29 protein-coding genes (2 of these 29 only partly in view) are annotated in these 57,671 nt (G+C 71.3%); 11 read left to right on the plus strand and 18 right to left on the minus strand.

Annotated elements, in window-relative coordinates:
- From VZL07_RS29295 to VZL07_RS29315, 5 genes are all read right to left on the minus strand, one after another.
- Positions 1–17,315, minus strand: the 5' portion of a protein-coding gene (locus VZL07_RS29295; RefSeq protein WP_426751164.1) for a non-ribosomal peptide synthase/polyketide synthase. 8,077 nt of this gene lie to the left of the window's left edge; the window shows 17,315 of its 25,392 coding nt (coding positions 1–17,315); the start codon lies at positions 17,313–17,315; its stop codon lies off the left edge, out of view.
- 211 nt (positions 17,316–17,526) lie between these two features.
- The gene (gene ectB, locus VZL07_RS29300) at positions 17,527–18,798 is read right to left on the minus strand and encodes a diaminobutyrate--2-oxoglutarate transaminase (protein ID WP_426751165.1); all 1,272 of its coding nucleotides are present in this window, start codon (positions 18,796–18,798) and stop codon (positions 17,527–17,529) included.
- Positions 18,795–19,964: a glycosyltransferase gene (locus VZL07_RS29305; protein WP_426751167.1), complete on the minus strand. Its 1,170-nt coding sequence runs from the start codon at positions 19,962–19,964 to the stop codon at positions 18,795–18,797. The genes ectB and VZL07_RS29305 overlap by 4 nt, the downstream gene beginning before the upstream one ends.
- A 314-nt stretch (positions 19,965–20,278) precedes the next feature.
- Entirely contained in the window at positions 20,279–21,694 is a 1,416-nt protein-coding gene (locus VZL07_RS29310) for a glycosyltransferase (RefSeq protein WP_426751169.1), read from the minus strand.
- Entirely contained in the window at positions 21,691–23,019 is a 1,329-nt protein-coding gene (locus VZL07_RS29315; protein ID WP_426751171.1) for a glycosyltransferase, read from the minus strand. The genes VZL07_RS29310 and VZL07_RS29315 overlap by 4 nt, the downstream gene beginning before the upstream one ends.
- Positions 23,020–23,081: 62 nt before the next feature.
- On the opposite strand from VZL07_RS29315, the gene VZL07_RS29320 reads away from it, so the two are divergent.
- On the plus strand, positions 23,082–24,047 hold the full coding sequence (locus tag VZL07_RS29320; protein ID WP_426751172.1) for a glycosyltransferase family 2 protein: 966 nt from the start codon (positions 23,082–23,084) through the stop codon (positions 24,045–24,047).
- A 46-nt stretch (positions 24,048–24,093) separates the two neighbouring features.
- On the opposite strand, the gene VZL07_RS29325 is transcribed toward VZL07_RS29320, so the two are convergent.
- The gene (locus VZL07_RS29325; RefSeq protein ID WP_426757401.1) at positions 24,094–24,978 is read right to left on the minus strand and encodes a LysR substrate-binding domain-containing protein; all 885 of its coding nucleotides are present in this window, start codon (positions 24,976–24,978) and stop codon (positions 24,094–24,096) included.
- Positions 24,979–25,084: 106 nt separating this feature from the next.
- Between VZL07_RS29325 and VZL07_RS29330 the strand changes: the two genes are divergently transcribed.
- Positions 25,085–26,722, plus strand: coding sequence for an acetolactate synthase large subunit (locus VZL07_RS29330; protein ID WP_426751173.1), 1,638 nt, complete (start codon positions 25,085–25,087; stop codon positions 26,720–26,722).
- Positions 26,723–26,758: 36 nt separating this feature from the next.
- Complete coding sequence (locus VZL07_RS29335; RefSeq protein ID WP_426751174.1) at positions 26,759–28,192, plus strand: aldehyde dehydrogenase family protein; 1,434 nt, start codon at positions 26,759–26,761, stop codon at positions 28,190–28,192.
- Between the two features lie 349 nt (positions 28,193–28,541).
- Here the strand turns inward: VZL07_RS29335 and VZL07_RS29340 are convergent, their stop codons facing one another.
- The gene (locus VZL07_RS29340; protein WP_426751175.1) at positions 28,542–29,993 is read right to left on the minus strand and encodes an alpha-amylase family glycosyl hydrolase; all 1,452 of its coding nucleotides are present in this window, start codon (positions 29,991–29,993) and stop codon (positions 28,542–28,544) included.
- Between the two features lie 131 nt (positions 29,994–30,124).
- On the opposite strand from VZL07_RS29340, the gene VZL07_RS29345 reads away from it, so the two are divergent.
- Both VZL07_RS29345 and VZL07_RS29350 read left to right on the plus strand, forming a co-directional pair.
- Complete coding sequence (locus VZL07_RS29345) at positions 30,125–30,751, plus strand: YigZ family protein (RefSeq protein WP_426751176.1); 627 nt, start codon at positions 30,125–30,127, stop codon at positions 30,749–30,751.
- 33 nt (positions 30,752–30,784) lie between these two features.
- On the plus strand, positions 30,785–32,119 hold the full coding sequence (locus tag VZL07_RS29350) for a replication-associated recombination protein A (RefSeq protein ID WP_426751177.1): 1,335 nt from the start codon (positions 30,785–30,787) through the stop codon (positions 32,117–32,119).
- A gap of 20 nt (positions 32,120–32,139) precedes the next feature.
- Here VZL07_RS29350 and VZL07_RS29355 read toward each other — a convergent pair whose 3' ends face one another.
- The 4 genes from VZL07_RS29355 to VZL07_RS29370 all read right to left on the minus strand — a co-directional run bounded on the left by VZL07_RS29355 (position 32,140) and on the right by VZL07_RS29370 (position 37,623).
- Positions 32,140–32,835, minus strand: a complete 696-nt coding sequence (locus VZL07_RS29355) for a hypothetical protein (RefSeq protein ID WP_426751178.1) — start codon at positions 32,833–32,835, stop codon at positions 32,140–32,142.
- A gap of 228 nt (positions 32,836–33,063) precedes the next feature.
- On the minus strand, positions 33,064–33,951 hold the full coding sequence (locus VZL07_RS29360; RefSeq protein ID WP_426751179.1) for an ATP-grasp domain-containing protein: 888 nt from the start codon (positions 33,949–33,951) through the stop codon (positions 33,064–33,066).
- A gap of 154 nt (positions 33,952–34,105) precedes the next feature.
- Positions 34,106–35,920, minus strand: a complete 1,815-nt coding sequence (locus tag VZL07_RS29365) for an NUDIX hydrolase (protein ID WP_426751180.1) — start codon at positions 35,918–35,920, stop codon at positions 34,106–34,108.
- 83 nt (positions 35,921–36,003) lie between these two features.
- Positions 36,004–37,623, minus strand: coding sequence for a PAS domain-containing sensor histidine kinase (locus VZL07_RS29370; protein WP_426751181.1), 1,620 nt, complete (start codon positions 37,621–37,623; stop codon positions 36,004–36,006).
- A gap of 552 nt (positions 37,624–38,175) precedes the next feature.
- On the opposite strand from VZL07_RS29370, the gene VZL07_RS29375 reads away from it, so the two are divergent.
- Complete coding sequence (locus VZL07_RS29375) at positions 38,176–39,297, plus strand: hypothetical protein (protein WP_426751182.1); 1,122 nt, start codon at positions 38,176–38,178, stop codon at positions 39,295–39,297.
- Between the two features lie 152 nt (positions 39,298–39,449).
- On the opposite strand, the gene VZL07_RS29380 is transcribed toward VZL07_RS29375, so the two are convergent.
- The 6 genes from VZL07_RS29380 to VZL07_RS29405 form a co-directional block, all read right to left on the minus strand.
- Positions 39,450–40,895: an amidase gene (locus VZL07_RS29380; protein WP_426751183.1), complete on the minus strand. Its 1,446-nt coding sequence runs from the start codon at positions 40,893–40,895 to the stop codon at positions 39,450–39,452.
- An 87-nt stretch (positions 40,896–40,982) separates the two neighbouring features.
- Positions 40,983–43,184, minus strand: a complete 2,202-nt coding sequence (locus tag VZL07_RS29385; RefSeq protein WP_426751184.1) for a peptidase domain-containing ABC transporter — start codon at positions 43,182–43,184, stop codon at positions 40,983–40,985.
- Complete coding sequence (locus VZL07_RS29390) at positions 43,181–43,396, minus strand: hypothetical protein (RefSeq protein WP_426751185.1); 216 nt, start codon at positions 43,394–43,396, stop codon at positions 43,181–43,183. Before VZL07_RS29390 ends, VZL07_RS29385 begins: the two co-directional genes overlap by 4 nt.
- A gap of 111 nt (positions 43,397–43,507) precedes the next feature.
- Positions 43,508–43,720 (minus strand): mersacidin/lichenicidin family type 2 lantibiotic, encoded by a 213-nt coding sequence (locus tag VZL07_RS29395; RefSeq protein ID WP_426751186.1) that lies wholly within the window; start codon positions 43,718–43,720, stop codon positions 43,508–43,510.
- A gap of 85 nt (positions 43,721–43,805) precedes the next feature.
- The gene (locus VZL07_RS29400; RefSeq protein WP_426751187.1) at positions 43,806–44,021 is read right to left on the minus strand and encodes a mersacidin/lichenicidin family type 2 lantibiotic; all 216 of its coding nucleotides are present in this window, start codon (positions 44,019–44,021) and stop codon (positions 43,806–43,808) included.
- Positions 44,018–47,290 carry a type 2 lanthipeptide synthetase LanM family protein gene (locus VZL07_RS29405; RefSeq protein ID WP_426751188.1) on the minus strand — a complete coding sequence of 1,091 codons (3,273 nt, stop codon included), beginning with the start codon at positions 47,288–47,290 and terminating at the stop codon, positions 44,018–44,020. The genes VZL07_RS29400 and VZL07_RS29405 overlap by 4 nt, the downstream gene beginning before the upstream one ends.
- A 182-nt stretch (positions 47,291–47,472) precedes the next feature.
- Between VZL07_RS29405 and VZL07_RS29410 the strand changes: the two genes are divergently transcribed.
- From VZL07_RS29410 to VZL07_RS29420, 3 genes are all read left to right on the plus strand, one after another.
- Entirely contained in the window at positions 47,473–49,068 is a 1,596-nt protein-coding gene (locus VZL07_RS29410) for a GMC family oxidoreductase (protein WP_426751189.1), read from the plus strand.
- Between the two features lie 90 nt (positions 49,069–49,158).
- Positions 49,159–52,110, plus strand: coding sequence for an SNF2-related protein (locus VZL07_RS29415; protein WP_426751190.1), 2,952 nt, complete (start codon positions 49,159–49,161; stop codon positions 52,108–52,110).
- Positions 52,110–53,927 (plus strand): DUF885 domain-containing protein, encoded by a 1,818-nt coding sequence (locus VZL07_RS29420; RefSeq protein ID WP_426751191.1) that lies wholly within the window; start codon positions 52,110–52,112, stop codon positions 53,925–53,927. The genes VZL07_RS29415 and VZL07_RS29420 overlap by 1 nt, the downstream gene beginning before the upstream one ends.
- Positions 53,928–53,940: 13 nt before the next feature.
- On the opposite strand, the gene VZL07_RS29425 is transcribed toward VZL07_RS29420, so the two are convergent.
- Positions 53,941–55,206 carry a P1 family peptidase gene (locus tag VZL07_RS29425; RefSeq protein ID WP_426751192.1) on the minus strand — a complete coding sequence of 422 codons (1,266 nt, stop codon included), beginning with the start codon at positions 55,204–55,206 and terminating at the stop codon, positions 53,941–53,943.
- 124 nt (positions 55,207–55,330) lie between these two features.
- Between VZL07_RS29425 and VZL07_RS29430 the strand changes: the two genes are divergently transcribed.
- A complete protein-coding gene (locus VZL07_RS29430) occupies positions 55,331–56,998 on the plus strand; it encodes a HEAT repeat domain-containing protein (protein WP_426751193.1) in 1,668 nt (555 codons plus the stop codon).
- A 275-nt stretch (positions 56,999–57,273) separates the two neighbouring features.
- Positions 57,274–57,671: the 5' portion of a hypothetical protein gene (locus VZL07_RS29435; RefSeq protein WP_426751194.1), read on the plus strand. The gene runs 559 nt beyond the window's last position; 398 of the gene's 957 nt are visible here — the first part of the coding sequence; its start codon is at positions 57,274–57,276; the stop codon falls past the right edge of the window.

Consider the following 57,671-nt stretch of genomic DNA (forward strand, 5'->3'; position numbering starts at 1 on the left):
TCCAGCCCGGGCTCGGGCAGCGCCTTGCGGTCCACCTTGCCGTTGGGCGTGAGGGGTAGGAACTCCAGCCCGATGAAGACGGCTGGAACCATGTACTCCGGGAGCTGATTGGCCAGCGTCCTGCGCAGCTGCGCGGTGTCCACCTCGCCGCTGACATAGGCCACGAGCTGGGCAGCCCCCGAGGCGTCCTCCCGCGTCGTCACGGCGGCCGCGTCCACACCGGGGCACTGGGCCAGCAGGGCCTCGACTTCGCCCAGCTCGATGCGGTAGCCGCGCACCTTGACCTGCTCGTCCAGCCGGCCGAGGAACTCCAGCGTGCCGTCCGCCGCGCGGCGCACGCGGTCGCCGGTCCGGTACAGGCGGGCGCCGGGCTTCCAGCTGAACGGATGCGGGACGAAGCGCTCCGCGGTGAGGTCCGCACGGCGCCAGTAGCCCCGCGCCAGCTGCGCGCCGCCGATGTACAGCTCGCCCGTCACGCCCACGGGCACCAGCCGCAGGTGCTCGTCCAGGACGTGCAGGTCCATGTTGGCGATGGGGCTGCCGATGGAGACGATGCTCCCGGGCTCCACGTCGGCGTTCACCTCGTGGACGCAGCAGCCCACCACCGTCTCGGTGGGGCCGTACTCGTTGAAGAGGCGGGTGTCCGGTGCGTGCTCGCGCCAGAAGGCCACGTGTTCGGCGGTCAGCGCTTCTCCACCAATGACGAACGCACGGGCCGCGCCGCGCGCCGCCCCCGGCGGGAGCTGCCGCGACAGGAGCTGGAGGTGGGAGGGCGTCAGCTTCACCAGTCCGACGCCGCGCTCCGTGCCCAGCACCTGCGCCAGGCCGTCCACGCCCGCGCCCTCCTGGACAAGCACCACCGAGCGGCCCACCGTCAGCGGCAGCAGCAGGCTCGTCACCGTCAGGTCGAACGCCAGCGAGGAGTGCACCGGCGCGGGACCTTCGGCGGCCGGGTAGGCACGCGCGCACCACGCCAGGTAGTTGGTGACGCCACGGTGCTCGATGAGCACGCCCTTGGGGCGGCCCGTGGAGCCGGACGTGTAGATGACATAGGCGAGGTCGTCCTCGGTGACGATGCCCCGCGGGCGCGCCTCGCTCTGCCCGGCAATCTCGTCCGCGTCCGCGTCCAGGCACACGACCTGGAAGGCTCCGGCGGGCAGCTCGTCCGCGAGCCGCTCCTGGGTGACCAGCACGGGCACGGCGGAGTCCTCCAGCATGAAGCCGAGCCGGGCCAGGGGATAGTCAGGGTCCAGCGGCACGTAGGCGCCGCCGGCCTTGAGGATGCCCAGCAGGCCCACGGCCATGTCGGGATTCCGCTCGACGTAGAGCCCCACCAGCGTCCCCGCGCCCACGCCTCGCGTGCGCAGCAGATGCGCCAGTTGGTTGGCGCGGCGGTCCAGCTCCCGGTACGTCAGGCGCTGGTCGCCGTGACGCACAGCCTCCGCGTCCGGCGTGCGCTCCACCTGGGCCTCGAAGAGGTGATGCACGCAACCCGACGGCGCGGCCGCGCGCGTGTCGTTCCAGGTGGTGAGCAGCTGCCGGCGCTCCGCGTCCGTGAGCAGCGGCAGGTCCACCAGCCGCTGACCGGGTCGGGCCAGCATGCCTTCCATCAGCGTGCGCCAGTGCCCGGCCAGCCGCTCCACCGTGGCGCCCTGCAGGCGCGAGGTGTCGTAGGCCAGCTTCAGCCGGAGCTGCCGGTCGGGGATGACGGTGACGTTGAGGGCGTAGTTCGGCCGCTCGTCGAAGCGCACGTCCCGCACGTCCAGGCCGCCGGCGCGCGCGCGCACGGAGTCGTCCACGGGGTAGTTCTCGAAGACGAGGAGTGTCTCGAACAGCGGCGTCCCGCGTGGCACTTCGCTCCAGCTCTGCACCTGGACCAGGGGGCTGTGCTCGTAGTCCCGCGCCTCCGCCTGCTGGTCCTGGAGGCTGCGCAGCCACGGCACCAGCCGCTCGCGCGAGGCCATCCGGACGCGGACGGGGACGGTGTTGATGAACATGCCCACCGTCTCCGCCGCGCGGGGCAGCGCCGCGGGCCGGCCCGCGACGGTGGCGCCGAAGACCACGTCCTCCGTATGCGTGTGGCGCGCCAGCAGCAGCGCCCAGGCGCCCTGGATGAGCGTGTTGAGGGTGACCTGATGCTGCCGCGCGAAGCCCTGGAGCGCCTCCGTCACCTCGGTGGACAGCACCAACTCGTGCATGCCGCCACGGCCCTGGGCCCGGTTGCGGACGGCGCCCTTGCGCTCGTCACCCGGAAGCGGCGTGGGCGCGGAGAAGCCCGCCAGCGCCCCCCGCCACCATGCCTCGGCGCGTGCCGCGTCCTGTCGGCGCTGCCACTCGACGTACTCACGGAAGGACGGGCCCGGCTCCCGCCGCGCCGGCTGTCCCTGGAGGAGGGCCGCGTAGGCGGTGAACAGGTCCTGCAGCAGCAGCCCCATGCTCCAGCCGTCCTGGAGCAGGTGGTGGAAGGTCCAGATGCAGCGGTACACCTGGGTGTCCAGTCGCAGCAGCGTCAGTCGCAGCAGCGGCGCGCGTGACAGGTCGAAGCCCTTCGCGCGGTCCGCGTCGAGCCAGGCGGACAGTCGCGCCTCGTGCTCGGCGGCGGGAATGGCGCGCCAGTCCTCCTCGTGCCACGGCACCTCCACGCGGGGCATCACGAGCTGGAGTGGCTCGGGCAGGCCCTCCCAGTGGAAGCGCGTGCGCAGCGCCGGGTGCCGATCCACCACGGCCTGCCAGGCGCCGCGGAAGGCCGTCACGTCCAGTCCCGCGTGCAGCGACCAGGAGAGCTGCTCGACGTAGGCACCCGCTCCGGGCTCCAGCAGCGTCTGGAACAGCATGCCCTGCTGCATGGGGGACAGCGGGTACACGTCCTCCACGGGCGTGCCGGCGGGCAGCACCGCGTCCAGCACGGCCGGGCTCACGCCCAGGAGCGGGAAGTCACTGGTGGTGTAGCGGCGCGCATCGTCGCTGTCGCGCCCGGCCATCAGCTCGCGGAGCGCGTCGGCCATGTCGCGTGCGAGCGCTTCCACGGTGTCACGCTCATGCACGGCCTCGCTGTAGTGCCACTCCAGCTCGAGCTGGCCTCCCAGCACCATGCCATTCACTTCCAGCAGATGGCTGCGCAGCCCGCGCTCCGAGCGCGTGGGGCCCGCGGAGTCCCGCGACGCACGCATGCGCGCCGAGCCGGACGCCACGGAGTCGAACTGGCCCAGGTAGTTGAAGGCAACCTGCGCGGGCGCCAGCTCCTTCAGCTGCGCGCGCGTGTCGGGGGCGCCCAGGTAGCGGAGCAGGCCGTAGCCCAGGCCCCGGCCCGGCACCCGCCGCAGCGTGTCCCGCACGGACCGAAGCGCGGTGCCTGGCGTGGCCTGCGCCTGCACCTCGAGGACGACGGGATAGACGGAGGTGAACCAGCCCACGGTGCGCGACACGTCCACGCCCTCGAACAGGTCCTCGCGGCCGTGGCCCTCCAGGTCCACCTTGAGGGCGGACGTGTCGGCCCAGCGGCCCAGCGCCCGAGCCAAGGCCGCCACCAGCACCTCGTCGATGCGGGCGCGGTAGGCCGTCGGAACCTCCTGGAGGAGCGTCCGCGTCTCCGCCTCGCTCAACCGCACCGCAACCCGGCGCACGGTGCCCTGGGTGTTGTCCTGGCCCACGCAGTCCACCGGCAGCTCCTGGACGGCGCGGCGGCCCTCGGTGAGCCAGTAGTCCAGCTCGCGCACCACCTCCGGCGTGCGGGCGTATGCCTGGAGCCGCTCGCCCCAGTGGCGGAAGGGCGTCGTCTTCGGAGGCAGCACCACGGGCTCGCCCCGGGAGAGCTGTCCATACGCCGTCTCCAGGTCCTCCAGCAGCACGCGCCACGAGACGCCGTCCACCGCGAGATGGTGGATGCACAGCAGCAGTTGCTGCGGCCGGGCGCCGTCGGCCTCGAAGAGAGCGGCGCCCAGCAGGAGGCCCGCGTCCAGTGACAGGCTGGCCTGCACCCGCGCCAACGCCTGCTCGCGGGAGGCGCCCGCCGCGATGCGCTCCAGACGGACGGGCGTGTCCAGCCCCACCTGCGTCAGCGTCCAGCCCGACTCGCTCCGCGCCACACGCGTGCGCAGGGCGTCATGATGGCTCACCATCACCTGGAGGGCCTGCTCCACGCGCGCCGCGTCCAGCGGCTCGCACGCGTCCAGCAGCACGGCCTGGTTGTAGTGGTGAGACTCCTCCAGCGTGGCCTCGAAGAAGGCGTGCTGGATGGGCGTCGGGGCCACCTCGCCGGTGACGAGGCCCTGCTCCGACTGCGGCTGCACGGCGTGCTCCACCACCTGGGCCAGCTCCGCCACCGTCTGGTGCTGGAAGACCTGGCGCGGGGTGAGGCGCAGGCCCACGCGCTGGGCGCGGGCGATGATCTGCAAGCTGAGGATGGAGTCGCCGCCGAGCGCGAAGAAGTTGTCGTGCAGGCCCACGCGGGGCAGGCCCAGCACCTCGGCCCACAGCGCCGCCAGCGTCTGCTCCACGGGCGTGACGGGCGCGGTGAACTCGGCCACTGACATGGCCTGCTCGGGGACGGGCAGGGCGCGTCGGTCGAGCTTGCCATTGGAGGTGAGGGGCAGCTCGGCCAGGCTCACGAAGGCGGCCGGCACCATGTACTCGGGCAGGCGGGACTTGAGGTGCGCGCGCAGCGCCTCCACGTCCACGTGCTCACCGGGGGCCGGGACGGTGTAGGCTACCAGCCGCTTGTGGCCCGGCGTGTCCTCGCGCACGAGCACCGCCGCCTGGCGCAGCGCCGGGTGCTGGGTGAGCGCGGACTCGATTTCTCCCAGCTCGATGCGGAAGCCGCGCAGCTTCACCTGGAAGTCGTTGCGGCCCAGGTACTCCAGGCTGCCATCGACGAGGTAGCGGGCGCGGTCGCCCGTCTTGTAGAGGCGTGCGCCGGGCGTGTCGCTGAACGGGTCGGGGATGAAGCGCTCGGCCGTGAGGGCAGGGCGGGCCAGGTAGCCGCGCGCCAGACCCATGCCGCCCACGTAGAGCTCACCGGGCACGCCGATGGGCGACGGCTGGAGGTGCGCGTCCAGCACGTACAGTTGGAGGTCCGGAATGGGGCCGCCAATGAGGCTGCCGGAAGCGCCGAGCGCGTCCTCCGCACGCAGCGGGCGGTAGGTGACATGCACGGTCGTCTCCGTGATGCCGTACATGTTGACCAGCCGCGGACGGGTGTCCGGGTGCCGGGCGAACCACGGCCGCAGGCTGCCGAACTCCAGCGCCTCGCCGCCGAAGATGACGTTGCGCAGTGTCAGCTCGGCGGGCCCCGGCACCGACTCATCCACCTGGATGAGCTGCCGGAACGCGGAGGGCGTCTGGTTGAGGACCGTGACGCGCTCGCGCCGCAGCAGCGCGTGGAAGGCCTCGGGGGAGCGGCTCACCCAGTAGGGCACCACCACCAGCTTGCCGCCGTGGATGAGCGCACCCCAGAGCTCCCACACGGAGAAGTCGAACGCGTAGGAGTGGAACAGCGTCCACACGTCCCGCGCGTCGAAGTGGAACCACGGCTGGGTGGCGGAGAAGAGGCGGGTGATGCGGCCGTGCGGAATCTGCGCGCCCTTCGGCAGGCCGGTGGAGCCGGAGGTGTAGATGACGTAGGCGAGGTGCTCCGCCGTCACGCCGGAGTCGGGGTTGTCCGTCCGCTCGTTCGCCAGCTCGGGCGCGGCATCCAGGCACACGAGGGTGGCGGTGTGCTCGGGCAGCCCCGCCACGAGCGCCTGCTGCGTGAGCAGCACGGGCACCCGCGAGTCCTGGAGCATGAAGGCCAGCCGCTCCTGGGGATAGGCGGGGTCCAGCGGCACGTAGGCGCCGCCGGCCTTCAGGATGCCGAGGATGCCCACCACCATGTCCAGGGAGCGCTCGACGCACAGGCCCACCAGCGTCTCCGGGCCCACGCCCATGGCGCGCAGCCGCCACGCGAGCTGGTTGGCGCGCGCGTTCAGCTCGCCGTAGGTGAGGTGGCTGTCCTCGAAGGTGACGGCGATGGCGCCCGGCGTGCGCGCCGCGTGCGCCTCGAACTGGTGATGGACGCACGGGGTGGTCGCATGGGACGCCCTGGGCCCGCTCCACTCGCGCAGCAGGCGGTGGCGCTCGGCCTCGGCCAGCAGCGGCAGGCGGGAGATGCGCTGCGTCGGGTCCGCGAGGATGCCCCGCAGCAGGTGGTGCAGGTGCTCCACCATCCGCGCCGCGGTGGAGCCGTCGAACAGGTCGGTGCTGTACTCCAGCGCGCCCACCAGTCCCTCCGCCGTGTCCGTCAGCGACAGGACGAGGTCGAACTTGGCGGTGCCCTGCTCCACCATGAGGGGCCGCAACGAGAGGCCCTGGAGCTTGAGCTCGGGCATCACGTCCTGCTGGAGCACGAACACCGTCTGGAACAGCGGCGAGCGGGTCAGGTCCCGCTCGGGCTGGAGCGCTTCCACGAGCCGCTCGAAGGGCAGCTCCTGGTGCGCGAAGGCGCCCAGCGTCGTCTCCCGCACGTGGGCCAGCAGCTCGCGGAAGGTCGGGTTGCCGCCCAGCCGCGCGCGCAGCACCAGGTTGTTGACGAAGAAGCCGATGAGCGGCTCCGTCTCCGCCTGGTTGCGGCCGGCCGTGGGCGAGCCGACGCAGAAGTCGTCCTGGCCGGAGTAGCGGTGCAGCAGCACCTGGAACGTGGCCAGCAGCAGCATGAAGGGCGTGACGCCCTCTTGCTGGCTCAGGGCCCGAACGGAGTCGGCCAGCGCGCGCGGGTAGTGGATGGGCATGGCCGCGCCCTGGAAGGACTGCGTGGCGGGGCTGGGCCTGTCGGTGGGCAGCTCCAGCACGCGGGGCGCGCCTTCGAGCTGCTGCCGCCACCAGTCGAGCTGCGCCTGGAGCGCGTCGCCCTGGAGCCACTGGCGCTGCCAGTGGGCGAAGTCGGTGTACTGGATGCCCAGCTCGGGCAGCGGCGAGGGCTTGCCGGCGACGAAGGCCTCGTAGAGCGCGGCGACCTCGCGCACCAGCAGCAGCATGGACCAGCCGTCGGAGACGATGTGGTGCATCGTCAGCGCGAGGACGTGGAGCTCCGGCTCGAGCTGGAGCAGCCGCGCGCGCAGGAGCGGTCCCTGCTCCAGCGAGAAGGGCTGCTGGGCCTCGCGCGAGGCCAGCCGCAGGGACTCCGCCATGCGCTCGGAGGTGGGCAGGTGCCGCAGGTCCTGCCGGGCCAGCTCTAGCCCAGCCTCGGTGCCGATGAACTGGCAGGGGCCCTGCTCATCGACGCGGAACGTGGTGCGCAGCGTCTCGTGACGGCGGCGCACCTCGGTCAGCGCGCGCGTGAGCGCGTCCGCGTCCAGCGGGCCCTCCAGCAGCACCGCCGAGGGGATGTTGTAGAGCGGGCTGTCCGGCTGGAGCCGGTCGATGAACAGCAGGCGCTGCTGCGCGAAGGACGGCACCAGCCGCCCCTCCCGGGAGACGGGCGTCAGGGCCAGTGCGCGCGTGTCCCGGGGCGCGCCGAGCGCCGCTTCCAGCCTCGCGGCGAGCGCGGCCACGGTGGAGGCATCGAACAGCTCGCGCAGCGGCAGCTCGATGCCGAACGTCTTGCGGATGCGCGAGAGGACCTGGGTGGTGAGCAGCGAGTGACCGCCCAGCTCGAAGAAGTCGTCATGTCGTCCGACGCGCTCCACGCGCAGGATTTCCGCCCACATCGCGGCCAGCTGCGGCTCCAGCGGGCCCTGGGGCGCTGCGAACTCGCGCTCCTGGGCTGCGCCGCCGGTGGGCGCGGGCAGGGCCCGGCGGTCCACCTTGCCGTTGGGCGAGCGCGGCAGCGCCTCCAGCACCACGAGCACGGGCGGCACCATGTACTCGGGCAACCGCTCCTTGATGAACGCGCGCAGCGCCGACACGTCCAGCCCCTGGCCGGCGCGTGGGGCCACGTAGCCGACCAGCCGCTTGTTTCCGGGGACGTCCTCGCGCGCGACGACCACGGACTCCAGCACCGCGGGGTGCCGCTCCAGGGCCAGCTCGATTTCGCCCAGCTCGATGCGGAAGCCGCGCACCTTGACCTGATGGTCCACGCGGCCGAGGAACTCGATGTTGCCGTCCGGCAGGAAGCGGCCCAGGTCACCCGTCTTGTAGAGGCGCGCGCCCGGAATGCCGCTGAAGCGGTCCGGGACGAAGACCTCGGCCGTGCGCCGAGGATCGTTGAGGTAGCCGCGGCCCACGCCCACGCCGCCGATGTGGATTTCGCCAGGCACGCCCACGGGGACGGGCTGGCCCCCACGGTCCAGCAGGTAGAGCTGGAGGTTGGCCACCACGCGGCCGATGGGCGTGTTGACGGACTCTGGCGGCTGGCGCAGCACGTGGAGCGTCACGTCGTCGGAGCACTCCGCTGGGCCATAGGCATTGAGCAGCGGAATGGCCGAGTAGAGCGAGAACCACTTGCGGCTCACCTCGGGCGGGAGCGCCTCGCCGGTGGGAATCATCCACCGCAGCGCCTCCAGGCCGGGCCTCGCGGTGCCCAGCGCCTCGGCCTCTTCCAGCATCACCCGCAGCACGGAGGGCACCACCTGGACGATGGTGAGCCCCTCCTGGGCGATGGCCTGGAGCAGCCGCGGCGGGCTCTGCACCACCTCGTTGGGCAGCAGATGCGTGCGGCCACCCACCAGCAGCGCGGTGAGGAACTGCCAGACGGAGATGTCGAAGGACTGGGAGGCCGTCTGGGCCACCACGTCGCGCTCCGTCAGCGCCATCTGCTGGATGAGCACGTCGATGTGGTTGAGCAGGCCGGCGTGCTCCAGCATCGCGCCCTTGGGCACGCCCGTGGAGCCGGAGGTGTAGATGATGTACGCCAGGTGGCCCGCCTGGGCTCGCGGTGGTGGGTTGCTCTCGGCGCCAGGCGCCGCGAGCGACTCCTCCAGCACCAGCGCCTGGGGCTGCGACACGCCCTCGGGCAGCAGGGCCCGCGCACGGCTCAACGTGTCGGCCAGCGCGCTGGCGACCAGCACATGCGGCGCGCGGCTCTGCTCCAGCACCTGGGCGATGCGGTGCGGCGGGTGCGCCGGGTCCAGTGGCAGGTACGTGCCACCCGCCTTGAGGATGGCCACCATCGCGGTGACGAAGTCGATGCCGCGCGGCCCCAGCAGGCCCACGGGCATGTCCGGCCCGACGCCCCGGTCCATCAGTTGGTGCGCGAGCCGGTTGGCGCGGGTGTTCAGCTCGCCGTAGGTGAGCTGCTGGCCCTCGCACACGAGCGCCACCGCGTCCGGACCGCGGGCCACCTGCTGCTCGAAGCGCTGTGCGTAGGCGCCGGTGTCCGGGTAGTCGACGCGGGTCGCGTTCCACGCCACCAGCAACTGCTCACGCTCGGTGGCCGTGAGCAGCGGCATGTCGCTGATGCGCTGGCCCGGGTCGGCGGCCGCGCCCTCCAGCACCACCTGGAGGTGCGCCACCATGCGGAGGATGGTCGCCTCGTCGAAGAGGTCGGTGCTGTACTCCAGCCACCCCTTGAGGCCCTGGTCGTCCTCCATGAAGGAGAGGTTGAGGTCGTACAGGGTGGCGCCGAAGTGGATGTCCTCCACGTCCTTCAGGTCGCCGGTGAGGATGGACTCGTCATTCGGCCGGTGGAGGATGAAGAGCACCTGGAACAGCGGGGCGTGGCTGAGCGTGCGCGTGGGGCGCAGTGCCTCCACGAGCCGGTCGAAGGGCACGTCCTGATGCGCGTAGGCCCCCAGCGCCGCGTCGCGCGCCTGGGCGATGAGCTCGCGGAACGTGATGCCGGGGCGCAGGCTGGCGCGCAGCACCAGGGTGTTGAGGAAGAAGCCGACCAGGCCCTCCAGCTCGGAGCGGCTGCGGCCTGCGGTGGGCGAGCCGACGCAGAAGTCGTCCTGGCCGGAGTAGCGGTGCAGCAGCACCTGGAAGCCGGCCAGCAGCGTCATGAAGAGGGTGGCCCCTTCCTGCTGGCTGACCGCCTTGAGCCGCGTGGCGAGCTCGCGCGGCAGGCGGAACGCATGACGCTCACCTCGCCGCGAGGGCAGGGTGGGCCGAGGCCGGTCCGTGGGCAGCTCCAGCACGTCCGGAACGCCGGCGAGCTGCTGCTTCCACCACGCGAGCTGGGACTCCAGCGTGTCTCCCTGGAGCCACTGCCGCTGCCAGCGCGCGAAGTCCGAGTAGCGCACCGGGAGCGCGGGCAGCGACGAGGCACGGCCCTTGCGATGGGCTTCCACGAGCGTCCCCAGCTCGCTGGCGAGCACCACCAGGGACCAGCCGTCCGTCATGATGTGGTGCATGACCATCAGCACGTGGGACTCGTCAGCCGCGAGCTGAATCAGCGCCAGGCGGAGGATGGGGCCGCGCTCCAGGTCGAACGGCTCGCGCGACAGCTCCATCACCTTCTCGTGCGCCACGCGCTCGCGGGCCTCGGGGGCCAGCTCGCGCAGGTCGAAGCACGGGATGTGGGCCTCGAAAGGGGGCGCGACGACCTGCAGCGGCCGGCCCTCCACCGTGCAGAAGGTGGTCCGCAGCGCCTCGTGGCGGTGCAGCAGCTCGGTGAAGATGTCGCGCACCAGCTCCGGCTCCAGGTGCGTGCGGAAGCGCGCCAGCAGCGGCACGTTGAGCGCGATGTTGGTCGGCTCCAGCTGCTGGATGAACCACATGCGCTCCTGCGCGTAGGAGAGCGGGTGGGTGTTGCCCTCGTCGGGGAGCCGCCGCAGCGTGGGGACCGCGCCGGAGCCCTCGGGCGCCTGCCCCGCATCGGCGGCTAGCAGCGCCAGCAGGCGCTCGGACAGCAGCGTGAGGCTGGGGCCCTTGACCAGCTCGACGATGGGAATCACCACCTGGAGGCGCGCCTGGATGCGGTTGCGCAGCTCCACGGACATGATGGAGTCGAAGCCCATCGTGCCCAGCGGCTGCGTCACGTCGAGCGCGCCCGGTGAGATGCCCAGCACGGCCCCGACCTCGCCGCGGACGAAGGCTATCAGCGCCTCGGCGCGCGCTTCGCCCTCCAGCGCGAGCAGCGCGTCCCGCACGCGCGGGCCGGCCTGGACCGCCTGCGCGGTGTCATCCGGCTCGGTGGCGGCCAGCACGGAGAGCACCTTGCGCTCACCGCGCGTCTCCAGCACCTGGCGCAGCTTCGACCAGTGGATGTCCATGACACCCACCTGGGCCTCGCCGGTGGTGACGAGCGGCGCCATGGAGGGGAGCACCTGCTCGGGCTCCATCAGTCGCAGGCCGCGGCCGGTGATTCGGCGGCCCTGCTCCAGCCTCGCGGCCATGCCCGCCTCGGCGAAGGTACCCCAGTCGATGGTGAGCGCCGGCAGCCCCTGCGCCTGTCGCAGGTGCGCAAGGGCCGCGAGGAACGCGTTGGCCGCGGAGTACGGCGCCTGTCCGGGCGAGCCGATGTAGGCGGACACGGACGAGAACGCGATGAAGAAGTCCAGCGGCGTGTCCCGCAGCAGCTGATGCAGCAGCCAGCCGCCGAGCGCCTTGGGGCGCATCAGGACATCGAAGGGCCGCTCATCCATCTGGAGCAAGGGCTGCTCCTGCGACAGCAGCACGCCCGCGGTGTGGATGACGCCGCGAATCTCCGGCCAGCCCTCGTCGCGGAACGTCTCCAGGTACTCACCCAGCGACGCCGCGTCCGCCACGTCGACCGAGGCCACGTGCACGCTGGCGCCGAGCGCCTCCAGCTGACGCACCACCTCCACCTGCCGGGCCTGCGGCGCATCCGGGCCCAGCTTCTTCCACGTCGCGCGCGCGGGCAGCCGGGTGCGGCCCATGAGGATGAGGCGCCGCGCACCTTGCTGGACCAGCCAGCGGGCCACGTGCGCGCCCAGGCCGCCGAGACCGCCGGTGACGAGGTAGGTCGCATCGGCGCGCAGCCGCATCGGCGCACGCGGCGCGGCCAGCTCGCGGCGGCGCACCATGCGCTCCACGAAGCGGCGGCCCTGGCGCAGCGCCACCCGGTCCTCACCGTCCGTCACCTGGAGCGCTGTGGCCAGCGCGGCCACGGCGTCGGGCCCGGCGGCCGACGGGTCCAGGTCCACCATGCCGCCCCACAGCTCGGGGTGCTCGGCGGCGAGCGTGCTGCTCAAGCCCCACAGCGTCGCCTGCGCGGGCTCCAGGGCATGCGGCCCTTCGCCTACCGGCTGGGCGCCACGGGTGACAATCCAGAGGCGCGCCTCCGTTCCACGCCGCTCCGACATCGCTCGCAGCGCGGAGACCACGGGCACGCTGCCCAGGGCGAGGGCCGCGCGCACCGTCTCGAGGTCCGCGTCCGCGGACAGCACCGCGTCGAGCGCGCGCAGGTACACGACCTTGAGCGGCTGGGCGCCGTCCTGGGCGGACGCGCGCTCCAGCAGCCGCCCCAGGCCCTCGGCGGAGTCCATCTCCGCGTCACCGGCGGCCGCCAGGACGACGGACTGTCCCAGCTCCCGCAGCCGCTCGGCCAGCGCGGCGCCCGTGCCTCGCGTGTCGCCCAGCAGCAGCCAGCGCGCGGGTGCGGAGCTCGCGCGGGCCTCGTCGGCCGGCTCCCAGCGCATGCCGTAGAACCAGTCCTCGGACAGCTCCGCCTGCTCGGCGACCGCCGCGCCACCGTGAGCGGGCAGGGCCACCCAGCACCGCTCCCGCTGCCAGGGGTACGTCGGCAGCGGCACCACGGGCGTGTCCTCGGAGAAGAGCGCGCTCCAGCGCACGTCCACGCCGTGGGCATAGAGCGCGCCCAGCGAGCCGAGCAGCACCGCGCGGTCCTCCTCGCCGCGGCGCATGGAGGGCACGGCCACGCCCGGCGCCTCGCGCATGCGCAGCACCTGGGCGATGTCCGCCAGCAGCAGCGGATGGGGGGCCACCTCCACGAAGAGGCCGCAGCCCGCGTCGACGAGCCGCTCCATCGTGTCGGCGAAGCGCACGGGCTCGCGCAGCTGCCGTGCCCAGTAGTTCCCGTCGAGCGTCGCGCCCTCCACGGGCTGTGCCGTGACGGTGGACACCATGCTCACGGTGGGCGCGGAAGGACGCAGCGCGGTGAGCGCGGCCTGCATGGCCTCTCGCACCGGCTCCATCTGGTGGCAGTGCGAGGCGAAGTTGACCGCCAGCAGCCGCGCGTGCACCTGCCGGGCCTCGAGCGCGGCCAGCAGCTCGGTGAGCGCGTCCACGTCGCCGGAGATGATGGTGGACGTGGGGCCGTTGTGTGCGGCGATGGCCAGCCGGCCCGCGTAGGGCGCCAGCACGCGGGTGACCTCGGCCAGCGGCAGCTCCAGCAGGGCCATGCGGCCCCTTCCCGCGGCCTGCTGCGTGAAGCGGCCCCGGTGGTAGATGACCTCGATGGCCTGCGGCAGCGACAGCGCGCCCGCGACGCAGGCGGCGGCGACCTCGCCGGCGCTGTGGCCCACCACCTGGTCGGGCTCCACGCCCAGCGAGCGCCACAGCGTGGCGAGCCCGACCTGGAGCGCGAACATGACCGGCTGGGCGAACTCCGTCTCCGCCAGCCGCGAGCGGCCCTCCTCGGCGGCCAGCTCCTCCAGGATGGACCAGCCGGCCAGCGGCTTCAGCAGGGCGTCGCACGACTCGACGACCTGCCGGAAGACGGGCTGCTGGGCCATGAGGGTCCGGGCCATCCCGAACCACTGCGGCCCCTGGCCGGAGAAGATGAACGCGAGCCGAGGCCGCGCGCCGGACGTGGTGGTGCCCGTCGCGACGCCGGGCAGGGCCTGTCCATCCGCCACGGCCTGGAGCCGCATCCGCAGCTCGTCCCAGGAGGTGGCCAGCACGGCGGCGCGGTGCGAGTGGTGCCCACGCCGCGTGGCCGCCGAGAAGCTCAGCGACTCCAGGGGGCGCTCACCCCGGGGCTCCAGCGCGAGATAGCCGCGCGCCAGCGCCCGCAGCGCCTCCGGGCTCCGGGCGGAGAGGGGCACCAGGTGCGCATGCCCGGGGTCGGGCTCGCGCCGGAGCGCCGTGGCGTCGTGGGCCTGGAGCACCACGTGCGCGTTGGTGCCGCCGAAGCCGAAGCTGCTCACACCCGCCAGCCGCGCGCCGGTCGTCACCGGCCACGGGAGCAGCCGGTCCTGCACCCGCAGCGGCAGCTCGGCGAAGGGGATGTGCGGGTTGGGCTTCTGGAAGTGCAGCGTGGCCGGCACCATGCCGTGGCGCAGTGACAGCGCCACCTTGATGAGGCCGGCGATGCCCGCGGCGGCTTCCAGGTGGCCGATGTTGCTCTTCACCGAGCCGATGGCGCACGGTGCGTCGGAAGCGCGCCCCTCGGCGAGCACCGCGCCCAGGGCCTGGGCCTCGATGGGGTCGCCCAGCGACGTGCCGGTGCCGTGGGCCTCCACGTACTGGATTTGCGACGGCGCCACGCCCGCGTCCTGGTAGGCGGCGCGCAGCACGGCCTCCTGAGCGAACCGGTTGGGCGCGGTGAGGCCGTTGGAGCGGCCGTCCTGGTTCACCGCGCTGCCGCGGATGACGGCGTGGATGGTGTTGCCGTCCGCCAGGGCGCGCGACAGCGGCTTGAGGATGATGATGCCCGCGCCCTCGCCCCGGACGTAGCCATTGGCGCTGGCGTCAAACGCCTTGCAGCGCCCGTCCGGCGCCATGAAGCCGGCCTTGCTGAAGTTGACCGTGAGCGCGGGGGACAGCAGCACGTTGACGCCGCCGGCGATGGCCACCGAGGACTCGCCGGAGCGCAGGCTGCGGCACGCCAGGTGGGTGGCGACCAGGGACGACGAGCACGCCGTGTCCACGGCCAGGCTCGGCCCGCGCAGGTCCAGCAGGTAGGACAGGCGGTTGGCGGCGATGCTGAGGGCGCTGCCCGTGCCCGCGTAGGCATCCGCGAGCCCCTTGGCCGTGAGCTGCATGGAGCCGTAGTCGCTGGTGGCGATGCCGATGAACACGCCCGTGCGCGTGCCCGCGAGCTGCTCGGGCGGAAGGCCCGCGTCCTCCAGCGCCTCCCAGGCCACCTCCAGCAGCAGGCGCTGCTGCGGGTCCATGCGCGAGGCCTCGCGGGGCGACAGGCCGAAGAAGCCCCGGTCGAAGCGGTCCAACTGGTCCAGGAAGCCGCCCCAGCGCGTGGTCATCTTCCCCGGCGCCGTGGGGTCCGGGTCGTAGTACTCGGCGATGTCCCAGCGGTCCGCGGGCACCTCGCGGATGGCGTCGCGCCCCTCGGTGAGCAGCCGCCAGTAGGCCTGGGGGCCGTCGGCCTGGGGGAACCGGCAGCCCATGCCGATGATGGCGATGGGCTCTTCCTCCTCCACACCCCTGGCGGTGGACGGCGCGGGCGCGGGGGCCGCGTCCTCACCGGCCAGGTGCTGCGCCAGCGCCGCGATGGTGGGGAAGTCCCAGACCAGCGTGGGCGGCAGCTTGCGTCCCAGCTTCTCCTCCAGCTCGCCCACGAGCTGCACGCCGGCCACGGAGTCCACCCCGTACTGAGCGAACGGGGTGCTCACGTCCAGGCTGGAGGCGGGCACGTTCATGGCCCGCCCGAGCGCGTCCTGAATCCATCCCTCGACCTGCCGGGCGGAGTGGCTGGAGACGCGCGGCGCCGGGGGAGGCGTCGCGGCCTGCGCGGGCGCAGGGGCGGGCGTGGTGCTCGGCCCCTCCGCGCGCCACAGGTGCACCAGCTCCAGCTTGCCCTCCAGGAAGGCGGCCTTGGTGGCGCGGCGCTGAATCTTGCCGCTGGTCGTCTTGTGGATGCTGCCGGAGGGAATGAGCGCCAGCGTGTGGAGCTGCACGGAGTGGCGGTCCGCCACCGCGCTCCGGACGGCCTGGGAGATTTCCTCCGCGTCGAAGGGCTGGCGCGTGTCGAGCTCCTGCACGATGACCAGCCGCTCCTGGCCTTCCTGCTCCACGGCGAACGCCGCGTTGCAACCCGGCCGCAGGGCCCGGTGGCTCCGCTCGGCGGTGCTCTCCAGGTCCTGCGGGTAGTGGTTGCGGCCGTGCAGGATGATGAGGTCCTTGAGCCGCGCGGAGATGAACAGCTCGCGGTCCAGGACGAAGCCCAGGTCACCGGTGCGCAGGAAGGGGCCTTCCCCCGTGCCCGCGATATGGGCCTGGAAGGTGCGCTGGCTCTCCTCGGGCCGCTGCCAGTAGCCCTTGGCGACGCTGGGGCTCTGGATCCAGATCTCGCCCACCGTGCCGTCCGGGCAGGGCAGGCACGTGTCGGGATTGACGATGCGCAGCACCTGGTCGTTGAGCGTGCGGCCGGAGCTGATGAGTCGGCGCGCCCGGGGATGGTCCGCGTCGGCGAGGACGGCGCGGCCCAGCTCCAGCGCCTCGGTCTCCACCAGGCGCTCGATGGGCTTCTCCTCGCGGTGTCCACCGGCGGCGATGAGCGTGTTCTCCGCCAGGCCGTAGCAGGGGTAGAAGGCCTCCGGACGGAAGCCCGAGCACGCGAAGGCCTCGGCGAAGCGGTCCAGCGTCTCGGCGCGGATGGGCTCCGCGCCGCTGAAGGCCACTTCCCACGAGCGCAGGTCCAGCGCCTGGCGCTGCTCCGGGGTGCTCTTCCGGACGCAGAGGTCGAAGGCGAAGTTGGGCGCCCCCGACAGCGTCACCCGGTACTCGGAGATGGCCTCCAGCCAGCGCATGGGGCGCTTGAGGAAGGTGAACGGCGACATCATCACCGCCGACTCGACGGTGTTCCAGTAGAGGGGCGTCAGGATGCCGCCGATGAGCCCCATGTCGTGGTACGGCGGCAGCCAGAAGGCGAAGCGCGTCTGGCTGTCCCCCGCGCCGCGCCCGCCCATCTTCTGCTTGGCCGCCTCCACGTTGTGCAGCAGGTTGGCGTGGCTGAGCATGACGCCCTTGGGCGTGCCGGTGGAGCCGGAGGTGTACTGGAGGAAGGCCAGCGACTCGGAATCCACGGCTGGCCGGCGCCAGTCCGCCTCGATGCCCGCGGGCATGTCATCCGTGGCAATCCAGCGGAGCTTCGCGAGCTCCGGGGCCATCTCGAAGAGGCCCTCGGCCATGGAGAGGATGAAGGACGTGGTGAGCACCACCGTGGCCTGCGAGTCGTGCACGATGGCCATCAGCCGCGGCAGCGTGCGCTCCAGGCGCGTCGGGTCCGGCGGGTAGGCGGGGACGGCAATCGTGCCGCCGTAGAGGCACCCGAAGAAGCCCGCGATGTAGTCGAGCCCCGGCGGGTACAGGAGCATGGCGCGCTGGCCCACGGTGGCCTGCTGCTGCAGCAGCGCACCCACGGCCCGGCTGCGACGGTCCAGCTCCGCGAAGGAGATGGGCTGGGGCGTGTCGTCGTCGAGGAACCGGAAGAGCTCGTCCTCACCTCGCGTCGCGCTTCGCGACTGGAGCAGGTCGATCAGCGTGGGGATGGCGGTTGCATCGCTGGGAGGGACCGGAGCCATGGGAGCCTTCCAAAGGGAACTGCGGCGAGAATGGAGCTGACGCCACGGGCCTGGGCGCCCGTGGCTCAGGTAGGCGCCTGCCCGCGCGGGGCTGGCGCCGTCGAATGGCGATACACGGAGCGCGCCGCGGGCCTGGCGGGGGCTGACGGAACGTCAGCGCCTCCCACGGCTACGGCGCGCGTGGCCGCGTCAACAACACGTCACGGCGGAACTAGGCATCTTTGAGCGCGCCAGCCAGGACGGAGATGCCCTCGGCCAGCTCCTCGAGCGAGGTGGTGAGCGGGGGCATCAGCTTGATGACGGTGTCGTCACGGCCGCAGAGCTCCAGGATGAGGCCGCGCTGGAAGCACAGCTCCTGCACACGCTTGCCCCGCTCGTAGCCACCGTGCTCGGACAGCTCGATGCCGTAAGCCATGCCCAGGCCACGGACCTCCAGGCCCGGCGCCGCCTGCCTCGCCAGGTCCGCCATGCGCTGTGACTTGTGCTCCAGCGCCCGCGTGAAGTCGTCCTTCGCCCAGTAGTCCAGCGCGGCCGTGGCGGCCACGAAGGCGAGCTGGTTGCCGCGGAACGTGCCGGTGTGCTCGCCCGGACGCCACTGGTCCAGCTCCGGCTTCATCAACAGCAGCGACATGGGGAAGCCATAGCCGCCAATGGACTTGGAGAGCGTCACCAGGTCGGGCGCGATGCCGCCGCGCTCGAACGAGAAGAAGCGCCCGGAGCGACCGCAGCCCGCCTGGATGTCGTCGCAGATGAGCAGGATGCTGTGCTTCTGCGTCAGCTTGTGCAGCCCTTGCAGCCAGTCCGGGCTGGCCACGTAGATGCCGCCGTCCATCTGCACGCTCTCGAAGATGACGGCCGCGGGCACGTCCACGCCGGAGCAGGGGTCCTCCAGCAGGCGCTCCATGTAGGCCAGCGAGTCGAAGGGGCCCTTGGGGCCGACGGGGTAGGGGATGAAGGTGGTGTTCGCCAGCGGTACGCCCGCGGCGGCGCGGACCCCCCGGCTGGCCGTCACCGCGCTGCTGCCCAGCGACATGCCGTGGTAGGCGCCCGAGAAGGAGAAGACGCCCGTGCGCTTCGTCACCTTGCGCGCCAGCTTGAGGGCCGCCTCCACGGCGTTGGTCCCCGTGGGACCGCAGAACTGGACTTTGTAGTCGAGCCCCCGCGGCGAAAGGATGGTCGTCTCGAAGGCCGTGAGGAACGCGTGCTTGGCGGACGTGTACGAGTCCAGCGCGTGGATGATGCCGTCCGACTCCAGGTACTCCAGGAGCTTGCGCTTGATGGCGTCCGGGTTGTGGCCGTAGTTCAGCGCGCCCGCGCCGGAGAAGAAGTCCAGGTAGCGCTTGCCCTGGACGTCGAACAGCGTGGAGCCCTTTGCTCGCGAGAAGATGGTCGGAAACGACCGGCAGTAAAGCCGGACGTTCGACTCACGCTGCTCGAAGACGGCGGTGGAGGGCTCTCCAGGGGGAGACAGGTCGGGGCTCATGGGTGGTCCGAGAGGGCAAGCGCGGGCCTCGCCGTGCGAGGACGCGGGGTGCGATTCAGGAAACCTTCGATGACGTCTGCCGCGGGCCGCTGCTGCTCCGCCGCCTCGAAGCGTGCGCGGAACGAGCGGAGGTTCTGCCGGTAGCGGGGCGCCTGGATGACCTCATCCAGCAGCCACAGCAAGGACCTGGGCGTCAGCCGCTCGGGCGCCTTCCGGACGCCGAGCCCATGGTGCACGACGCGCGCGGAGATGCCGGGCTGGTCGTACTGGATGGGAACGACCACCATGGGGACTTCCAGGCTGATGCACTCCTTCACGCTGTTGAAGCCGCCGTGGGTAATCATCGCCGCGGCCCGCCGCAGCAGCGCGATGACGGGCGCGCGGCGCACGGCGATGACGTTGGGCGTGGCGCCGTCGAAGTCCGCCGGGTCCAGCTTGCGGCCCACGCCGAGCACGAACTGCCAGTCCGGCCGGAGCGCCGCCGCGTCGCTCACGGCGCGAAAGAGCTTCGCGTCCAGCTGCGTCTGGTACGGCATGGTGCCCAGGTAGGCCACCACCAGCGGCCGGCCCTCACGCAGTCGCTCCCAGGGAAACTCCGGCTCCTGGCGCTCCAGGTCCACCGAGGGACCGGCGAAGAGATACTCGCCGCGCGGCGCCTGCATGGGTGCGCCCAGCTCGGCGAACTCGCGCGGGCAGAGCACCAGCTCCGGCCCCCAGGGCTTGAGCGCGATGCCATCGAAGTCGAGCCGCTCCCGGGGAAAGCCATAGTGGCGCGCGAGCCGCAGCAGATGGCGCACCGTGCGCGTGCGGAACCACAGGCCCAACCGCTGGCGGTAGGTGGCACGCAGCCAGGCCAGCCGTGTCTTCACGCGTGAAACGACACCGCCGTCGGGCACCAGCGGCGAGGTCAGCGGCGGCTGTCCCCGCTCCTGCCGCAGCGGCAGCGTCGTATTGAGCAGCAGGCAGGGGACCTGATGTCCATGGGCCGCCAGTGGCGGCTCCGGAAGCAAGACATCACAGAGCACCAGATCCGGTCTCAGCTTCTTGAAAGGGACGTCGAAGGCTCCGTCGAGCACCGCTGTGTAGAAGCGGTCCTCCAGGCGTTGCACCTCTCGTGCGAAGCGAAGCAAGGCCAGTCCTCGCACCTGCTTCGACCGTGTGAGCATCTCCGCCTGAAAGCCCTTGGGGAAAAGGCTCTCCAAAACGGGGATGAACTCGAACCCTTCGGGCCTGACGAAGTCCTCCAGGTCAGGCAGACCACAGTAGACGACCCGATGCCCTCTCGCATGGAGCGATCTGGCAATCCGAAGCGTCGGATTGACATGACCATGATCATCCACGGGAGAAATGACAAAGGTCGCCATGAGCCTTCATCATTGTAGAAGCAGCGGACAACTGAAGGTCAAGGGAATGTTGTCCAGTCTGCAAAGCTGGCTAAATATGCATTCTCGGTGCTTGAGAAGACATGTAACTCAAATTGTCACAGGGGCGGGGGCCGCAGTGTCAGCACGCCTTTGGAGAACAGGCCTTGTAACAAGCCAGTATCGCCAATGTGACGCAGCTCGTGCGCTCGAACGCCACGAACCTGTCGGAGCAGCTGGAGCTCGTCTGTCGTCAGGCTGGCGTGCTCGAAGTCGGAGACGACGAAGCCATCCTCGCTGATGACTCGCACCAGCGGCCCCATCGCGACCTCCAGGTTGTCGAAGGCGACCGGCGCAGGTGACGCCGCTTCGAGACGCGCGAGGCAGGTTTCAACGGAATGGGCGAACGCACTGTGGGTGAAGGTGCGTTGAATGTATTCACGGCCGCGTTGGCACGCCTCGCGGGTGCTCGCCGGTGCGTCCACGTCGGCGAGGATGCGTGCGGCGACCTCCGCGTACGCTCCCACGTCACCGCGATGCATGTCGGCGGTCTCCTGGACGTGGATGCCGTGGCCGGGCGGCAGGGCGAAGCGATTGTTTCCGCTGCCATTGGTGTAGACGGGGCAGCCGTTGAACACCGACTCGAGGACGTAGAAGCCGAAGGGCTCTGGAAAGCCGTTGTAGGCAAGGCCGAAGCGCGCCGCGCGGAAGAGGTGGAACAGCGCCGGCTGGCTGAGCTTCTCCGTGGGGATGAGCATGTCCTCCAGGGTGAGGCCCAGGGCGTCCAGTCCCATCTGTGCGACCTGGGCGGCCGGGTCACCCCGGACGAAGGCCTGTTTCAGCAGGCCGAAGTCCTCCTCATCGATGACCAGGCGGAAGCGCTGCTGCTGGCCATGCTCGACGGCCAGCGCGTTGAGGTTGAGCATGATGGCGGAGACCGCGCCCCAATCCGGCTTACGGGGTTGGATGGCGTGGCCAATGACATCCCGACCCTCCAGGGCGGCTCGCAAGCCGTCCGGGAGCTCGGCCCCCTTCAGCTCTGGATGTCCTCCGGCCTCGTCGACACACGGCAGCGGTGGCACGAGCCGGGACACCGTCTGGAATGCATGGGGATGCAGGGTGCGGCGCTCTCGCCAGTCCGGCAGCGCCAGCAGGGACGTGAGCGCATCCTCCATATATTGAGAAATGACCCAGTGCCCGTTGATGGCAGGGGATTCCAGCCAGGTCGCTGGCGACCCCATGAGGCCATGAAACAAGACCAGCGTCTTCCGGGCCTGCTCCGGGTGGGGCAGTCGCATGGCGAGTGCCCTGTCACAATAGATGGCCAGGTCCGCCGTGGGGGAGCCGCGCAAGCGGCGGATGCGGTCGGCCGTGGCCAGGGGCGTGACGACGTTTCCCGGCACGGGGTGCTGCTGGTGGAACGACTCGCACGTGTAGCCCAGGCGGGAGAGCTCATTGGCGAGGAGCGCGTTGATATAGCCGGAGGCGTTGGCATAGGGCGCCGCCTCCATCAGCAGGGTTGCGCGTCGGGTCATGTTGCAGCTCGCTTTCGGATGTGGAGCAACCGCTCGATGGTTTCGGCGCCGCGGCCGGCGTCATCCGCGTCCAGGAAGTCTCGCTGGAGCGCCTGGACGCGGGTCCGGTAGGAGGGATTGCCCAGGACCTCGTCGAGCTGCGCCCCGATCCGCTCCGCGGAGGGCTTCTCGATGTTGCCTCGGAGCCCCAGGCCGTGGTGGGCGATGCGCGCCGCGTTGCCGGGCTGATCGAACACCAGGGGATAGGCAATCATGGGCACGCCCAGGCAGATGCATTCCTTGATGCTGTTGAGCCCGCCGTGCGTAATCATCACCGAGGCGCGCTTGAGCGCGGTCAGCTGAGGCACGCGCTCCATGACGGTGACATTGGGAGGCAGGGGGCCGAAGGCATCCGTCGCCACCTGGCCGCCCACCGCCATGAGCAGCCGCCACCGGGGCCTCCGGGCGACGGCGTCGATGACGGCCTGGAAGAAGGCGTGGAATCTGCGCACCCGATCGCCATGACTCCCGAGCGAACAGAGGATGAGGGGCGCGTCGTCATCGGCGAGCTCGGCGGGGAGGGGCGGCTCGCTGCGCTCCCGGTCGACACAGGGGCCCAGGTAGTGGTGGTCGCTGGTGGCCCGGCGGAAGTCGAAGCCGGGGGTGCACGTCACCAGCGTCGGGACCCTCAGGTGGGGGCCAATCTGGAGGTGCGCGTGGAAGTCACCCGGCACCGCGTCCGGATACCGGCGGTAGAAGGCCCGGACGGGGGCGCGCATGTGCTCGCCGCCTGGCATGAACGTGAGCAGATACAGCCATTGCCAGGCAAAGCGGATGCGGAGGTTGGAGGCCAGGCTGCCCGTGGGGATGTGGTGGGATGTCAGCGGGGGAACCGCCACGTCTCGGTTCAAGGCCAGGTTGGTGCATAGCTGGAACGCGGGAATGCCGACCTTGTGCGCCGCGAGCACCGGCAGGGTGAAGGTCGCATCCACCAGCAGCAGGTCCGCGCGGCTGTCTCGAAGTTGGGACTCGAAGGTGGCGCCGAAGAGGACCTCCGTGTTGCGAAGACCCCGGCGCCGGATGAACTCCTTCGAGACTTCGCGGTGCTCGCGAGCCGTCAGCGCCGGGTCGGCGAGCCGGGTGTGCAACCGGGCCTGGTAGCCCTTGGGCAACACGTCTTCCAGGATGGGCGTGAAGGGCCACGCACGGCCATGCAAGAGGGGCTCGGCGTCCGGCGGCGCCATGTAGCCAATGTCATGCCCCCGGGCCGCGAGCTGCTTGGCGAGACCAAAGGTTGCATGAATGTGTCCGGCTTCCGGAAGTGGAAGGAAGACGATTCGAGCCATGTTGTGGAAGGCTATCAGGCGGGAAGGGCGAAGCGGGGTGAAAGCTTGGGGGCTCGAAAACGATGAAGCCTTCCGTCTCGGTCATCATTCCTGTGCACAACGTGGAGCAATACATCGGCGCGGCGATTGACTCAGCGCTCGCGCAGACCCTGCCGCAGGTGGAGGTCATCGTGGTGGATGACTGTTCGACCGACCGCACGGTGGAGGTGGTCAGACGCTATCGGGACCCTCGGGTGCATGTCCATCTCAACACGGCGAACCAGGGGCCGTCGCAGAGCAGGAATACTGCCATCGGGCTGGCGCAGGGGGCCTGGGTCGCCGTGCTCGACGCGGATGACTGGTGGAAGCCGGACCGGCTGGAGCGGCTGTTGTCGCTCGCCGAGGCGCAGCGCGCGGACATCGTCTGTGACGACCTGCTACTGGTGAACGCCGCCGAGGCAGAGCCCTGGTCGACATTGTTCACGGTCCGGGCCCGCAGCCTGGGACGCATCCAGCAGCCGTTCGACGTGTCGGCGGTGAAGATGGCGACGGATGACTATGGCATCCTGAAGCCGCTCATCCGCAAGGCGTTCCTGGACGCAACGGGCATCCGATACAATCCGGAGGCGCGGGCTGGAGAGGATTTCGAGCTGCTGCTGCGCTGTTTGTTGGCCTCTGCCCGGATGGTCGTGTCACACGAGGCGCTCTATTTCTACCGAGCGCGGCCCGGCTCGCTCGTCGCGGACCCCATCAGGTGTCTCACGGGCATCGTGGGAATGGCGGACGCGTTGATTCGCACCCTGGATGCCGGCGCGCATGGCGCGGTGGTGTCCGCGCTGGAAGGCTACCGCCACCGGAAGCAGGATGAGCTGGACGATGCACGGTTTCGCGTTCCGCTGTGCGAAGGCCGCTGGCGCGAGTGCATGTCGCTCGCCGTGAAGAATCCGGCGCGGTGGACGCGTTATCTGGGCATGGTCGCGGAGCGTGTCCTGCCCGCCGCGCTCCTGTTGCTGTCCATGGCATGGTTGTCCGGTTCCGTGTTCGCCTGACTCTCCCTTCACCGGGGCTTTGCTCGTCAGGGAGGGCGGCCGGGCGTCAGCGGCCCTTGGTGCGCCTTGCTCCGCGGACCTCGGCCGCGAACAGCTCCGCGGCCGGCGTGCGTGGCGCGCCCTTGCGCCACAGCAGCGCGGCCAGCTCCGCGCGGGGCGTGGGGGAAAGCCGCTTCACCACCAGCCCCGCGGCGTCCGCCAGTTGGGGCTCCGGGAGCACCGTCACCGCCAGCCCGGCGCGCACGATGGCGAGCACCGTGGCCACCGCGTTGGATTCGAGCGCCACATGCGGCGCGATGCGGATGGCGGCGAAGTAGGCGTCCACCCGCGCCCGTGCGCGAAGGCCTCGCGAGAGCAGGGCGAAGGGCTCCTGGGCCAGGGGCCGGGCGCCCACGGTGTCCGCCTTCGCCAGCGGATGCCCCCGGGCCACCACGAGCGCCAGCTTGCTGTCGAAGACGGGCTCCGCCTCCAGGTCCGGTGAGCGCGCTGGCGCGTAGCCCAGCCCCACGTCGAGCCGCCCGTCCGCCAGCCGTCGCTCCACGCGCCGCACGACGGCCTCCTCCGCGCTCAGCACCAGCCCGGGATGCTTGCTCAGCACGGTGGCGAGCGCCGGAAGCACGACGCCCCGCATGCTGGGTGGGTAGCCCACGCGCAGGGCGCCCGTGGTGAGGCCACGCAGCGCGCCCACGGCCACCTTGCCAGCGTCCACGTCCTCCAGGGCCCGCGAGGCGTAGGTGCGGAACAGCTCACCCGCCTGGGTCAGGCGCACGCCGCTGCGGGCACGCTCGAAGAGCGGCGCGCCGAGCTCGTCCTCGAGCTGGCGAATCTGCTGGGACAGCGTGGGTTGGGAGACGTGGACGCGCTTCGCGGCCCGCCCGAAGTGAAGGGTGTCCGCGACGGCGGAGAAGTAGCGGAGGTGGCGCAGCTCCATGGCTCCATCATAGGCCATGCCTATCAAGGCGATGGGAACAAACGAATGTACCAATCATGGGCCGCGCGTAAGTGTTTGCCATCGCGGAAGGCGCGGAGGAGACACCATGAAGGCGGCGGACCTGTTCATCAAAGCGCTGGAGGCCGAGGGCGTGCGCAGCGTCTTCGGGCTTCCTGGAGAGGAGAACCTGGACGTCCTCGAGGCCATGCGGACCGCGGGCATGCGGCTGGTCCTCACCCGGCACGAGCAGGCCGCGGGCTTCATGGCGGCCACGTACGGGCGGCTGACGGGCAAGGCGGGCGTCGTCCTGTCGACGCTGGGGCCCGGGGCGACGAACCTCGTCACGGCCGCCGCGTATGCGCAGCTCGGCGCCATGCCCATGGTGATGGTCACGGGGCAGAAGCCCATCAAGGCCGGCAAGCAGGGGCACTTCCAGATTGTGGACGTGGTGGGGATGATGCGTCCGCTGACCAAGCTGACGCGGACGCTCGTGTCGGCGGAGCATGTCCCGTCGGCCGTGCGCGAGGCGTTCCGCCGCGCCGAGGAGGAGCGGCCCGGGGCGACGCACCTGGAGCTGCCGGAGGACGTGGCCCGCGAGACGACCGACGCCACGCTGCTGGCGCCCAGCGCGCAGCGGCGCCCGGTGGCGGACGAGGCGTCTGTCGCGCTGGCCGTCGAGGCGATTGCCTCGGCCCGCAGGCCCCTGCTCATGATTGGCGCGGGCGCCAACCGCAAGCTCACCTCGGAGATGCTCCGCGTCTTCGTGGACCGGACCGGCATCCCCTTCTTCAGCACGCAGATGGGAAAGGGCGTGGTGGACGAGTCGCATCCCTTGTGGATGGGGACGGCGGCGCTGTCGGAGGGCGACTTCGTCCACCGCGCCATCGAGGCCTCGGACTGCATCATCAACGTGGGGCACGACGTCATCGAGAAGCCGCCGTTCTTCATGCGAGACAGCCGGCGCACGGTGGTCCACCTCAACTTCTCCTCGGCGGCCGTGGACCCGGTGTACTTCCCGCAGCTGGAGGTGACGGGCGACATCGCGAACGCGGTGTGGCGCATCGGCGAAGGGGTGGGCCCGCGGGCGCACTGGGACTTCACGCCCTTCGAGAAGTTCCGCGCGGGGCTGGAGGCGCAGCTGGCGCGCGGCGGCGATGACGACCGCTTCCCCATCTACCCGGCGCGGCTCGTCGCCGAGGTGCGGCGCGCGCTGCCGGACGACGGCGTCGTGTGCCTGGACAACGGCATGTACAAGCTGTGGTTCGCCCGCTACTACCGCACCCGTCGGCCCAACACGCTGCTGCTCGACAACGCGCTGGCGACGATGGGCGCGGGGCTGCCGTCGGCCATCGCGGCGAAGCTGGTGCACCCTCGGCGCAAGGTGGTGGCCGTCTGCGGCGACGGTGGGTTCATGATGAACTCGCAGGAGTTGGAGACCGCGGTCCGCCTGGGGCTGGACCTGACGGTGATTGTCGTGCGCGACGACGGCTACGGGATGATTCGCTGGAAGCAGGGGGAGATGGGCCTGCCGGACTTCGGCATGGCGCTGGGGAACCCGGACTTCGTCCGCTACGCGGAGGCGTATGGGGCCCATGGCCACCGGCCCACGAGCGCGACCGAGTTCGGCGCCACGCTGACACGCTGCCTGTCGTCGGGCGGCGTCCATGTCATCGACGTGCCCATCGACTACTCGGACAACGCACGGGCGCTCGGCGCGGGCGCGGAGGAGCTCGCCGCGCTCTGAGCGGGCTCGACAGGACGCGAGAAAGGAAGGAACACCATGCTGGCTGAACGTTATCCGTACTACCTGGCCAACCGGCCGCGGCAGCCCAACGCGGCGCTGCCAGTCACCCACAAGTACTCGGGCGAGGTCGTGACGCACGTCGCGGTCGCGGACGCCGCCGCCGTGGAGGAGGCCATCGCCGCCGCCGTGCGAGCGGCCGGGCCCATGCGGAAGCTGGCGCCGTACGCGCGGCAGGCGGTGCTCGAGCACTGCGTGCGCCGCTTCAGGGAGCGCGCTGAGGAGCTGGCGCTGGCGCTCAGCATCGAGGCGGGCAAGCCGCTGCGGGACGCGCGAGGAGAGGTAGCGCGGCTCATCGACACCTTCAAGGCCGCCGCCGAGGAGGCCGTGCGCGGCGGGGGCGAGGTGCTGAACCTGGAGGTGTCGCCGCGCGCCGCTGGCTACCGGGGCTTCACGCAGCGCGTGCCCGTGGGGCCGTGCTCGTTCATCACCCCGTTCAACTTCCCGCTCAACCTGGTGGCGCACAAGGTGGCACCGGCCATCGCCGCGGGCTGCCCGTTCATCCTCAAGCCCTCGGACCGCACGCCGGTCAGCGCGCTCATCATGGCGGAGGTGCTCGCGGAGACGGACCTGCCCGAGGGGGCGTTCTCGGTGCTGCCCGTGGCGCTCGAAGACATCGGCCCGCTCATCGAGGACGACCGGCTGAAGCTGCTGTCATTCACCGGCTCGGAGAAGGTGGGGTGGGAGCTGAAGGCCCGGGCCGGGCGCAAGAAGGTGGTGCTGGAGCTGGGCGGCAACGCCGCGTGCGTGGTGGATGCGTCGCCCGGCGCGCCGCTGGACGTCATCGCGGACCGGGTGGCGCACGGGGCCTTCTTCCAGGCCGGGCAGAGCTGCATCTCGGTGCAGCGCGTGCTGGTGCATGCGTCGTTGTACGACGTGCTCCGGGAGAAGCTCGTGGCGCGGGCGAAGGCGCTCCGGCCGGGCAATCCCTCGGACGAGGCCACCACGCTGGGGCCCATGATCGACGAGCCCGCCGCGCGGCGGCTGGAGGGGTGGATTCAAGACGCCGTTCAGCGCGGGGCGCGGGTGCTGGCCGGAGGTGGCCGTCGCGGGCCGGTGCTCGACGCCACGGTGCTGGAGGGTGTCCCCGCCGACGCGCTGCTGAGCACGGAGGAGGCGTTCGGGCCTGTCGTCCTGCTCCAGCCCTTCGAGGACTTCGACGAGGCGCTGCACGCGGTGAACCGCGGGCGCTTCGGGCTCCAGGCAGGTGTCTTCACGCAGGACCTGTCGCGGGCGATGAAGGCCTGGGACGAACTGGAGGTGGGCGGCGTCGTCGTGGGCGACGTGCCGAGCTTCCGCGTCGACACCATGCCCTATGGCGGCGTGAAGAGCTCGGGCCTGGGGCGCGAGGGCGTGAAGTACGCCATCGAGGACATGACGGAGCCCCGATTGCTGGTGCTGCGCCAGGCCTGAAGAAGAAAGGGGAGCGTCCGGGTGGGACGCTCCCCTCGGAAAGGGACGAAGCAGTCGCGTGCGAAGGGGCATGCACCCACTACAGTGAGCGTGAGTCGACGGGCCAATGACCCCACGGAGTCCGCGGGGCCGAGGGCGCCACGTCGAGTGCATGTCTCGGTGACGACCTTACGTGCAGCCTTCTTCGGAGCGCTGCTTCGTAAGGTTGAAACCACTCCCGCGGCGGAAGACTTCCCAGGCAGCGCTCAACGCCGCGTCGTGAGCAGCAGCGCGTCCGAGGCCGGCACCCGGCGGAGCCTGGCCTCGCGCCGTGAGCGGCAGGACGCCCGAGGCCGGCACCCGGCAGCGCTCAGCTTCGGGGCGTGAGCAGCACCGCGCCCGAGGCGGGCATGGCGACCTCGAGTCGCTTCCCGTTCGAGCGGACGGTGACGTTCTTCTCGGTCAGCAGGTCCCTCAGGGCGACCTGATTGGACAGGTTCGCGTAGGCCTCGGGGAGGGACAGCCGCAGCGTCGCGGCCGGCCCGAAGTTCAGGACGACGAGCACGGGCTCGCTTGCTCCGACCTGGTGGCGCAGGTAGGCGAGGGCGGACGGGTTGCCCTTCACGGGGACGGGCAGCCACGCGCCGGCGGCGAGCGCCGGGTGCTCGTCGCGCAGGGCGATGAGCCGCCGGTAGTGCTCCCGGAGGCCATGCGGGTCCGCGTCCCACGCGAGCGGCGGCGGCTCCTGGTACGGCTCGTACTCGGCGCCGACCTCATCGCCCGTGTAGACGATGGGAACGCCAGGCAGGGTGAGCAGCAGCGCGGCGGCCACGCGCGTCGCGCCGGGGCCGTAGCGGCCGATGAAGCGCTTCGCCGTGTCGTTGTTGTTGAGGAAGCGGGCCACGCGGTCCACGGGCGTCTGCCCGCCCTTCAGGGCCGCGTACAGCCTCGGCGCCACCTTCTGGCGGTCCTCGAAGACGTGCTCCCAGGCCCAGTGCCCCAGCGAGGCGCTCCAGTCGTAGGCCGCGTTGAAGCCGTTGCTCACGAAGTAGGGGTCATGCGCGCTCGCCTCCGCGAGCAGGTACACGTCCGGCTTCTCCTTCCGCAGGGCGGTGGACAGGTCACACCAGAAGCCGGGCTGGCGCTCCTTCACACCCCAGGCCACGTCCACGCGGAAGCCGTCCACGTCGAACTCGCGGACCCAGTACTGGAAGGCCCGCTGCACCATCGCCACCACGTCCGGGTTGTCGTAGTTGAGGTTCGGCAGGTGCTTCCAGTCGAAGTAGTGCGTCGGCTGCCCCTGGGCGTCGCGGTCGTAGTAGCCGAAGTACGGCGACTGCTTCCCCTTCGAGAGCACGTCCTGGAAGTAGGGATGCGCGTTCGAGGTGTGGTTGGGGACGAAGTCCATCATCACCTTCATGCCGCGCGCGTGGGCCTGGTCGACCAGTTCCTTGAAGTCGGCCTTCGTCCCGTAGTCGGGGCGCACGTCGAAGTAGTCGGTGACGGCGTAGCCGAAGTCCCCCGGGTCGGTCGTCTTGTTCACCGGGGACAGCCAGAGCACGTCGACGCCCAGCTCGCGCAGGTAGTCCAGGCGGGCGGTGACGGCCTGGAAGGGCTGCTCGCCGAAGAGCGGAGGAACGACGCCGTAGACGACGGCGCCCTCCATCCAGTCCGGGTCCTTCACGGGGCCACAGGTCGGGGCCGCGGCACTCGCTTCGGTCGTGGCGGCGTTCCGGACAGCGGCTTCAGCGGGCAAGCCCGCGAGGGAGAGGAGGCTCAGCGAGAGGATGGCGGCCAGGCGGCGGGAGAAGGCGTTGAGCATGGGAGCGTCGGGGGCCGGGTGTCGGCCATGGGCCCGGAACGCGGCGCCGCCTCCGGATTCTTCCGCCGCGTCGATGGGTGGCGGCGGGACGGCTGCTGGCGATATGAGACACTGGGCCAGGCACCGCACCCATGGACGAGAAGCGCTATCCCATCCCCGCCGGACTCCACCGGGTGGAGCAGGACATCCAGAAGAGCCGCTTCATCACCACGGCCGCCCATACGCCCACCGTGGAGGAGGCGAAGGCCTTCATCGCCCGCGTGCGCGAGGAGTTCGCCGACGCCACCCACAACTGCTGGGCCTTCGTCGTCGGGCCGCCGGGCTCCACCGCCCAGGTGGGCATGAGCGATGACGGTGAGCCCCATGGGACGGCCGGCAGGCCCATGCTCACCGCGCTGCTCCACGGCGGCGTGGGCGACGTGGCCATGGTCGTCACCCGCTACTTCGGCGGGACGCTGCTCGGGAAGGGCGGGCTGGTCCGGGCCTATACCGCGGGCGTCCAGCAGGCGCTCGAGAGCCTCCCCACCACCGAGCGTGTGCGCAAGGCGCGACTGGCCGTCGAGGTGGAGTACACGCACGTCGATGGTCTGCGCCGCCTCCTGCCGTCCTACGAGGTGAAGGTGCTGTCAGAGGAGTACTCGGCCACCGTGGGCTATCGGCTGGAGCTGCCCGTTACCCAGGTGGAGGCGCTGCGGACGGCGTTGAACGACCTGACACTGGGACAGGTGCTCGTCGAGCCGCTCGATTCGGAGGATTGACCCTGGACCCCGGAGGGGGGAGCCTTCGGCCCGATGAGCGCTGGACCCGACCTCTTCTCCGCCTCCGTCGACGTGAATCGCTTCGCGCCCCTGGCGGAGCGGATGCGGCCCCGTACACCTGACGAGTTCATCGGCCAGTCCCACCTGCTGGGCCCGGGGCGCCCGCTGCGCCAGCTCATCGAGCGCAAGGCCATCGTGTCCTCTCTTTTCTGGGGGCCGCCGGGCGTGGGGAAGACGACGCTGGCGCGGATGATGGCCTCCAGCGTGGACGCGGAGTTCGTCATCCTCTCCGCGGTGTCGGACGGCATCCCCCGCATCCGCGAGGTGGTGGCCGAGGCCGAGCGCCTGCGCAACCAGTACAGCCGGCGCACCGTCCTCTTCGTGGACGAAATCCACCGCTGGGCGAAGAACGTGCAGGAGCAGGCGCTGCCCCACGTGGAGAGCGGCCTCTTCGTCCTCCTGGGCGCCACCACGGAGAACGTCAGCTTCGAGGTCCGCCCCGCGCTCGTCAGCCGGTGCCGCGTGTTCCAGCTCAAGGAGCTCACCGTCGCGGACATCCAGACGGCGCTGACGCGGGCGCTCGCCGACACGAAGCGTGGGCTGGGGACTCGCAACCTGACGGTGGGCGAGGAGGCGCTCACGCTCCTGGCCAAGGGCGGCGTGGGGGACGTGCGCAAGGCGCTGGGCGCGCTGGAGCTCGCCGCCAGCCTCACGGCGGATGGCGCGGAGATTACGCCCGAGACGGCCCGCGAGGCGGTGGGCACCAGCCTGTCCCGCCACGACAAGGATGGCGACCAGCACTACGACTTGCTGAGCGCGCTCCAGAAGTCGTGCCGGGGCTCCAACGTCCAGGGCGCCGTCTTCTGGGCGGCGAAGCTGCTCCAGACAGGGGACGTGGCGTCGCTGTGGCGCCGGCTCAAGGTGATTGCCGTGGAGGACGTGGGCATGGCGATGCCGGAGGCCATCAGCATCGTGCGTGACTGCGAGGAGGCCTTCCACGCCATGGGCATGCCGGAGGGGCGCATCTGCGTGGCGCACGCTGTCGTCCTGCTGGCCACGGCGAAGAAGAGCAACCGCGCCTATCAGGCCCTGGATGCCGCGATGGCGGCGCTCCAGGAGCACCCCAACGCGGAGCCGCCGCTCCACATCCGCAACGCGCCCACGGAGCTGATGAAGGAGCTGGGGCACGGCAAGGGCTACCAGACGCCCTGGAACCACAAGGACCACTACGTGCCCGGGCAGACGTACCTGCCCGCCCCGCTGGAGCGCTCCGTCTTCTATCGCCCGAGCAAGGAAGGCTACGAGGCGGAGATTCACGAGCGCATGAGCCACTGGTGGCGTGAGGACAAGGCGGCCCGCGGCGAGTAGCGCGGGCGGCCCGAGCTGCTTCAGGGCTGCGGGAGGCCGCTGCCGCCGTAGCCCTGGTCCCGCAGCTGCTCATAGTTCGCGCGGGCCTGCTTCTCCCGCTGGAGGTTCGCGTCCACCTCGTGCTGTTGCTCGGCCGCCTTGCGGCGGGCCTCGGCGACCGCGCTGGAGAAGTCACCCGCGGACATGTCCTCGGCCCGGACGTCCTCGTTGGCGCTCACCGCTTTGAATTCGGCTTGCTCGAGCTGGGCGCCGGCCACGTCCAGCTCTCGCTGGCGCATGACCTCCAGGGACTTCAACGTCTTCACCGCGTCGTCGCGCCAGGCCGTCTCGGCCTGGGCCAGGGTGAGCGCGTGCTGGGCGTTACAGGCGGTGGTCCGTGCCTGCTCGATGGCCGCGGTGTCCCCCGTCTCCTCCGCCGCCTCCAGCGCCAGCTCGCCCACTGCCTGGCGGTCCCTCGCGGCTGCCTCGTTCCGGCGGGCGACCTCCAGCGCCTGCTCGGCATCCTGCGTGGCCACCCGCGCGCGGGTGAGCTGCTCGCGGGCTTTCTCTTCCGTGAGCTGGGCCTGGCGCACGTCTCCCAGCTGGCCGGGAGGAACGCGCGCCACCCACTCCTTGTCCACCTCCGCGCTGGAGCGATGGGAGGCACAGCCCCCCAGCATCAACAGGGCCGTGCCGGCCACCCCGAGGTACATGCGACGCCCGCCTGGCTGCGCCATGGCTTCCTCCCAGTCTGAGGGTCTTGTCCGAAGCTGTGCGCACGCCGGGGAGGGTGAAAGCAGCGGCGCACCGCTCGTCGCGTCACAGGCCCCTGCTCGTAGGGCAAGGCGCCCCACGCGGCGGCGCGAGGGGGCGCCGGCGCTCTTCCCCCTGTCCGGCGCTGCCACGTGCGCATCGCTCCCGGCGGAACCTCTGGCGCCCATGAGGGGCAACGGGCGCGGGTGGCGTTAGCGGATGTCCAGCAGCGCCTCGAAGAGCGTGCGAGGGTCCAGGCCTGGCGGCAGGCCGGAGACGCCGCCGTCGTTCACCTCCACCACGGCCCATCCACCCTCCTGGAGCATGGCCACGTCCAGGGTGAGGAAGGGCGAGTCGATGCGGCGGGCGAGCGGCTCGAAGCCGGTGAAGTCCGGCACGTCGACGTCGAACTCGTGGTACGGCTCGGCGGCGAGGAGTCGGCCGCTTCCGAAGAAGAGGCGGTACTCGAGATGGGCCGGGCCCGCGGGCGTCCGGCCGTACGTCTTGAAGGGGAGGAACTTGCGGACGACGAGCCCCCGCTCGAAGCGGTCCGCGCGCTCGTCGACGAGGTTGGCGCAGATCTGCTCGAAGCGCGCCTGCGTGGTGCCGGCGGGGATGAAGCACGCTTCGTCCCAGCGCTCCTTGGCCGACTTCACATGGTCCTTCACCAGCCAGGGCTGTGGGCCGAGCGCCTGGGCCGCATGCCATGCCTCCGCCGCGTCCGTGCCCTCCGTCCATACGCTGCGGGCGGTATAGCGCGCCAGGCGCGGGTACCAGTTGGGGAGGTAGAGCGCCGCCGCGTACTGCTCCGGTGTGGTGGCCAGCCGGTGCCCGCGGGCGGACACCGCTTCGTCCAGCGCGGTGTACTCCTCCTCCGTCAGCATCCAGCCGCGGTAGAGGAGCCGCAGCCGGCCGCGCTCGGGAAGGGTGGCGAGCGCGTGCTCGGCGTTGCCCGAGAGCAGGGCGCCGAGGTCCGCCTGGTAGGTGTCGACGCCCAGCGCTTCGGCCGCGTCGGCCTCCACGTCGAAGGGGTCGTCCTGGGACGGATTCCGGCCGAAGAGGATGGCGCGCGCAAGAGACGGACGTCGGGAACCTGGCATCCAGAAGCCTCGCATCAGGGGTGGCGGTGAGTGGGGGCACCTCCGACGCCGCCATGCGCTGGCCCTGACACGAGACTTCCCAGTGGAACGCTTCGTTCCGGGGGCTTCGTTCCGGCTCCCGCGTCTGCTACACGGGAGCCGGCCGGGCCGGGAGTCAGTCCCCCAGCGCGCCGTAGCGGACCAGCCGGTAGCGGGCCCCCTGCGCCTCGCGGATGCGGGCGGCGAGCTTCTCGTGCAGCTCGGGCGTCCAGGCGCTCCAGCGCTGGAAGAACGCGGCGGTGGCGGCCTTGTCGCCCCGGTGCTGGAGCGCGAGCACCTGCTCCAGCAGCGACGTCACGACGGCCGGGTACCTGTCGTAGTGGATGCGCAGGCGCGCCGTCTGCGGGTCCGCCTGGATGAGGCCGTGCTCCAGGAACCAGTTGAACTGCACCAGCTGCATGCGCTGGTAGGGCTGGTCGTCACGCGGGCGCACGTTCTGGAGCGTGCGGCGGATGCCGGAGGCCTGCACCGCGCGCAGGCCGGCGGCGTCGAGCGTGCCCTTCTTGTGGAAGTCGTGCAGCGAGAAGAGGCTCACCAGGTCCGCCTTCATCTCCTCCATGGCGCCGGCGTAGTCCTCGAGCGCCACGTCCAGCGAGCGCCCCTTCTGGTCCCGGTCCGGGCCCAGGTAGTGCCCCACCTCGTGCCACAGCGTGCGCTGGAAGTTGCCTTCGGGGACCAGCTCGCGGGCGTGGGCATCCACCACCGCGGCGCGCCAGATGCGCTCGTCGGACGCGAAGAGGTCCGGGTTCCGCATGATGTTCTCCCGCAGCAGGATGGTGCGGCCATAGCGGCGCGCGGCGAGCGGGTCATTGGGGAGGATGCTCGCGGTGTTGGTGCCCCGGGACTGACCGAAGTCCGCGACGACCTCGTACACACCCACGGGGATGTCCTCGCGCACGCGCTTCTTCGCGGTGTAGGGGAGGGCGTCCTCCACGGCCTGGAGGCCGCCCAGGCGCTTGCGCAGCTCCTGCGTGGCCGGCTCGTTGCGCAGCAGCACCGACAGGCTGTGGAAGGCCTTCACGCCGTAGAGCGCGTCGTCATACGTCTCGTAGGCGCCGAGCTGCACGTTGAGCTTCTGGAAGCGCCCCGTCACCCAGGCCGCGTCGCCGCTCTCGTAGTCGTTGCTGAGCAAGTCCCTCGCGCGGTTGCGCAGGTAGCGCGCCAGCTCCGCGTCGCCCGGCGCCAGTCGCTCCGCCGCGCGCATCACCAGGCCATAGGCCTTCACCAGCTCCGGCCCGTAGGCCACCGCGTAGGGCACCGCGTAGAGCACCTTGGCGTCAGGCTTCTTCGCCCGGGCCTGCAGCGACTCGCGCAGGCCCGGGTGCAGCGTGTCCAGCACCGGGTACGTCTGGAGGACCTTCACGTCCTGGCGCAGGTTGGCCGCCGTGGCGCGGCGCACCACCGTCTTCTCGTTCAGCAGCCTCTCGCGCTCGCCGGGGTGGGCCTCCAGGAAGGCGTCGACCTCCGCGCGCGTGACGTCCACCGGGTAGACATTGCGGGCGGCCACCTGCGGGTCCACCGGCAGGAAGGCCTCACGCGCGTTGGTGAGCGTGCTGGCGATGGGGCCCTGGTAGAGGCGGTACAGCGTGAGCAGGTCCTGCGTGCGCTTGGGGCTGCCCAGCTTCTTGTCCAGCGCCTGCAGCTTCGTGTGGGCCGAGAGCGCCTGGTGGTGGCGCGAGGATTCGTAGAGCCCCTGGAAGATGGCGCCCGCCTCCAGCAGGTCCTTCACCGCGGCCTGCTCGTCGGGCGTGAGTCGCGAGAGGTCCGGCGCCAGGCGCACCTCCTGCGTCTTGGCGAGGATTTCCGCCACCTTCTCCTCGGGCCAGTAGCCCGCGGGGAGGGAGGGAGCAGGTCGGTGGGGGGCGGCGGCCTGGGCCGACAGCGCGAGGAGGGCGGCGGCGCCCAGGGATAGCGCGTGGGGGATTCTCATGGCGCGCAAGACTGCCACGAAGGTGGGCCTATTCCCCACGGAAGCGACCGAGGGCTCCGGCATGCCGAAGCGGCTCGGGGACGCTAGGCGCCGCGGTTCTGCTCGAGCGGAAGGCGAATCGTGAAGGCCGCGCCCCGGTCCGGCAGGTTCCTGGCGGTGACTCGGCCACCGTGGGCCTCGACGAGCTCGCGCGTGACATAGAGCCCCAGCCCGAGGCCACTGTAGTTGTTGTCGGTGATGGCGCGCTCGAAGCGGTCGAAGATGCGCGAGAGGGCCTGGGGAGGAATCCCGGGCCCTCCGTCGGCGACCTCCAGCAGGGCATCCCCGCCCTCGCGCGTCAGGGTGACGCGCACGGGCGTTCCCGCTGCGTACTTGAAGGCGTTGGCCAGCAGGTTCGCCACCGCCTGCTCCACGCGCAGCGGATCCCACGTGCCGACCACACCTGGCTCGAGCTGCGCGGACAGCTCGCAGCCCGCGTTCGTGGCGATGGACAGGTGCCGCTCGATGACGTCGCCCACGGCCTGGGTCAGGTCCATCCGCTCCGGCGACACCGCCAGGCGGCCGGTGGACAGGCGCGCCACGTCCAGCAGGGACTCCACCAGCGAGGTGAGCCGCTCGGTGCTGCGGGTTGCCCGCTCCAGGCTGGCGGCCACCTTGGGCTCCAGCGTCCCCCGACGCATGCTTTGCAGGTGGAGGTGCAGGGCGGTGATGGGCGTCTTCAATTCGTGCGAGGCGATGGAGAGGAACTCGTCACGCAGCCGGAGGGCTTCCCGGGCCTGGGCCAGCCGCAGCCGCTCCTCCTCGGCGAGCTTCCGCTCAGTGAGGTCCCGCGTCACCTTGGCGAAGCCGCGCAGGACGCCCTGCGCGTCACGCACCGCGGAGATGATGACGTCCGCCCAGAAGCGGGTGCCGTCCTTGCGGACGCGCCAGTTCTCCTCCTCGACCCGGCCCACCTGCTCGGCCTCGGCCAGCAGGCGGGCGGGCCTGCCCGCGGCGCGGTCCTCCGGCGTGTAGAAGCGGGAGATGTGCTGCCCGATGATCTCCTCGGCGGAGTAGCCCTTGATGCGCTCGACGCCCGCGTTCCAGGTCTCGACCCGGCCCTGTGGGTCGAGCATGAAGATGGCGTAGTCCTTCACGCTGCCGATGAGGAGGCGGAAGCGCTCTTCGCTTGCACGAAGCGCGTCCTCGGCGAGCTTCCGCTCGGTGAGGTCCCGCGTCACCTTGGCGAAGCCGCGCAGGACGCCCTGCGCGTCACGCACCGCGGAGATGATGACGTCCGCCCAGAAGCGGGTGCCGTCCTTGCGGACGCGCCAGTTCTCCTCCTCGACCCGGCCCACCTGCTCGGCCTCGGCCAGCAGGCGGGCGGGCCTGCCCGCGGCGCGGTCCTCCGGCGTGTAGAAGCGGGAGATGTGCTGCCCGATGATCTCCTCGGCGGAGTAGCCCTTGATGCGCTCGGCGCCCGCGTTCCAGGTCTCGACCCGGCCCTGTGGGTCGAGCATGAAGATGGCGTAGTCCTTCACGCTGCCGATGAGGAGGTGCGCTTTCTGCTCGATGGCGACGCGCGACTCCGTCGCGCTGGGGACGCGCTGCTGTGGCTCCACGGGCGCCGCGTCTGGCGAGACGGCAGCCGGGGGGGATGGCACCTCGGGTGCCGGTGCCATCTGCTGCCCTGGATGCGCCTTCTTGGTGGATGGCATGGTCATGAATATCGGATTGCTCGTCCCTGGCGATTACAGCGGACGCCCCAGGTCTACGCGGACCTGGAATCTTGCTCTAGTGGGGTGTTGGCGTTCGCGCCTTTCGGGTCGGGAATCGCACGTTCTGCGGTGCCACCCACCTGACCGCCAGGCTCGCTGGCATGAAGACCTGGGAGGTGGGACCGTGGCCAGATGCCCGAGCCCTCTCCGGACACGCCACCAGCTACCGCCGCAGCTGCGTGGCCCTCTGTATGACGTCTGTGACGCCCCGATCATTCCTCCATGACCCGGCGTAAGGGATGCCCATACATGTAGCGCGATTTTGCCGGGGCGGGGCGCCGTTTGGCTCGCTGCGTCACCAAGAGCGCTCGTTCGCCCGCTCACGCGGCATCCACAGGGAGGTCACGTCCACGTGTCAGCCTGGGCGTCGGGCTTGGCTTGAGATACACGGAGTGAATGAACTTCAAACTTCGAACGTTTGTTTCGTTATCCTCGGTGCTCCCGGCTCTGTTCAGCTGCGGAGCACCGCCGCCTGCGGACAACGCGCCCGAGGCCGCTGTGCTCGGGACGCAGGCCCAGGCGCTGGCCACCGGAACGCCCGCCGCGGAGGGCGTGCTGTCCTTCCTCAACGAGTTCTCCATTTCCTTCGAGGTGCTGGACCTGGAGGTACCGCTGGACGCCCAGGCGGCGCAGGCGCTGATTGACTTCCGCGAGGGGCCGGACGGCGTGCTCCGCACGGTGGATGACCGCCGCTTCGTGAGCATCGAGCAGGTGGACGCGGTGCCTCACGTGGGCCCCGCGGCGCTCGCGGCGCTGGAGGCGTACGCCAAGGGCACGGGCCGCGTGGAGATGCCGGTCGACGGCCACGTGGGAACCTTCCACGGTGTGGCCTTCAACGTGGCGGAGGCCCGCCGCGCCATCCTCGCGGCGAACACGGAGAGCGCGTCCAACCTGGAGACGGTCGTCGGCATTCCGGCGGCCGCGGTGCAGAGCATCGTGGCGGCGCGGCCCATCCTCCACATGGTGCAGCTGTCGCGGCTGGCGAACGTGGACGCCGTCGTGCTTGGCCAGCTCAAGGCGCACACGCAGCTGGCGGCCGAGGGCGACCCCTGCACGGGCCCCGGCACCTGCGGGGCGGGCCTGTACTGCGAGGGCCGGCCCGGTGACGGCTCCAGCCCCTACGGCCGCTGCATCGACACCGCGCCCATCCCCGGCGACGGGGACGTGTGCTCCCGGTTCGTGGCCTGCCCGTCGTCGGAGCTCATCTGCATCGGCCTGGCGTCGGGCTGGGTGGAGGGCTACTGCGCTCCGGCGTGGATGGGGCAGTCGTTCACCGAGTACTCGGACCTGCGGCTCCAGTCGACGAACCCGCTGGTGACGGCGCCGCTCGTGGTGGTGGGGCTGGCCTCCGTGCCCATGGACATCAACGTGGAGCTGGACCTCGTCCACACCGCGCCGCACCGGCTGGTGCTGACGGTGGAGGACCCGGGTGGCGAGACGGCGCTGCTGTGGGACGGGCCGAATGAGGGCACGCCGCCCGCGCGCATCGTCGTGACGCGGGGCATCCCGCGCGACGGCGTCATCAACGGCCAGTGGAAGCTGCACGTCGCCAACCCGTCCGGCGTGGGCAGCGGCACGCTGCGCTCGTGGACGCTGAAGCTCACCAGCCGCTACGACTGAGCGGGGTGTGCGGTGGGGGCCGCCCGGGCGCCCACCGCCACGGCGCGGCCTCCGCAGGGGCGAAGACGGCGCGTGGGCGCGGAAGCCCACCGCCTCTCGGCTGAGTGGAGGCCCGCGGTGGGCCCGGATTTCCGCGCACCGCGGAGCGCGGCCTAGGCGGGGCGGGAGACGTGCACCGGTGGGCGTCGCTGTGCCCAGGGTCGCGCCTGCTCGAGCTGGCTCGCGAGCCGGAACAGGGTGCCCTCGTCGGCGTACCGGCCGGCGAACTGGACGCCGATGGGCAGGCCTCCCTCGCTCCAGTGCAGCGGCACGGACATGGCCGGCTGCCCGGTGACGTTGAACAGGGCGGTGAAGGGACAGTGGCCGAAGACGTGGTCGTACCACTCGCGCGCTGTTCGCGGGGCGTTGGCGTCCAGCAGGCCCAGCGGGAAGGGGGGCGTGGCCACCGTGGGGGACAGGAGCACGTCGTACTGCTCGAAGAAGCGCCCCACCTGCCTCGACACGAAGTTGAAGATGCCGAGCGCCCGCTGCAGCTCCGTGGCCGTCAGCGTCTGCCCCTGGCGGACCACCGCCCACGTGCTGGATTCGAGCGAGTCCGGACCGGCCTCGCGCCCGGAATCGTGGCTGGCCATCGCCACCAGGGATGCCAGGGTCGCGGACCAGGCGGTGGTGATGGCCTCGTGCAACAGGTGGCCATCATGTTCGGGCGCGGCCTCGGTGACTTCGTGGCCCAGCTCCTCGCACAGGCGCGCCGCCAGCCGCGCGGCCTCGACGCACTCGGGGCTCACCGGGCCACCCATGGGCGCCGCCGTCATCAGCGCGATGCGCAGCCGCCCCGGCGCGCGGCCCACTTCCTCCAGGTACGGGCGCTGCGGCGGGGGCGCGAAGTAGGGGTCGCCGGCCTCCGGGCCGTGAGTGGCGTCCAATAGCGCCGCGCTGTCACGCACGGAGCGCGACAGCACGTGCTCGACGCCCATGCCGCAGATGACCTCGCCGACGTTCGGTCCCAGCGAGACGCGGCCGCGCGTGGGCTTCAGCCCGAAGATGCCGCAAAGGGAGGCGGGGATGCGCAAGGAGCCGCCGCCGTCGTTGCCATGCGCCACGGGCACGACGCCTGCCGCCACCGCCGCCGCCGAGCCTCCGCTGGAGCCGCCCGGGCTGCGTCCCATGTCCCACGGGTTGCGCGTGGGGCCGTGGAGCACCGGCTCCGTGGTGGCGTTGTTCCCGAACTCGGGGGTATTCGTCCGGCCCAGCAGCACCAGTCCCGCGCGCCGGTAGCGCGCGATCAACGCGCTGTCATACGGGAACACCGTCCCCTGGGTCAGCCGGCTCCCGAAGTCGGCGGGGACACCCGCGGCGTGCACGCCGATGTCCTTGAAGAGGAAGGGCACGCCCCGCAGGGGGCCGTCGGGGAGGCCCTGCTTCAGTGCCTCGCGCGCGTCGGCGTCGCGCGTCTCGATGACGGCGTTGAGCGTCGGGTTGACGCGGTGGATGGCCTCCACCGCCACCCGGAGCAGCTCCTCGGGTGTGACTTCCTTCCGACGAACCAGCTCCGCCAGCCCCACTGCGTCAAAGCGGCTGTAGTCATCCAGGTTCATGAGTCCCTCACGAGCGCCAGCGGCCATGCGGCAGGCCGGTTGAAGGAAGCAGGATATTCACGACGCCCAGGTCGTACTCCAGGCGCGTCAGCCGGCGGCCTGGGTGCGTTCCTCGCGCTGCGCGTTCACCAGCGACGCATAGGTCCCCTGGCGCTCCAGCAGCTCCTGGTGGCGGCCCACCTCCACCACGCGGCCCGCGTCCATGACGAGGATGGCGTCGGCGTTGCGCACCGTGCTCAGCCGGTGGGCGATGACGACGCGCGTGCACTTGAGCGAGGCCAGCGCCTGCTGCACGCGCTCCTCGGTGGTGGCGTCCAGCGCGCTGGTGGCTTCGTCCAGCAGGAGGATGGCGGGCCTGCGCACCAGTGCGCGCGCCAGCGCCAGCCGCTGCCGCTGGCCGCCGGACAGGGACAGGCCCCGGTCCGTCAGCGGCGTGTCGTACTGCATGGGCATGGCCATGATGTCGTCATGGATGTGGGCCAGCTTCGCGGCCTCCACCACGCGCTCCATGTCCAGGTCCGGGTCGCTCAAGGTGATGTTCTCCCGGAGCGACGCATTGAAGAACGAGGCGTCCTGGAGCACCACGCCGAGCTGGCCCCGCACCGCGCGCAGGTCCAGCTCGCCCAGCTCCACGCCGTCATAGCGGACGCGTCCGGAGGTGGGCAGGTAGAGGCCCAGCAGCAGGTGGGCCAGGGTGCTCTTGCCCGCGCCGGAGCGGCCGACGAGCGCCACCATCTGCCCCGGCTCCACGCTCACCGACACGCCCTGCACCACCCAGGCGGAGTTGGGGTTGTAGCGGAAGTGCACGTCCTCCAGGGTGACGCCGCCGCGCAGCGTGGGCGTGCGGCCCTGGTGCGCGGCATCGCGCTCCGGAGGCGTGTCCAGCACGTCGTTGATGCGCTCCAGGTAGGTGCCCAGGAACTGGAGCTGTCCGCCAGTGCCCAGGAGGTTGGACAGGGGAATCAGCAGCGCGCCGGCCAGGGCGTTGATGCTCAGCATCTGCCCCAGCGTCATCGCGCCATCCAGCACGCGCCAGGCGCCCACGCACAGCAGCACCAGCGGCGACACGCGGCGCAGCGTGCCCGTCAGCGCGTCCAGCCACGCGGAGAGCCGGCCCCGCTCCAGCTCCACGTTGAGCAGGTCCACGTAGAGGTTCGAGTAGCTGCCCACCATGCGCGACTCCACGCCGAACGCCTTGAGCGTCTGCATGCCGGAGAGCATGGCCATCAGGTAGCTCTGGCTGCGCACCGCCATGTCCAGGCTGCGCGAGAGCTGGCTGCGCTGACGGGCGCGGGGCAGCGCGAACACCAGCACCTGCAGCAGGCCCAGGCCCATCACCAGCAACCCCAGCGACGCGTCCGCCGCGAGCAGCAGGCCCAGGTAGAGGAGCACCAGCGTGCCGTCGAGCGCGCTGGACAGCAGGCCGGTGGACAGCAAGTCGCGGATGGCCTGCTGCGAGCCCAGCCGCGTCAGCAGGTCGCCCGCGGGCCGGAGCTGGAAGAAGGGGTAGGCCAGGCTCACCAGGTGGTCCAGGAGCCCCTGCGTCATCTGCGCGTCCAGGCGGGTGCGCAGCTCCACCAGGAGCTGGCCGCGCACCGCGGAGGTGAGCAGCTCGAAGAGCACCACACCCGCCAGCGCCACGGACAGCACCATCATCAGCGAGTAGTCCTGCCGCGGCACCACGCGGTCCACCACCATGCCCGTGAGCAGGGGCACCGCCAGCGTGAGCACCTGGAGCACGCCGGACAGCGCGAGCACCTTCATCAGGGCGCCCGCCTGGCGCTTCACCAGCGGCACCAGGTAGCGGTAGGGCCCGCGTCGCGAGCGGCCCGGCTGGAAGTCCTCGGAGGGCTCCAGCAGCAGGGCCACGCCGGTGAAGCACTGGCTGAACTGCTCCATGGACACGCGGCGCCGGCCCTGGTCGGGGTCCACCACCTCCACCCAGCCACGTCCCAGGCGCTCGAACACGACGTAGTGCGTGAAGCGCCAGTGGAGGATGGTGGCCGGCGGGAGGAAGGGCAGCCGGTCCAGGTCCACGGAGATGGCGCGCGCGCGCAGGCCCAGCTTCTGCGCCGCCGCCTTGATGGACTTGGCGCTGGCGCCGTCGCGCCCGGGCCCGGTCAGCTCCCGCACGGCCTCCAGGCTCAGCTCCCGGCCGTGGTAGGCGAGCACCATGGCGAGGCAGGCGGCGCCGCAGTCCGTCATCGTCATCTGCCGCACTTCGGGCACGCGCTTGCGGAGGCCGAATCGCCACCGGCCGCGGGGAGGGGACGGGGACTCGACCGTCATCGGCGGACGCTTCCTTCGGGAGGCACGAGGGTGGGCCAGAGCAGCGCGCAGAGGGCCAGCGCCACGGCGAACACGGCGAGGAGCACGAAGGTCCAGCGCGTCCAGCGGCCGGAGATGCGCAGCAGGTCGCCTTCGTCCTGCACGACGCGCTGGTAGTGCGCCAGGGCCTCCTTGCGGAAGATGGACGTCCGGCCTTCGGTCGGTGGCGGCATGGCGGGGACGTTAGCGGACGGGCGCTCCGGCGCGGCGGGAAAGCGGGGGACTGGCCCCAACCGGCCAGCCCCCCCAGGCCCACTCATGGAGTGGGCCCTACCACGGTGTCACTACAGGCACTGATACGGAGGACAGGGCGTGCAGTAGTAGCTGCCGAACTGCTCACAGCTGTCCGCGCCGGAGATGCTCTCCAGGACGTCGTCGCTCAACTCCAGCTCCGCCGCGGGGTTGGCGGGCAGGGCCGCGCGCTCCTCGGCGGAGAGGCTGTTGAAGTACTCGGGGTCACGCCATGCACGGAGGATGTGGTCCTTCTTCTGGCTCATGACTGCTCCTGGAATGGGCTGGGGGAAAAGCTCCCGCGGTGGCCAGCCCACCACCGCGGAAGCGGGTGAGACCTCGACCTTCCCGTCAGTAGCAGTGCAGCGGCGGGCACGGGGTGCAGATGGCGCTGGACTGGCCGGGCTTGCAGCCACAGCCGCCAGTGATGCTCTCCAGGACGTCGTCGCCCAGCTCCAGCTCGGCGGCGGGATTGGCGGGGAGCGCGGCGCGCTCCTCGGCGGTCAGGCTGTTGAAGTACTCGGGGTCACGCCACGCACGGAGGATGTGGTCCTTCTTCTGGCTCATGACTGCTCCTGGATGAGGCTGGTGGAGGTACTGCCATCCGCGGTGACCAGCCGTTCACCGTGGATGATTCTTCGAGGAGGGGCGACCGCCAGCAGCGAGGGCAGCCGCTCCGGGAGAGCGAGGCGCGCCAGCCCGTAGGCGATGCCGGCGAGGCCCACCAGCAGGCCGGGTGTCTCCGTGTTGCCTTGCAAGCCGAACAGGTAGCCGCGCTCCCGGATGCCCTGAAGGATGCCGCCCGCGACGCGGTCCGTCCGCGCCTTGAGCGCGTCGTCCCCGAGCACTGCCGCCGCCTCCAGCAGGAAATCCGCGTTGCCCAGGTCGCCGTGGCACAGGCCGTGGTTGCGGCCGAAGCCGCGGGCCAGCGTGCTGTCCACCGCGATGGCAATCTCCTCGCGCACGGCGGCATCGTCGACCCATGGGAGGCCGAAGAGGCGCGCCAGCCCGACGCCGGGCGCACCGGTGCACCACGCCCACAGGAAGTGCTCCGCCCCGTCCACCGTCGCCAGCTCCTTCGCGCCCGCGCGAAGGTCGGGCCAGTTGCGCTCCTCGGGCGCGTAGAGCCCGCGCTCGAACGCCATGCCCGCGATGGCGGCGTCCCGCAGCCGGGTATCGCCCGTGCGCGCGAACAGCCGCAGCAGCGCCAGCGCGATGCCGGCCGCGCCGTGCGCAATGCCCGCCAGGTAGCGGTTCCCCGCGGCCTCGCAGAGCCACGCCGCGCCTCGCGGCTGGGGCGTGGCCGTCTCCAGCAAACGGCGGCCGCACGCTTCCGCCGTCGCCCACAGCGCGTCGGAAGGCCGGTGCTCGCCGAGCACCAGCAGCGACAGGAGGCAGCCCGCCGCGCCCGCGCCCACGTCCAGCACGCGGTCTTCCTCCACCAGGGGGCGCAGTCGCTGCACGTGCGCGGCGGCCTCGTCCAGCAGCGCGCCGTCGTTCCACAACACGCCCAGGTGCGTCAGGGCGTAGAGGATGCCGCCCCAGCCATTGATGAGGCCCAGGCCCACCACGCTCCGGGGCTCCTCCGCCAGGATGCGCGTCTGCGTGCGCAGCGTCGCCCGTGCCAGCGCCGTGAAGCGCGCGTCGCCCGTGGCCTCTCCGAGATAGCCCAGCGCGAGCGCGATGCCCGCGCGGCCCTGGAACACGTCGGCTCCTGGCGAGCCCAGCCGCCAGCCACCCTCGCCCGCGTCCAGACTCAGCCAGTGGGCCTCGCCGCCGCGCTCGAAGGCCAGCGTCATCAGGCGCTCACCCGCGCGGTGGGCCTCGGCCAGCAGCGCGTCGCGCAGGCCCGGCATGGCGTGCTCGCGGAAGGCATACGTGGGCCGGTCCACCATCCGGGAGCTCAGCAGCAGCACGTCCAGCGAGCGGTCCAGGACCCAGCGCTGGCGCATCCCGTCCGCCGGTGACAGCTCCGCCAGCCGGCGCCGCACGCGCGCCATGCCCGACTCGGCGAAGTAGCCCGGCACGCGCTGCCCGATGCCCGACTCCAGGTCCGTCGAGCCGGGGCGCGCGGCGAAGTAGGGCAGGTCCCCGCGCTCCAGCTCCGCTGTCTCCAGGGGGACGAGCGTCTCGAGGTCCGGCACCGTGAGCACGCCGCGCCACAGGTGGTCGAAGAAGCGCTGGCGCTCGAGACCGTCCGTGAGCGCGTGCGGGTGGTAGCTCTCGAAGAGGAGCGCCCCGTACACCGCCGTGTTGCGGAAGAGGACGCGCATGGGCACGTCCTCGAAGGCGGCCAGCGGCCCGTCCTCCGCGAGCAGGGCCTCGCGGTGCTCCAGCAGCAGGCCGTACATCCGCGAGAAGCCGTCAGCCAGCGCGTCGCGGTACGCCAGCACGGGGGCTTCCTGCCCTTCCAGGCGCGGGAGGTTGTTCGCCGCGGGGAGGGCCACGGGGCGCCGCTCGAAGCGCATGCGGTCCGTGCCGCGCTCCGCCGACACCAGCACGGCCTGCGGCGTGAGCTGTCCGGCGCGCGCGCCCAGGCCGCTGAGGTCGACCCCACCCTTGTTCCGCGTGCCCCAGAACTGCTGCGGGAGCAGCCCGCTGCGGAGCACGGAGACAGGGGGCGCCTCGGGCGCGTGCTCGGCGTCCCGGGGCGAGCGCGTGCCGGAGAGGGGATGGAACAGCGTCTCCACGTCCACCAGCACCGGGTGCTCACCGGCGGCCACGAGGTTCTCGAAGTGCAGGTCCGTGCCGTCGAGCACGTGCATCAGCGCGACGTAGGCCCCCTGACGGGCATAGAAGCGGCGGACCTCGTCCTCCGAGGCGCATGGCGCGGGGGCGATGTGCTCCATCCAGCCGTAGTCGCCCCGGTCCAGCACCGCCGCGCCTTTCAGCGCGGGCGTGGCGCCGTGGGCATTGAGCCAGGCCAGAAGCTGGTTCAGCCCCGATTCGGCGCCCAGCGAGCGCGGCTTGTAGACGAGCCTCAGGCCAGACTCGAAGCGCAGGATGAAGACACCCCGACCGCCCCGATGCGGGTCGGAGAGCCCGCCACGTGCCTCCACCAGCGCCCCGGGCGACCGTCCTCCCTGGAAGTGCTCCCACAGGCGGGGCGCGTCCTCCGCCAGACGCCGCATCAGCTCCAGCGCCGCCGCCTCCCACTGGGCGATGCGCTCCACGGCGCATCGGGCCATCACCGGATAGCGCTCCAGGATGCCCAGTGCGAGCTGGGGCTGCCGGAGCCTCCGCGCGAAGTCCTGGAAGCGCGCCTCGGGCGTGTCCCCGCTGAGGTGCCCCTCCCACTGCGCCGCGTGGAGCTCCACCACCATGGCGCGTCCGAGCACCGGCGCCAGCACCTGGGGCAGGTGGCCCAGCAGGGAGGAGACGACGAGGCGCGGCTCGAGGTCGAGCTCGGCGCGCAGTGCCTGAAGCGCGGAGAGGAGCCGTGCCTCGGCGCAGGCCACCAGCGGCTCCACCAGGGGCAGGAATGCGGAGCGGTCGCGACCGTCCGTCTGTTCGGGCCAGGTGACGGGCGCCACGTCGGGCCGGGCGTAGGCCTGCTCCAGCTCGCGCACCCACGCGGGCGCATCATCCAACGATGTCCAGGGCACCTCGACGGGAGACTCCAGCAGCGAGAGCAGCGCCGCTTCCGTCAGCCCCGAGGCGCGCAGGCGGCGCGTCCACCAGTCCGCCTGGCCGAATGGCTCTTGTTGACGCCATGCATCCAATCGCTTGTGCGCCGCGGCGGAAATGTCTCGGTTTATCGCATCGGCCGCCCGGGCGAAGTCGGCCCGCTCCGCGAGCGTGGTGGCCCGGGCCCAGCGCGCGAGCCGGGACGGCACGCTTGCTCCGGGCTCTGTCGTCACGACCTGCCTCGGCGCGAAATCCACGCGACCTCTCGTTTCCTGGGTAATACCCGGTGAGCTGGCTTCGTTGGAGTAACTGGGAGACGACTGTGATACAGCTAAGGCAAATCGTGATTGCATGTCAATCGCGTGACGCGCACCTCCGGTGAAGGAAATACATGCGGGAAGGTGGGAGTGATTTGTACGACGCGCTCATCATCGGCAGTGGCGCGGGCGGCGGGCCGCTGGCGTTGAAGTTTTCCCAAGCAGGACTCCGCGTGCTCGTGCTGGAGCGAGGCCGAAGGCATACGTCTCAGGAATATGCCCATGATGCGACAGGGTTGGGGCCGCAGGACCTCATCCCCCGCGTCGAAGACGACCCTCACACCGTGGTGACGCGCAAGACGTCCGCGCCGCTGCGCACCGCGCTGGGCTGGACGGCGAGCTGTGTCGGCGGCGGGACGGTGCACATGGGTGGCTATTTCTATCGCTTCCACCCGGACGACCTGCGCATGCGCAGCCGCTTCGGCGACTACGAGGAGCTGGCGGACTGGCCCTATGACTATGACGCGCTGGAGCCCTGGTATGCCGTGGCGGAGCGGGAGGTGGGCGTCTCCGGCCTCGCGGGTGTGAATCCCTTCGAGGGGCCCCGCTCGACGCCGTTCCCGCTGCCGCCGCTGGACGCGCATCCCCTGGCCGCCGCGCTGGAGGCCGCCTGCGAGCGGCGCGGCCTGCATGCCTTTCCGACACCGCGCTCCATCAACTCGCGGCCATACCAGGGCCGCCCCGCGTGCGCGTACTGCCTGGAGTGCTCGGGGCTGGGGTGTCCGGTGGGCGCGCGTGGCACCTCGCAGGCCGCGCTGCTGCCTCGGGCCGAGGCCACCGGTCGCTGTGAGGTTCGCGCGCAATGTCATGTGCGCGAGGTCACCGTGGGGCCGGACGGCCGCGCCACGGGTTGCACCTATCTGGATGCGGAGGGCCGGGAGCACACGGTGCGGGCCCGCGTGGTGTGCGTGTGCTGCTCCGCGGTGGAGTCCGCGCGGCTGTTGCTCCTGTCCCGCTCGCCACGCTTCCCCAACGGGCTGGCGAATGGAAGCGGACGGGTGGGGCGGCACCTCCAGTTCCACGCCGTCACCATGGCGCAGGCGCGGTTGCCCGGGGACAGGCTCCCCGGCTCGCTCCTGGCGGACCCGCATCCCTTCATCGGCCGCTCGGTGATGGACCACTACTTCCTGCCCGACGGCGTGTCGGACCTGCCCAAGGGCGGCATCCTCCGCTTCGGCCGGGGGCCGCCGGTCCCCGAAGGTCCCGCCGGAGCGAAGGCCTCGGACGTGCTCTTCTGCGAGGTGTTCCACGACTTCCTCCCCAACGCGGGAACCTTCGTGGAGCTGGACCCGGAGGTGAAGGACCGGTGGGGGCTGCCGGTGGCGCGCATCCACCTGGACCGGCCACGGCACCACGTCCGCGCCGGCCAGTGGCTGCTGGCGCGCGCCTTCGAGCTGTTCAAGGACCTGGGCGCCGAGACGTGTGAGCCGCTCGTCGTGGGCGGCACCTCGTCGTACCTCGTCCACGGGACGTGCCGGGCGGGAGCCGACCCGGCGACGTCGGTGCTCAATGGCCACTGCCAGACGCACGAGGTGGACAACCTGTTCGTGGTGGACGGCAGCTTCATGCCGACGTCGGGTGGGGCGGCCCCCACGCTGACCATCCTGGCCAACAGCTTCCGGAGCGCGGACCACATCGTCCGCCGCTTCCAGGCAGGGGACTTCGCCTGAGCGGGGCCGGCTGCGGACGCCTGCCGCGCGACGGTGCGCGCGGATGGCCGTTGCGCGACGGTTCCCTGGGGCGTAGGGAAGCAGCGCCCCATGTCCGCCACTGCTCAACTGCTCGAAGCCGTCCGGAAGGAAGCCAAGCCGGGAATCTGGTCCAACGGCGTGAACCTCGCCCGCTCCGGAGCCGTGGTGCTCCAGTCCCAGAAGGGGGGCGAGCTGGAGCTGAGGGTGCGCGCCAAGGGGCGCCCGGTCGCCCTCACGGTCGTCCTGTATCCGAACGACGACGCCTGGGAGTGTGACTGCCCCAGCCCGGTGGACCCCTGCGAGCACGTGGTGGCCGCGGCCATCTCCATCCAGCAGGCGGAGAAGCAGGACACGCCCATGGAGACGGCGGCCACCCGCTGGGCCCGCGTCGTCTACCACTTCACCCGCGTGGACGGCGGGCTGGAGCTGCGCCGCTCCATCGTCCAGGTGGACGGGACGGAGACGCCGCTGGAGGGCAGCCTGACGTCGCTGATGGCCCGGCCCGCGGAGGCCGCCAAGCTCCAGGTGGAGAACGCCGACCTGCTGGCGGACCGCATCCTGGAGCAGCGGCGCACGCGCGGCATGCTGGCGCCGGAGACGCTGGAGGCGGTGCTGAAGGTGCTGGAGTCGGCGCGCAACGTGCTGCTCGACGGGCGGCCGGTGGCGGTGTCCGACGAGCAGGTGCTGCCACGCGCCGTCGTCGAGGACCGCAGCGGCCAGATTGTGGTCACGGTGAGCAAGGACCCGCGCATCCAGGAGGTGGTCAGCCCCGGGGTGGCGCTCGCGAGTGACACGCTGGTCCGCCTGGGCGAGACGTCCATGTCCGGGGCCTGGCTGCAGCACCTGCCCATCGTCCGCACGTACTCGGCGGACCACCTGGGGGACCTGACGTCCAAGATCATGCCCGAGCTGGGCCGCCGCCTGCCGGTGGAGGTCCGCAGCAAGCGCCTGCCGCGCCTGGACCGCGAGCTGAAGCCGCGCATCCTGCTGGAGCTGAACCAGCTCGAGTCCGGCCTGTCCGTGCTGCCCACGCTCGTCTACGGCGCGCCGCCGGTGGTGCGCATCGACAGCGGGCGCATGGTGTACCTGCGCGGCGCGGTGCCGCTGCGCGACGAGGCCGCCGAGCAGCGCCTCATCCACCAGCTCCGTGACGAGCTGAACCTGGTGCCCGGCCGCCGGCTGACGGTGCAGGGCGCGGAGATGGTGCGCTGGGCGGACAAGCTGCGGCGCTGGCGCGGCGACCTCGCGGGCGACGCGGCGGGTCTGGTGAGCCCCGATGTCAAGCTGCGCCCGTCGCTCCACGTGGAGTCCGGCGTCACGGGGCAGGGCGTGCCCGACGTGCGCTTCCAGCTGGAGTTCCAGGTGGAGGGCGCGCGGGGCGAGGTCAAGGCCGTGGACGCCGCGGCCGTCATCCGCGCATGGACGGAGGGGCTGGGGCTGGTGCCGCTGGACGGCGGTGGCTGGGCGCCGCTGCCCCGGGCGTGGCTGGACAAGAATGGCCAGCGCGTGGCGGACCTGCTGAGCGCGCGGCAGGCGGACGGGAAGGTGTCCAACCACGCGCTGCCGGAGCTGTCCGCGCTGTGCGAGACGCTGGAGCAGCCGCCTCCGCCGGGGCTCGACCGGCTGGCACCGCTCATCTCCGGCTTCGAGAAGCTGCCGCCGCCCGAGCTGCCGGCGGAGCTCAACGCGACGCTGCGCCCGTATCAGCTCCAGGGCGTGAGCTGGCTGCGCTTCCTGCGCGGGGCGGGGCTGGGCGGCATCCTCGCGGACGACATGGGCCTGGGAAAGACGCTCCAGACGATTTGCGCCCTGGAGCCGGGCTCGCTCGTGGTGTGCCCCACCAGCGTGCTGCCGAACTGGGCGGCGGAGCTGAAGCGCTTCCGTCCGTCGCTCAAGGTCTGCGTGTACCACGGGCCCGGCCGCGCGCTGGACCCGGCGGCCGACGTGACGCTCACCACCTACGCCATCATGCGCCTGGACGCGGCGGTGCTCGGCGCGCGGACGTGGGACGCGCTGGTGCTGGACGAGGCGCAGGCCATCAAGAATCCGGACAGCCAGGTGGCGCGCGCGGCCTTCGGGCTCAAGGCGGGCTTCCGGCTGGCGCTCAGCGGCACGCCGCTGGAGAACCGGCTGGAGGAGCTGTGGAGCCTCATGCACTTCACCAACCCGGGACTGCTGGGCGGGCGGAGGCACTTCGAGGACAAGGTGGCGCGGCCCATCGCCGACGGCCGGCAGGAGGCGGCCGAGGGGCTGCGCCGCCGCATCCGCCCCTTCGTGCTGCGGCGCCTGAAGCGCGACGTCGCGCCCGAGCTGCCGCCGCGCATCGACTCGGTCATGCACGTGCAGATGGATGAGCGCGAGCGCTCCGTCTACGACGCGGTGATGGCGGCGACCCGGAAGGAAGTCGTCGCCCTGCTCAACGAGGGCGGCAGCGTGCTCAAGGCGCTGGAGGCGCTGCTCCGGCTGCGTCAGGCGGCCTGTCACTCCGCGCTCGTCCCCGGCCAGCGGGCCAACACGTCGTCGAAGGTGGAGACGCTGGTGGACGCGCTGGAGACGGCCGTGTCGGAGGGCCACAAGGCGCTCGTCTTCTCGCAGTGGACGTCGCTCCTGGACCTCATCGAGCCGCGCCTGAAGGCGGCCGGCATCGGCTACGGTCGCCTGGATGGCGCCACGGCCAACCGCGGCGAGGTCACGCAGCGCTTCCAGTCCGCCGAAGGCGAGCCGGTGCTGCTCATGTCCCTCAAGGCGGGTGGCACGGGCCTCAACCTCACGGCGGCCGACCACGTCTTCCTGCTCGACCCCTGGTGGAACCCGGCGGCGGAGGCGCAGGCCGCCGACCGCGCGCACCGCATCGGCCAGGAGCGCACGGTGATGGTGTACCGGCTGGTGTCCCAGGGCACGGTGGAGGAGCGCATCCTCGGGCTCCAGGAGAAGAAGCGGGCCCTGTTCGAGGCCGCGCTCAGTGAAGCCGCCGCCGCGACGGCCATCACCCGCGAGGACCTGCTAGAGCTGTTCTCCTGATGCGCACACTTCTCCTCTTCGCCCTGGGGTTCATGGCCATGTTTCCAGAGACTGCCGACGCACAGAAGCGGGGCGCCGCCGCGCTGCATGCGCTCATCCAGCAGGAATGGCAGTACCAGCTGGAGCACAGCCCCACGTACGCCTCGATCCAGGGCGACCGGCGCTGGAACGGCCGCTGGGATGACCTGAGCCTCCAGGCCATCGAGGCGGACCACCAGCACAACCTCCAGGTGCTCGCGAAGCTGAAGACGGTGGACCGCAAGTCGCTCTCCGCCGCGGACCAGCTCCACCATGACCTGTTCCGCCGCGACTACGAGACGTGGGTGGAGGAGCACCGCTTCAAGCTGTACCTGCTGCCCGTCAACCACCTGGGCGGCATCCCCGAGGGCGTGAAGCAGCCGCCGGGCGTGCAGACGGCCTACCAGCTCGCGGACACGCTGCGCTTCGAGACGGTGAAGGACTACGAGGACTGGCTCGCGCGGCTGAAGGGCTTCGGCACCTACGTGGACCAGGTGCTGGCGCTCCTGCGCGAGGGACTTCGTCAGCAGCGCATCCACCCCAAGGTCGTGCTCCAGCGCATCCCGCCGCAGGTCGCGAAGCAGCTCGTGGAGGACCCGGCGGACAGCGGCTTCTTCGCGCCGTTCCGGCGCTTCCCGGGGAGCATCCCGGCCACGGAGCAGCAGCGGCTGGCAAAGGAGGGCCGCGCGGCGGTCGCGCAGACCGTGCTCCCCGCGCTGAAGCGCTTCCACCAGTTCCTCACCGAGGAGTACGTCCCGAAGGGCACGGACAAGGTGGGCATCTGGCAGCTCCCCGACGGCGCCGAGGCGTATGCGTTCCTGGCCCGCAAGTTCACCACCACGGGGCTGAGCGCGGAGGAGATTCACGCGCTCGGCCTGGCGGAGGTGCAGCGCATCCGCGGGGAGATGGAGGCGGTGAAGGCGCGGACGGGCTTCAAGGGCACGCTGGCCGAGTTCTTCCGATACATGCGCACGGACCCGCGCTTCTACGCGCGCAGCGGCGACGAGCTGCTCATGCGCTACCGGGCGCTGTCCAAGCGCATCGACCCGCTGCTGGTGAAGCTGTTCAAGACACTGCCCCGGCAGCCCTACGGCGTGGAGCCCACGCCCGAGGCCATGGCCCCGGACGCGACGACGGGCTTCTACTATCCCGGTGCATCGGACGGCTCGCGACCCGGCACGTACCTGGTGAACCTCTACCGGCCGGAGACGCGCCCGCTGTGGGAGATGGTGCCGCTCACGCTCCATGAAGCCGTGCCCGGCCACCACCTCCAGACGGCCCTGGCCGCCGAGCAGCCCGGCCTGCCGGAGTTCCGTCGCTACGGCTACCACGTGGCCTATGGCGAGGGCTGGGCGCTCTACTGCGAGACGCTGGGCGATGAGCTGGGGCTGTATGCGGACCCCTACGACAAGTTCGGCCAGCTCGCCTACGACATGTGGCGCGCGGTGCGGCTGGTGGTGGACACCGGCATCCACGTGAAGCAGTGGACGCGTCAGCAGGCGCTCGACTTCTTCATGGAGAACTCGCCGCGCCAGGAGCTCGACACCACCAACGAGGTTGACCGCTACATCGCCTGGCCCGGGCAGGCGCTGGCGTACAAGGTGGGGCAGCTCAAGATTCGGGAGCTGCGCACCCGCGCCGAGCAGGCGCTGGGCTCACGCTTCGACGTGCGCGAGTTCCACGACGTCGTGCTGCTCGACGGCTCCCTGCCGCTGGACATCCTGGAGGGCCGGGTCCAGGCCTGGGTGTCGGCGCGGCAGCAGGATGCCGCCGCGCCCAGGCCTCAACGAGCGCCCTGACGCGCGCGAGGCGTCACGGCGCGGGCGCGGGCTTCGCCAGCCGGCCGTACTTCTTCATCGCCTGGAGGAGCCGGTCGTGGGGCAGGCCGTAGACGCGGATGCCCTCCGCGCCCGTCATCGTGTCGGAGGCCAGCATCGAGTTGAGGATGGCCTCCTGCGTGGCCTGGATGGTGGCCTCGAAGAGCGGCGTCATCCGCTCGTTGTCGAGCGCCGAGACGGTGGCCACGGACGTGCCGGCGGGCGGCTTGAGCCGCTGCGTGGAGAAGGCCAGGAAGATGTCGCCGGAGGAGTTCGCGCCCAGGCCGCCCATCTTCCCGATGCCCAGCGGCACCCGCTTCGCCAGCCGCTCCAGTTGATGCGGCAGCAGCGGTGCGTCCGTCGCCACCACCACGATGATGGAGCCAGCGCCCTCGGGCGTACGGGGCTGTGTGTCGCCGCGCGACGTCGAGCAGGCTGGCAGCTTCTCGAACATGCCCTGACTCGGCTTCTTGGGGCCGGTGTAGCAGGGGCGCAGGTCGCTGATCTCCTCACCCACGGGCACGCCCTCCACGGTGAAGAGGTGGCGCGCGCCGTAGTTGCACTGCAACAGCACGCCCACGGTGTAGCCGCCCTCTGACTCGGGCAGCTTGCGTGACGCCGTGCCGATGCCGCCCTTGAAGCTGTGGCACACCATGCCCGTTCCACCACCCACCGAGCCCTCCGCGACAGGGCCACCCTTGGCGCTGTCGAGCGCGCGGTGGGCATGCGCCGCCTTCACGTGGAAGCCATAGGCGTCATGGAGCAGGCCATCCCACGTCTCCGCGACGACGGGCAGCCCCAGCTCCCACTCCAGCCCGCGCTTCATCGCCCAGGTAATGACGGAGTCGCGGACCGTGCCCACGTCATTGGTGTTGGTGAGCATCACGGGACCGGCGAGCTGCCCGGCTTCGGTGAGCCAGTGCGAGCCCGTCATCTCGCCGTTGCCGTTGAGCGAGTAGATGGCGGCGAAGACGTCCTCGGACACGCCGTCCTTGCCTCGGGGCAGCACGGCGGTGACGCCGGTGCGCACTGCCCCCTTGCCCCTCGGGCCTTTGATGTCGCCAGAGATCAGCGTCGTGTGGCCCACCTCCACGCCGGACACGTCGGTGATGGCGTTGTTCGGGCCGGACTGTCCGCCGAAGGTGATGCCCAGGTCGCGGGCGCGGGGCCTCGCCTTGGGGGACTGCGCTTCCGCTGGCAGGGGACCCAGCGACAGACAGGACACGGCGCCCAGGAGCAATGAGAGACGGAACGGGTTCATGGCCTGGCGTCATATCGCGAGCGCGCAAGGCCTCCCAGCCGGAGGTCCTGTCTGGCCATGCGGCGAGCCTCCCTGCCAGAATGCCTTCGAGTTCCAATGACGTCGGGAGGCCGTCGGGCCGCGCATGGCTGAACACGAAGACCTGGGTGCATTGTGGCGCAAGGCGCGACCGGATGACCTCGCCTCCCTCCGGCGGCTGGATGCCGCGCTGGTCCGTTCGGGCTACCAGGTCCAGGGCAAGACGGTCCGCGAGTGGATTGCCGAGTTCCCGGGGGAACCCATCCGTTGGTTCGATGGCAGGGATGCCAGCGATCGGATGCGCGAAGCGGGGCTCGCGGCGGTGCCCGCGCTCGTGGAGGCCCTGGCCCGCGCGGACCACGAGTCCTCCTGGCAGGCTTCGCTCAACATGCGCGGACAGTGTGTCGCGGCGCTGGGCACCATCGAGCCGCTTCCCACCTGCGCGATTCCCGCGCTCCTCGGAGTGCTCCGTCATCCCGGCTCGCGGGTGCGGCGGATGGCGCTCGCGGTGCTGGCGCGGATGCGTCCACACGCGACCCCCGCGGCCCTGCGTGCCGTCCTGCCGTGCCTGCGGGAGAAGGGCGACCTGCCAGTACGGCTGCAGGCGGCGACGGCGCTGGCGGCGATGCAGGGCCCGTTGCCGGACGAGGTCCGTGCCGCGGGGTTGTCGCTCCTTGGCGAGGCCCACCGCGCCTTGCGCCGGGAGGGGCTCCACGTCCTCGCCCGCTTCCCGCAGGGCGAAGAGGTCCTCACCGCGCTGGAGGAACAGGCCATCCTCGACGATGAGAATCGGCTCGAGGCGCTGCGCGTACTGTCCGGGGCGGCGCCGTCCCGAGCGATTCCAAGACTGCTCGAGGTGGCGAGCAACGCGAGGAAGCGTCAGCAGGAGGGGCCACCTCCGCCGGCCTGGCGGGGCACGTCCGGTGAGACCCAACGGAGCGAAGACGGGAAGAAAGCGGTCTTGCTCATCGGCCGGCTGGGCGCCCGGGGCGCGGAGGCGCTGGCCTCGCTCGATGCGCTTCGGGCGCTCGAGCTCCTGTCGCCCTATGTGGACGCCGTCATCGACGACATCACGCGCGCGGTGCTGCGCCAGCAATCCCCGCCCTTGAGGACGGACCGCTTCCAGGAGCCGCTCTGCGCCGCGCTTCTGGCGGACGTAGCGTGGCCCGCCGAGCGCACCGAAGAGCCGTCCCTGGCACTGCACCCGTGGCTCACGTCCCTGGCCGCCTTCGGTACGGAGGTGAAGGTGCGCGTCGCGCTCGCCGCCGCGCGACACGTGCTGTGGCTGTGGGAGTCCCAGGACCCGAACAACGACTACTCCCGCTGCACCATCATGGCCATGGACCGTTGGGTCAGTGAGCCGACGGAGGCGCACGCGGAACGGGTGGCTGGCATGGGGAACTTCATCCCCAGTCAGTTCTGCGCACCGGACGCGTTCTCCGCCGCCTGGTCGGTGAATTACGGCAGCCGGTGCGTTCCCCGGCCGACCGCGTCTTCCGCGTCGGCCCCGGCTGACGAGGAGGACCCCCTGTGGGCCTGTGTCCACGCCGCATGCAGGGCGCTGAGCCGTCGGTCTGTCATCACCTGGGCGTTCGGGGCCAGCGAAGCGCCGTCGGAGCCGCTCTCTCCGCGGGATTCGGCACGCGAGGTCCACCGCGCCATCGTGGACGAGGTGCTTCCCTGGGCCTGTGGAGCCTGGGACCCCGTGAAGGACACGCCACGGCTGCGCAAGGCGATGCGCGCGAACGGCTGGCGTGTGCCCCCGGCTTTCTGAGCCCCGCGAGTCCGGCGGTCCGCGGGTGTGCAGCGGCGATGGAACCGCGGGACCAGGAAGTGTGCACGGCGCCGCTCCTGGGAGGCGCGGACGCTGTGCGGTGTGCTGACGGACCGGGAGGACAGGTGACAACCCACTGCTGCCATGCATGAGGTCTGGCCCCGCGAATCGTGGGGGCGTCCATGGCGTGGAGGGCAGGAAGGCGAGGGTGGGGCGCGCTGCTATGTGGGGCGTGTGCGCTGCTGGCAGGAGGGACCCGAGCGGACGGCTGGCACGTGGAGTACGACGCCCCGGTTCCACTCTTCCTGGACCGCAGCTACATCCTCGACTCGCCCAATCGCATCCACCGCGAGGGGGCGCCCGACTCCTCGGAGAAGCTCATCTTCGAGGCGCAGGTGGCGCCCAACCTCTTCCTGCCGCAGCTCCACACGGGGGACTTCACCCAGCCCGGCGGCGAGTATTTCCTGTCCCTCATCATCACCCCGGCGGTGCAGCTGCGAATCGTGGACACGGCCAGCGACCCCGTCATCCCACCATCCTTCATCGCGAAGCTGACGTTCCAGGTGGCACACCTGCGGCCGCTGGCGAAGCCTCGGAGGGAGGGCGCCGCCGTCAGGAGCCTGGCGCTCGCGCTCAATGTCATCGCCGCGCACTACTCGAATGGCGAGTCAGG

The organism is Pseudomyxococcus flavus, assembly GCF_050038885.1.
GTDB classification, from domain to species: domain Bacteria; phylum Myxococcota; class Myxococcia; order Myxococcales; family Myxococcaceae; genus Myxococcus; species Myxococcus flavus.

Bases quoted from the DNA above. Each gene is read 5' to 3' on its own strand.
- VZL07_RS29370 (WP_426751181.1), bottom strand. From the start codon at position 37,623: ATGACCATGCCATCCACCAAGAAGGCGCATCCAGGGCAGCAGATGGCA.
- VZL07_RS29395 (WP_426751186.1), bottom strand. From the start codon at position 43,720: ATGAGCCAGAAGAAGGACCACATCCTCCGTGCATGGCGTGACCCCGAG.
- VZL07_RS29430 (WP_426751193.1), top strand. From the start codon at position 55,331: ATGGCTGAACACGAAGACCTGGGTGCATTGTGGCGCAAGGCGCGACCG.
- VZL07_RS29415 (WP_426751190.1), top strand. From the start codon at position 49,159: ATGTCCGCCACTGCTCAACTGCTCGAAGCCGTCCGGAAGGAAGCCAAG.
- VZL07_RS29340 (WP_426751175.1), bottom strand. From the start codon at position 29,993: ATGCTCAACGCCTTCTCCCGCCGCCTGGCCGCCATCCTCTCGCTGAGC.
- VZL07_RS29385 (WP_426751184.1), bottom strand. From the start codon at position 43,184: ATGACGGTCGAGTCCCCGTCCCCTCCCCGCGGCCGGTGGCGATTCGGC.
- VZL07_RS29400 (WP_426751187.1), bottom strand. From the start codon at position 44,021: ATGAGCCAGAAGAAGGACCACATCCTCCGTGCGTGGCGTGACCCCGAG.
- VZL07_RS29345 (WP_426751176.1), top strand. From the start codon at position 30,125: ATGGACGAGAAGCGCTATCCCATCCCCGCCGGACTCCACCGGGTGGAG.
- VZL07_RS29325 (WP_426757401.1), bottom strand. From the start codon at position 24,978: ATGGAGCTGCGCCACCTCCGCTACTTCTCCGCCGTCGCGGACACCCTT.
- VZL07_RS29310 (WP_426751169.1), bottom strand. From the start codon at position 21,694: ATGACCCGACGCGCAACCCTGCTGATGGAGGCGGCGCCCTATGCCAAC.
- VZL07_RS29425 (WP_426751192.1), bottom strand. From the start codon at position 55,206: ATGAACCCGTTCCGTCTCTCATTGCTCCTGGGCGCCGTGTCCTGTCTG.
- VZL07_RS29360 (WP_426751179.1), bottom strand. From the start codon at position 33,951: ATGCCAGGTTCCCGACGTCCGTCTCTTGCGCGCGCCATCCTCTTCGGC.
- VZL07_RS29305 (WP_426751167.1), bottom strand. From the start codon at position 19,964: ATGCTCACACGGTCGAAGCAGGTGCGAGGACTGGCCTTGCTTCGCTTC.
- VZL07_RS29365 (WP_426751180.1), bottom strand. From the start codon at position 35,920: ATGAGAATCCCCCACGCGCTATCCCTGGGCGCCGCCGCCCTCCTCGCG.
- ectB (WP_426751165.1), bottom strand. From the start codon at position 18,798: ATGAGCCCCGACCTGTCTCCCCCTGGAGAGCCCTCCACCGCCGTCTTC.
- VZL07_RS29335 (WP_426751174.1), top strand. From the start codon at position 26,759: ATGCTGGCTGAACGTTATCCGTACTACCTGGCCAACCGGCCGCGGCAG.
- VZL07_RS29320 (WP_426751172.1), top strand. From the start codon at position 23,082: ATGAAGCCTTCCGTCTCGGTCATCATTCCTGTGCACAACGTGGAGCAA.
- VZL07_RS29315 (WP_426751171.1), bottom strand. From the start codon at position 23,019: ATGGCTCGAATCGTCTTCCTTCCACTTCCGGAAGCCGGACACATTCAT.
- VZL07_RS29330 (WP_426751173.1), top strand. From the start codon at position 25,085: ATGAAGGCGGCGGACCTGTTCATCAAAGCGCTGGAGGCCGAGGGCGTG.
- VZL07_RS29380 (WP_426751183.1), bottom strand. From the start codon at position 40,895: ATGAACCTGGATGACTACAGCCGCTTTGACGCAGTGGGGCTGGCGGAG.
- VZL07_RS29355 (WP_426751178.1), bottom strand. From the start codon at position 32,835: ATGGCGCAGCCAGGCGGGCGTCGCATGTACCTCGGGGTGGCCGGCACG.
- VZL07_RS29390 (WP_426751185.1), bottom strand. From the start codon at position 43,396: ATGCCGCCACCGACCGAAGGCCGGACGTCCATCTTCCGCAAGGAGGCC.
- VZL07_RS29410 (WP_426751189.1), top strand. From the start codon at position 47,473: ATGCGGGAAGGTGGGAGTGATTTGTACGACGCGCTCATCATCGGCAGT.
- VZL07_RS29350 (WP_426751177.1), top strand. From the start codon at position 30,785: ATGAGCGCTGGACCCGACCTCTTCTCCGCCTCCGTCGACGTGAATCGC.
- VZL07_RS29420 (WP_426751191.1), top strand. From the start codon at position 52,110: ATGCGCACACTTCTCCTCTTCGCCCTGGGGTTCATGGCCATGTTTCCA.